Source organism: Kitasatospora acidiphila (assembly GCF_006636205.1).
In the GTDB taxonomy this organism is placed as follows: Bacteria; Actinomycetota; Actinomycetes; order Streptomycetales; family Streptomycetaceae; genus Kitasatospora; species Kitasatospora acidiphila.
Map to the genome: position 1 here is coordinate 8,216,199 of NZ_VIGB01000003.1, position 57,671 is coordinate 8,273,869.

The window sequence follows — 57,671 nt, forward strand, 5'->3', positions numbered from 1 at the left end:
ACGCCCTGCGTCAGAAGGGCTACGAGACCGGCGAGTTCCAGCAGTACATCATCAACGTGAGCGGGGGCGGGGTGTTCATCGGAGGGATGAGCGGAGGCGCGGTCGCCATGGGCAAGTGGGCCTCGGCACGTCACGTGAGTGCCACGGAGATGAAGGGGAACATGCCATGACGTCGGCTTCCCGTGATGAGGAGAACGCGGAGGGGACAGATCCGGCGACGGTCGGCCCGCCACCTCCGCAGGGGGCGGCAGGCGGCATCAGCATCGGTGTGCTGACCGGCGGAGCCGTGGCTGCTGGGGCATCGGCTCGTGCTGAGGACCGGTCGCACCGCACCGGCGGGCCGGTGGAACCGCCGGCCGGCCACTGGCCGCCCGTGCCGCCTCCGGCTGCTTCCGGCGGCATCAGTGTCTCCGTGATGACCGGTGGTGCGGTGGCTTCGGGGCCGGGGGCCCAGGCACTCGACAACTCGGTCCAACGGATCGAAGCGTCCTCCGAGCTGCTGGCCGCCGTGCGAGTCCTTCGCGGGCAACTGCGCCTGGCGGGCCCCGGCGAGGAGACGTCGGCGCTCGATGCTCAGCTCGACGAGGCTGAGGAGGAGATCGCCACGACGGGTCTGGTGAGGCGGGACCGGCTCCAGCGGCTGCGCGAGCGGCTTGAGCTCGGCGCGAGCACGGTGGCGGGGCTCTCCTCGGCTGCGGCCCTCGTGCAGCAGATCGCCCAGCTGAGCGGGCTGGGGTAGCCGTTGTGGGGCAGTGGGACGAGGACCGCCAGCACTGGACGGAGCCGCTTCGTCCGGACGAGCCGACCCCGGAGGGGCCTTCCTACGGCCGCTGATCGTGGTCATGGTCGGGCTCCTTCTCGCCGCCGGGGCCGGTGTCGGACTGTGGGCGTTGTCGCGCTCCGAGGATCGGCAACCGCCGGTCTCCGTGCCGACCGCGCCGAACGTTCTCCCGCCGGTCCCGACCTTGCCGCCGGAGACGATCACGCCGGTGTCTCCGACCGAGGTGACGGTCACCCCGTCCACTCCTTCGCCGTCGCTGCTGGGCCCGCGCGCGGTGGTGGTGCGGTACTACCAGGACCTGAACTCCAAGGACTACCTCGACGCCTGGAACCTTGGCGGCAGCAACATCGCTCAGGTCTCGTACGACCAGTGGGTCGGCGGCTTCGCCACCACCAAGGAGATTGATGTGGCTGCCTCGGACGACGTCACGGCGCCAGGCACGGTGAACGTCTTCATCGAAGCCGCCCAGACCGACGACACCGTGAAACGGTTCACAGGCACCTACACCGTCACCGATGGGGTGATCACCAGCGCGCACATCACCAGCAGTGATCACTGAAGAGTCGGCCGGACGAACAGCGTCGGGACCATCGGCCAACCACCGGTTACGCCCGACCAATATGCTCGATCCGCCCAATCTGTGCCCGGGAATGCATCAGCCATGCTCGGCAGACGTTCTCAGTCACAGCACTTGGCAGTGGCCTTGGAGCCGGCGGAGGGTGTCACGCGGGTCCGGCGCCGACGCCGCCGAAGCTGTGGCTGGCATTGGTGCCGCTCGCGACGAACCTGTCGTTCGTCGCCCTGGTCGGAGAACTGCAACCAAAACTGCAACCACGCAACGACGTTGGCCCCGACCGCAGGAGCGGTCGGGGCCAACGTTTGCCCAAGTGGGCAAAGGCGGAGGATACGAGATTCAAACTCGTGAGGGGTTGCCCCCAACGCGCTTTCCAAGCGTGTGGATCAGGCGGGCCGTCTCACGGTACGGATGACGGGTGGAGGCGGCCCCACTCCAGTTCGAGGGCTTGCGCGTACTCGGCCTCGCTCGGCTGCCAGTCGTCCCGGTGGTCGTGGAAGATGCGCACCCCTTGCCACGGCAGCGGTACCGGCCACTGGCCTTCGCCCACGCGTCCAGCTGCGCCGCATCGTCGCCACGGGTGCGGAGCCCGAGGTTGCCGATGCTGACGTCGGTACCGGCTTCGATGAGTTCGCGTGCTTGCTGGTACTCGCCTCGCAGGGCCTCGCGGACACCGATGGCCTGCCGGTACTTGGTCAGGACGCTCAGCACGTCACCGGGTGCAACCAGGCCGGCCAGTCGGCTGATCGCCTCGGCCGAGTCGTCCAGGTACATCACCGCGTCGAACACTCCGAGGTCCGTGGGCAGGGTCGCGATGGCCGTCTGCAGGAGACGGACCCGGTCGGCGGTTTCAGGACGCGTCCCGAGTCGCTCGGCGGCGGACGCGAGCATGCCGGCCGACGGGTCGACCCCGGTGACGCGGTGCCCTGCGGAGGTCAGACGGAGCGTCATCTCGGCGTCCCCGCAGCCGAGATCCAGGACGTCGGCCGGGGTCCGTGGCAGCGCGGCCAGGAGGCGGCGAGCGACGGAATCGTGCCGTAGCCGACCGCGTCCGGAGGTGTTGTGGTGCGCGTAGGAGCCGCCTACTTACCGCGCCGAAGTCCGTAGTTGGTGGCGTCATTCGAGAACCGTAGAGAGCAGAGCGGAGCGCTGTTCATAGGATGGTGCGCGCGTTGCGGATGTCGTCGACGATCCGTGCTGCCCAGTCCGCGGGGCGTTGGTGCCCGATGCGCTCGGCGAGGCGGTCCAGGCGGGTGCGGCGCTCGGCGGGGGAGAAGTCGAGGGCTCGGGACAGGACGGTGGTGAGGTCCTCGGAGCAGTTCGGGTCGGTGAGCAGGGCCGCGTCGCCGAGCTGGGCTGCGGCTCCTGCGTGGCGGGAGAGCACCAGGACGCCGGGCGGGTGCGCGCGGCGGCGGGGGAGGGCGGCCTGGGCCGCGATGAACTCCTTTGCGGTGAGGTTCATTCCGTCCTGGAGGGAGGCCACCCAGAGGACGTCGGCGGCGAGGTACTCGTCGATGACCGCCGTGACGGGCAGGTTGTGGGGAACGTACTCCACCGGTTTCCAAGGGCCCTGCTGCCAGGCGTTGTTGACCTGGTTGATGTGCTGTTCGAGGAGGTCGCGGGTGGTGTCGTAGGCGGTGATGCCCGGCTCGGGCGGCGGGCAGATCAGTCGGAAGGTGAGCCGCCCGCGCAGTTCGGGCCGACGGGAGAGCAACCGGGCGACGGCGTCGACCTTCTGGACCGGGGCCTTGGCGTAGTCGAGGCGTTCGACGGAGAGCACCCGCAGGCCGATCGGCGGCGGTGCCAGCGGCGCGCGGTCGCGGGCCAGCGCCTCGATGACGGGCCGGTCGATGCCGAGCGGATGGACCGCGGTGCGCGGGCCGCCCGGGCGGTCGGCCAGGGTGTGCCGGAAGCGGTCGGCGAAGGCGGCGGTGTGGAACCCGGCCCAGTCCAGGCAGGCCAGTGAGGCCTGTATCTCGGTGGCGGCGGGCAGGGTGGCGAAGACCTCCGGGGGCGGGAACGGTGTGTGGTGGAACAGCCCGGTCAGCAGGTCGGGTCGGGTGGCGCGCAGCAGGCCGGGCACCAGCCAGAGGTTGTAGTCGTGGAGCCAGACGGTGGCGCCGGGAGCCGCGTGGGCGCTGATCCGCTCGGCGAAGCGCGCGTTGACCGCACGGTAGTGGGACCAGGTGCGTTCGTCATGGACCGAGCGGTCGGGCGCGGACATCAGCACCGGCCACAGCGTCTCCTTGCAGGCCCGGTGGAAGTAGCCGGTCCACTCGGCGGAGGTGAGCGGCACCAGGGACAGCGGGAGTCCGGCGGGCGGCGGGGTGCGGGTGGAGCCGGCGTGGTTGCCTGCCAGGGCGGCGACCCAGACGCCCGGCAGTCCGTCGGTGAACGCGCTGGTCAGAGTGGGCAGGATGCCGTTGGGGCTGGCGGGCGGACGCCAGTGCGTCCCGGTCCAGCGCAGTGGTGGGCGGTGGTAGCCCACCACGAGCGAGTGCCGCTGCCGGGCGGTGGCGCCGCCGGTGGCGGGCGGCGGCAGCCAGCCCATGGTGCGAAGGGCGGTGAGGATGCCGGCCGCGCCGTACCCCTCCGGTCGATGGACGTGCGGGCTGTCCGCGAGGGCGGTGAGCAGGGCGGCTTCGGCGCCGTTGACGACGACCGCGTGGGTGCCGAGGCGGAACAGCGACAGGTCGTTCAGGGAGTCCCCGGCGACCAGGATCTCCTCCGCTGCCCAGCCCAGCTTGCGCGCGAGCAGCCGCAGGGCGTTGCCCTTGGAGGCGCCCGGGGGCAGGACGTCGAAGAAGCGGGCGGCGGAGTACTCCCAGGTGCAGCCCAGCTCCCGGACGGCGTCGGTGAGTTCGGTAGTGAGCGCGGACGGGGTGAGGTCGTAGGAGCACCGGCCGTCCTGGACCACGCCCTCCTGGTAGCGGAGCGCGGGGAAGCGGCGCAGGGCCGCGCGTACCTGCGCCGCGCCCGGCCAGCCGGTGCGCAGCTGGTCCTGCAGGGGGTCCACCGGCGTGAAGTCGGTGCCGTCGATCACGGTTGCGCCCACGTCCGCGATGATCCACCGCGGTCTCGGGACCAGCGGGTCCCGGAGCAGCTCCCGGACGGAGTCCAGGGCGCGGCCGGTGGCGAAGACCAGCGTCACTTCGGGATGCCGTTCCAGGGCGTCCCGTAACCGGCGCCGGCTGTCCGGGGGACCGCCGAGTAACGTGCCGTCCAGATCGGTGACCAGAATCCTCGACATCCGGTTGACGGTAGCATGACCATCTGCGTTGGTGGGCGCTAATGTGACGGTTCATCAGACATGGCAGACGTCCCGGGTGGCTCGGTGGAACGGCCGAGCCGGCGGTCGAGGTCGTCGGCCCGCAGGGCGGCGCTGGAGCCCGGGCCAGTGGTCGCCGCGGCCCCGCAGACCACCGCGGCCGTGAGGCAGTCCGGCAGGCTCCAGCCCGCGAGGAGGCCGTGCACGAGTCCGGCGTTGAAGCAGTCGCCCGCCCCGGTGGTGTCCACGACCCGGGTGGGAACCGCGGGAACGTCATGGCGCTTGCCGTCCTGGACGGCGGTGGCGCCGTTCGCACCGCGCTTGACCACGAGGACGGGAACCAGCGCGGCGAGTTCCGTGACGGCGTCCTCCACGTCCCCGCTACCCGTCAGACGCACGGCCTCGGCCGCGTTCGGCGTGAAGACGTCCACCTCGGCCATGGTCCGGCGGACCGCCGGGTCGGTCAGGGCCGCGGCGGTGTCGTGGCAGTCCATCACCACCACCGTGCCCAGCTCCCGGGCCACCCGCAGTGCCCCGATCGTCGCTTCGTCGCACCGGAGTTGGGGCAGCACCAGGAACCGGGGCCGATGCCGGCGCAGCAGCAGCGCGAGCGGCGCTGGAGCGACCGGATCCTGGAAGCTGACCATGGACCGCTCGCCGTCCGCCGCCAGCGCAACCGTCAGACTGCGCACCGGGAAGGGGTGATGACGGAACGCCGCCTCGTCCAACCCCTCGTGCCTGGCGGCGGCCAGCACCTGCGCGCTGAACGCGTCCGTACCGAAATCGGTGCTCCACATCACGTCATGCCCCAGCCGGCGCAGCGCCATCGCGGGCGAGTACGCCCCGCCGGGCACCAGCGCGAAGCCCTCGGCGAACACCTCGCCCCCGGGCGCAGCGCATCCGTCAGGCCGTGGAACACCAGGTCGGCGAAGTATGCCCCCACCACGAGCACATCCGGGCGTCGCAGCGCATCGTTGGTCTCCATCCGCTGAGCATCGGCCGCTGGACGGCGGTCAAAACCTCTCCCGCGTGTCGAGGCGGCCGCCCTCGCGCGGGGCTCCACCGCTAAGCGCGTCCACTGCGGCGCGCGCCTGGGCCAGGTCGACGACCTCGCCGTCGGGCCCGGCCTGATGCAGGTCGCCGCCGGGCGACTCGATGCGGCCGGCGGCGGCCAGGCCGCCGGCCTTCACGGGGTCGAACCCGGCCACGCGGATCAGCCGCTCGGCCGTCGCCGCGGCGCTGCCGTCGTCGGTGGCGTAGAAGAGCGCCGCCCGCCGCGGCGCGCGGTTCGCGCTCGCCGCCAGCACGCCCGCGCCGAGGGTGCCGAACGCCTTGACGTAGTGGGCGCCCTCGGGCAGCAGAGCGGCGGCCACCGCCCCGGCCGACTGCCCTTCGGGCAGCGACCGCACGATCCGGCCCTTCTCGTCGAACGCGACCGGGTTCGACGGGTCGATCACGACCTTGCCCGCAAGCAGCGGTCGGACCTGCGGAATCAGCTCCCGCATGGCGTCCAGCCAGATGGCGAACACGACCGTGTCCGCGCCCGTGATCGCGTCCGCCACGGTGGCGGCGCGTGCGAGCGGCCCGAGCTCGGCTGCCAGCTCCTCGGCGCGCGACGCGCCCTTCCCCGCCAGGACGACGCTCTCGCCCCCGGCCACCAGCTGCCGGGCGAGCACACCTCCGATGTTGCCGACGCCCACGATCGCGGTGGTCATCTCCAGCCTTCCTCATCCGTTGTCTCAGGGCCTGTGACCAGGCGATTCCGCGCGGGGGGCCTTGGTTCTGGAGCAGGTGTGCCGGCTACAGCGGAGTGGCGGCCAGGATGTCGACGTGATCGATGCGCGGCGGGGCGGCGAGCAGGGTGGCGGCGGCCTCGCCCAGGGCTGCGGCGATGCGGCCCTTCAGATGGTCGTCGCGGCCCTGCTCATCGGCGAAGGTGTCGAAGATGCCGAAAGCGGCAGGACCGAGTCTGAAGGCGAACCAGGTCACGGTGCCGCTCTCCTGACGTGCCAGCTCCACGGCATCGGTGAGCATCCGCTCGACCGCTTCGGCGTGTTCGGGGCGTGCTTCGATGCGGGCCAACAGGCCCAGCCGCGAGGTCATGTGCGCTCCAGGACGTCTGAACTGCCCGGTTCGGTACGGCCGGGCCGGTCCACGGACGCTACGCGGCCGGGCAGGCCTCGGACGGCGCGCCGCGCGCTGCAGGTGGACCGGTCCGCTGATTCGGACCAACGACGGACCGCCCGCCACGGCGGCCGCCCGGAGGCGCAGCGGAGCGCCTCCGGGCGGGTCCGAGCGTCTGCTCGGGGCGCTCCGGGACGGCACCCCGCCTGGAGTAGCGATCTAGTATGAAGAGCAAGCCTTCATCTCCAGGCCCGCGCCGCAGCGGCGGGGAGGCCGACATGGTGTTCGACATGAGTGGTTTTGAGCAGGCGGACAGCAACCGCTACACACCGATCTCCGAACACGGCCTGATCGGCGACCTTCGTACCGCCGCCCTGGTCGGCACGAACGGCACCATCGACTGGTACTGCTGCCCGCGCTTCGATGCGCCCAGTGTGTTCGGGTCCATCCTCGACGCCGAACGGGGCGGGTCGTTCGAGCTGGCCGCCGAGGTCCCGACCCGCACCCGGCAGTTCTACTTCCCCGACACGAACGTGCTGATCACACGGTTCTTCGCGGCAGACGGGGTGGCGGAGATCCAGGACTTCATGCCCGTGACCGACGAGTCGAGTGAGGCGGCCCGGCACCGGCTGATCCGGCGGGTGATCTGCGTGCGGGGAGTCCTCCCGTTCAAGGCGCGGATCGCCCCGCGCTTCGGCTACGGCGCGGAAACGCACACCGTGCACCTCGAAGGCCACCAGGCGGTGTTCCGCTCCCCGTCACTGACGCTCGGGCTGACCACCACCGCACCGCTGGAGTGCGACGGCCTGGACGTGTGGTCGCACTTCAAGCTCCTCGAGGGCGAGTCCCACGTGTTCGCCCTCGACCACATCACCGACGAGGTCCCGACCCGGTCGTGTCCGCGTGCCGAGGCGCAGGAGCAGGCTGAGGCGACCATCCGGTTCTGGCGCCACTGGCTGGCCGGTTCGCGCTACCACGGGCGGTGGCGGGAGATGGTGAACCGCTCCGCTCTGGTACTGAAGCTGCTCACCTACGCGCCGACCGGTGCGATCGTCGCCGCACCGACCACCAGCCTGCCCGAGCGGGTCGGAGGCGAGCGCAACTGGGACTACCGGTACGTGTGGGTCCGCGACGCCGCGTTCTGCGTCTACGCCTTGCTGCGCCTCGGGTTCACCTCGGAGGCCGAGGCGTTCATGCGGTTCCTCGGCGACCGCATGCGCGGCACCGAAGCGACCGGCCCGCTGCAGATCATGTACGGCATCGACGGGCGCAGCGAGCTGCCCGAGTACGAGTTGCCGCACCTGGAGGGCCACCTCGGCTCCGCACCGGTCCGGGTCGGCAATGCCGCCACCGGCCAGCTCCAGCTGGACATCTACGGAGCCGTGATCGACTGCGTCTACCTGTACGACAAGTGGGGGCAGCCGATCAGCAGCGCCGCCTGGGAGGAGGTCGGCGCGGTGGCGGACTGGCTCTGCGAGCACTGGGACCAGCCCGACGAGGGCATCTGGGAGACCCGCGCGGGCCGCAGGAACTTCGTGTACTCGCGGCTGATGTGCTGGGTGGCGCTGGAGCGGGCGATGCGGATGGCGACCCGCCGCGGCCTGCCGGCGGACCTGCCCCGCTGGCGGGAGTCCCGCGATGCGATCTACCGGCAGATCATGCAGCGCGGCTGGTCGACCGAGCGGGGGGCGTTCGTCCAGTCCCTGGACGACGGTGAGCTGGACGCCTCGCTGCTGATGATGCCGATGGCCAAGTTCATCTCGCCCACCGACCCCAAGTGGCTCTCCACCCTGGACGCGCTCACCGCGGACCTGGTCTCCGACTCGCTGGTCTACCGCTACAACCCGACGGCCAGCCCGGACGGCCTGAGCGGCCTGGAGGGCACCTTCTCGATCTGCTCCTTCTGGTACGTGGAGGCACTGGCCCGCGCCGGCCGGCTGGAGGAGGCCCGGCTCGCCTTCGAGAAGATGCTCACCTACGCCAACCACCTCGGCCTGTTCGCCGAGGAGATCGGTCCGACCGGCGAACAGCTCGGCAACTTCCCCCAGGCCTTCACCCACCTCTCGCTGATCAGCGCCGCCTTCAACCTCGACCGCGCACTGGGCTGACGGCCTGCCGGCAGGCATGGCACCGGTCAGGAGGGCGAAGGGACCTCGGCGACGATGGTGTAGAGCTCGACGATGACGCCGTCCTTGCAGTGGGCGATGTCCATTCCGCTCACGACCGGTCGGTCCGAGGGCCCGTACCGGAAGCCGAGGTGGCCGAGGTCGTCATTGACCGAGACTGGTCCGTCCGGCTGGTAGACCCAGCCCGGGTTCTGCTCCTGCAGCTCCTGGGCGCGGCGCGCGAGGGCCTCGCGCCCGTGGACGATGCGGTCGGGCTCGTGCCAGACGACGTCCTCGGCGTAGGTCTCCGCGATCGCCCTGGCCCGGCGGCCGGGGTCGGGTTCGTTGAAGACGTCGAGGAGGTTGCGGCGCATCAGGTCGGCGACGGTGTTGCTCATGACTGGTCCTCCAGGTCGTGCCGTGGCGGGGTGGGCGTTCAGGCCGGCCGGTTCGGGGGTGGGAACTCCCTGGCCAGCTCCTTGCGTGACGCCTCGTCGAGCCGCACCGACGCGGTGCCGAGGTTCTCGGCCAGGTGCGTGCGGGTGCGGGTGCCGGGGATGAGCAGGATGTTGGGCGCGAGGTCGAGCAGCCAGGCGAGGGCGAGCTGCGCCGGGGTGGCCCCCAGGCGCCGGCCGAGGTCGGCCAGGACGGGGTTGGAGAGGATCCGGTTCTGGACACCGCGCGGCCACCCGAGCGGGCAGAAGGGGACGAACGCGATCCCTCTGCTGGCGCACTCCTGGAGCACGTCGAGACAGCCCTGGTCCGCGAGGTTGAAGAGGTTCCGGACGCAGGCGATCTCGGTCTGGCTTGCTGACGATGGCCAGGCCGTCCGGGTAGGGGTGCAGCGCCTCGCGGATCAACTCGTTGACGACGCCTGGGCCGTAGTACTGGGCGGTGTCGATGTGGTTGACGCCGCCGGCGACCGCGGCGCGCAGCACGCGCAGTGCCTCGTCGCGGTCGCGGGGCGGGCCGAAGACGTTGTCGCCGGCCAGTTGCATCGCGCCGTAGCCGATCCGGCGCACCCGCCGGGGGCCGAGGGCGTACGAACCTGCGGATGCGGGAGGGGGGGGTTCTGCTCTGGCATGGCGTCTCCAGCCACTCAGTCGCGCAGCGTCTTCATCGCCGCCGACCAGGCCTCGAGCTCTTCGAACAGCTTGGTGGCCCCGGCGTCGTGGTGCTCGCTGGGCTTGAAGAGCGAGAGGTTCTCGAAGTCGGTGAACAGTGAGAAGGCCAACTGCTGGTGGATGTGCGCGAGTTGGACCGCGCTCGCGATGGTGCGCAGGTGCTCGGCGGCGCGGATGCCGCCGACGGTGCCGTACGAGACGAAGGCGGCGGCCTTGTCGTTCCACTCGGCGTAGGCGAAGTCGATCGCGTCCTTCAGCACGCCGGGGATGGAGTGGTTGTACTCGGGGGTGACGAAGACGTAGCCGTCGAACTCGGCGACCTTGGCCGCCCAGGCCTTGGTGTGCCCGCCCTGGTACCGGCCCATGGACGGCGGCAGCGGCTCGTCCAGGTGGGGCAGCGACCAGTCGGCGAGGTCGACCAGCTCGTACTCGGCGGCGGTGCGGGCGCCCGCGCGGTCGATGACCCAGTCGGCGACCGCCCTGCCGTTGCGGCCGGGCCGGGTGCTGCCGAGGATCACGGCGATCTTGAGAGTGCTCATGGTGTTCACTCCTTCCGCGACTCCGCTAGGCGGGGATTTCGCCGGTGCGGCGGGCGCGGATGCTCGCGGTCAGCCGCAGATGGCGTCCGGCCACGCCCTTGAGCCTGGTCACGCCATGGGCGTAGCGGTCGACGGTCGCGGTGGCCTCGATGTCGATCTCGTCGCCGTCGACCCCTGACCTCGCCACGGTGAAGGTGACGGGTGCGCGGACACCGTGGGCGGTCAGCAGCCCCTGCAGGGCCCAGGTGCCTGCCTCGGTCAGCTCGGCCCCGGTCGAGCTGAACGCGATGTCCGGGTAGCTGGCGGTGTCCAGCAGTGCCTTGGAGAGGACCTTGCGGTCCCGGTTGGTGTTGCCGGTGTCGAAGCTGGCCGCGTCGGCGACGGCGTCCACCCGGCTGCCGGTGAGCGGCTCGGCGAGGGAGACCGTGCCGCCGCGCAGCCGGAAGCTGCCGCGCACGGTACCGAGCCCGAACATGTGCTTGGTGACGAAGGTGATCTCGGAGCGGGGGACGTCGATGGCGTAGCGTCCCGGCGCCGGCGTTGCGGTGGTCATGATGACCTCCTATATAACTTGAGCCTTCAAGTCACACTCTAACCCTCTCGACTTGAAGGCTCAAGTCATAGCTCAGCCTTTCAGGCGAGGCCGAGCTGCGCGGCGATGACCGTGCCGGAGGGGTAGCAGTCAAAGCGCTTGATCTTGCCGTCGACCAGCTCGAACACGTCGCAGCACGGGGCGTCCATGCGCTTGCCGGTGGGCGGGACGGTGCCGGGGGGCAGCTCCAGCGGGCCGAGGTGGGTGCCCTGCAGGCGCAGCTGCACGATCACCATGTTGTCGGTGGCGTAGAACCGCTCCAGCTCGCGGTGCATGTCGGGGAAGGCCTTGGCGTAGACCTCGACCGTCTTCCCGAGCTCCTCGGGGCCGCGATAGGTGAGCGGGATCGACATGTCGGTGAAGGTTCCGTCCTCGGTGAAGGCCGCGACCCAGCCGGCGACGTCCTGCTCCTCGGCGACCTGGTAGGCGGCGCGGACGGCCTTCTCGTTGTCCTGTGACATCTCGGTTCTCCTCCACTCGGTGGGGTACCTTGTGAGTTCACTTTAACATTCAAGTCACTGCTTGACACAAGCCCATAGGGGAAAATGGTTTGCTGAGTTGGCCCTAGAAGATCACTTGATGCATCAAGTCAGCGTGCGGGCGAGTCGATGCGCTGCAGGATCCGCTCGGCGTCCTGGCCGAGCCGGCGCAGGCGTTCCCCGGAGAGGTTGTCGACGACCAGGCGGCGGACGTAGGCCACGTGCGCGGGGGCGGCCGATTCGAGCTTGCTCAGGCCGGCGGGCAGGAGGATGGCGTTGGTGAACCGCCCGTCGGCCGGATCGGGCTCGCGGCGGACGTATCCGCGGCTCTCCAGCCGCTTGATCATGTGCGAGAGCCGGGACAGCGACGTGCTGGTGTTCTCGGCGAGCACGCTCATGCGCAGGGACCGCTCGGGGGCCTCGGAGAGCATCGCCAGGGCCATGTACTCGACCATGCTCAGGTCGGCGTCGCGCTGCAGCTGTGCGTCGATGGCCCACGGCAGCCGGGTCATCAGGCGGACCACCGACAGCCAGGAGGCCAGCTCGCCGGGGGCGAGCCACAGGTCCGCCTGCTCGTCCATCCGCGCCTGGGGCGCCTCGTTCTGGCCGGTCATCCTGAAAGCTTATCAGCCACGCCGTGCGGATGACATGGGTTGGATCTGCGGCTCCTCAGCTGGCCCTGTTGCTTGAATATTCATGTGATGGGCGGGAGTGAGAGCGGCTCCGGCGCTGGAGGCGCCGGAGCCGCGGGGGTCGGGGTGCTCGTCGGGGCGTCTAGAAGAAGCCGAGCTTCTTGGCGGAGTAGCTGACCAGGAGGTTCTTGGTCTGCTGGTAGTGGTCGAGCATCATCTTGTGGGTCTCGCGACCGAAGCCGGACTTCTTGTAGCCGCCGAAGGCGGCTGAAGCGGGGTAGGCGTGGTAGCAGTTGGTCCAGACGCGGCCGGCCTTGATCTCGCGGCCCATGCGGTAGGCGGTGTTGCCGTCGCGGGTCCAGACGCCGGCGCCGAGGCCGAAGGGCGTGTCATTGGCGATCTTCAGGGCCTCGTCGACGGAGTCGAAGGTGGCGACGGAGACGACCGGGCCGAAGATCTCCTCCTGGAAGATGCGCATCTCGTTGCTGCCGCGGAAGATGGTCGGCTCGATGTAGTAGCCGCCCGGAAGGCCCTCCACGGTGCGGGCGTTGCCGCCGGTCAGGAGCTCGGCGCCCTCGCGCTTGCCGATGTCGATGTACGAGAGGATCTTGCGGAACTGCTCGTCGCTGGCCTGTGCGCCGATCATGGTGGCCGGGTCCAGCGGGTTGCCGGCGGTGATGGCCTTGGTGCGCTCGATGCAGCGGGCCATGAACTCGTCGTAGATCGCGGAGTGGATCAGGGCCCGGGAGGGGCAGGTGCAGACCTCGCCCTGGTTGAGGGCGAACATCACGAAGCCCTCGACGGCCTTGTCCAGGAAGTCGTCGTCGGCAGCCGTGACGTCGGGCAGGAAGATGTTGGGGCTCTTGCCACCCAGTTCCAGGGTGACGGGGATGATGTTTTCGCTGGCGTACTGCATGATGAGGCGTCCGGTGCCGGTCTCGCCGGTGAAGGCGATCTTGGCGATCCGCGGGCTGGAGGCGAGCGGCTTGCCGGCCTCGATGCCGAAGCCGTTGACGACGTTGACCACGCCGGGCGGCAGCAGGTCGGCGATCAGCTCGATGAACACCAGCACGCTGACGGGGGTCTGCTCGGCGGGCTTGATGATCACGCAGTTGCCGGCCGCCAGCGCCGGGGCGAGCTTCCAGGCGGCCATCAGCAGCGGGAAGTTCCACGGGATGATCTGGCCGACCACGCCCAGCGGCTCATGGAAGTGGTACGCCACGGTGTCCTGGTCGATCTCGGCGATGCTGCCCTCCTGGCCGCGGACCACGCCGGCGAAGTACCGGAAGTGGTCGACGGCCAGCGGCAGATCGGCGGCCAGCGATTCACGGATCGGCTTGCCGTTGTCGAAGGTCTCGATGACCGCCAGGCGTTCGAGGTTGGCCTCGATCCGGTCGGCGATCCGGTTCAGCAGGTTGGCCCGCTCTGTGATCGGGGTGCGGCCCCAGGCGTCGGCGGCGCGGTGGGCGGCGTCGAGGGCGAGTTCGATGTCGGCCGCCTGCGAGCGCGCCACCCTGCAGTAGACCTGGCCGTCGACGGGGGAGGCGTTGTCGAAGTACCGGCCGTCGACCGGAGCGACCCAGTCGCCGCCGATGAAGTTGTCGTACGTGGACTTGAGGGAGACCAGGCTGCCTTCGGTGCCGGGCTTTGCGTAGACCATCGCGGCTCTCCTGCACGGGGAGTGACGGGGGATCGACGGCTCGGGGCCGTCGCGGGGCGGCGGTCAGTGTGGCGCACGGAGGTTGGTGAAACGTTGGTGCGGAGGGATCGGACAAATCGGCCTTTCCGAACTCCAGCCCGGCCAGCTGCGACCAAAGGGCAGCGGTGATTCGTAAAAGAGGGAGGGGCGGCGGCGCCTGCCGGGATGGTATGAAGCGCAGTACGAACACGCACGGCATGGGGGCTGAGGGTTGACGGGGGGTGGCATCGGCGTGGATGAACTGCGCTTCTGCGTGCTGGGGCGGATGCTGGGGGAGCAGGGCGGCGTCCCCGTGGTGCTGGGCAGTCCGCAGCAGCGGGCCGTCCTCGCGGTGCTGCTGCTCACGCCCGGGCACACGGCCAGCACGTCCGACCTGATCGACGCGCTGTGGCCCGACGACCCGCCGAGCCATGCCCGGACCACCGTGCGCACCTATGTGTGGCGGTTGCGCCGGAGCCTGGCCGTCGGAGCGGAACCGGTGGACCAGGCGGAGGGGCGGCTGAGCTCCGTCCCCGGCGGCTACCACCTGGACGTGCCCACGGGCTGCGTGGACGCGCTCCGGGCGGAGCGGCTGGTGGCCGAGGCGGGCGGCGCCTCGGCGGGCGGCGCGCCGGATCGGGCCCGAGCGCTGCTCGGGGAGGCCCTCGCGCTCTGGCAGGGCGAGCCGCTGGTCGGCATTCCGGGGCCGTTCGCGGCGCGCCAGCGCAGCCGGCTCGGCGACCTGCGCCTGACGCTGCTGGAGGAGCGCGTCGCGCTCGACATCGCCTTGGGTCGCGCGGCCCTGTGCGTCTCGGAACTGACCGCGCTCACCCAGGAGTTCCCGCTGCGGGAGCGGTTCCACGAGCTGCTGATGCGCGCGCTCTGCCAGGCCGGGCGCCAGACCGAGGCCCTGGAGGTGTTCCGGAGTGCGCGCCGGCTGCTGGTCCGGGAACTGGGCGTGGAACCCGGGCGCGACCTGGCCGCCCTGCACGGCCGGATCCTGGACGGCGATCCCGAGCTGACCGGGCGGGCGCCCGCGGTCCGGCCGGGCAGCGGCTCGGGTTCAGCGGCCGGCCCCGGCGAACCCGAGCCCACCCCGGATCCGGAACGCCCCGACGCGCTCCCCAGACCCGCGCAACTGCCGCCGGACGACGCGGACTTCATCGGACGCGAGGCAGCCGTCGAGGCGCTGTGCGCAGCGCTGACCGGGGCGGCCCCCGGGCGGGACGCGCTGCGGATAGGCGCCGTGGCCGGCATGGGCGGCGTGGGCAAGACCGCCCTGGCGGTGCACGTCGCCCACCGGGTGAAGGAGCACTTCCCCGCCGGGCAGCTCTACGCGGACCTGCGCGGTGACGGCGGGCCGGTCACCCCGGAGGCCGTGCTCACCGCGTTCCTGCGGGCGCTGGGTACCGCGCCCGAGGCGCTGCCCGACGGCCTGGCCGCCAAGTCCGCCCTGTTCCGCTCGCTCACCGACGGCCGGCGGCTCCTGGTGGTGCTGGACAACGCGGTGGACAGCGCGCAGATCCGGCCGCTGCTGCCGGGTGCCGCGGGCTGCGCGGTCCTGGTCACCAGCCGGGCCTGGCTGGCCGGGCTGCCCGGGGCCCGGCAGATCGGGCTGACCGTCTTCGCGCCGCAGGAGGCACAGGACCTGCTGGAGCGGATGATCGGCGCCGAGCGGCTGGCCGGCGAGTCCGCCGCCGCCCTGGACCTGGTCACGGCCTGCGGGTTCCTGCCGCTCGCCGTCAGGATCGTCGCGGCCCGGCTGGCGGCCCGACCCAGTTGGACGGTCCGGGTGATGGTCGACCGGCTCAGCGACGAACGGCGCCGGCTCGACGAGTTGCGGGTCGGGGACCTCGCGGTGCAGGCGACCTTCGAGCTGGGCTACCGCCAGCTGACGCCGTACCAGGTGCGGGCGTTCCGGCTGGTCGCCGCGGTGGACTGCAAGGACCTGGGGACCGCCGCCGCGGCCGCGCTGCTCGGCCTGGACGAGCACATCGCCGACGAGCTGCTGGAGTCGCTGGCGGACGTCGCGATGCTGGAGTCGCCGGCCGCCGGGCGGTACCGGTCGCACGAGCTGCTCCGGGCCTTCGCCCGCCGCAAGTCCGAGGCCGGCCACCCGGCGGAGACGGTCGCCGGGCGGACCCGGCTGCTGGAGTTCCAACTGGCCACGGCCTGTGCGGCGTTCGAGCAGGTGGTCCCGGGCGACCCGATCCGCGACGCGCTCGACCTGCGCGCACCCGGGCCGGCCTTCGCCGACCCGGAGGCCGCCCGTGGCTGGGCGGCACGGGAGACGGACTCGCTCCTGAGCCTGGCCACCCAGGTGGCGACGGCCGTCGCGGGCCGGCCGCCGGGCGAGCGGCAGGCGACCGAGGAACTGCACGCGGCGGTCGGTCTGCTCATCGCGCTGACACCGTTCAACCGCGGTGCCTGGCAGGGCCAGTGGGCGGCGGCCCGGGCCCTGCTGCACGCGGCCGAACGGCGGGCGGACCGCTGGGCCGAGGGTCGGGCCCGGTTCCTGTGCGGCAACGCCGCCCTGGCAGCCGCCCGGTTGGACGAGGCCGAGCAGCTGACCCGGTCGGCGGCGCAGGCCTGCCGGGAGACCGGCGACACCGTGATCCTGCGTCAGTCCCTCAACGACCTGGGCATGATGGCCCAGTACCGGGGCCACTATGACCAGGCGGCCCGCTGCTACGACGAGGCGATCCTGCTGGCCCGCGCGCTCGGCCACGAGACGGGGGAGAGCGCGACCGTGTTCAACGCCGCCGTCGCCTGGGTGCGCAGCGGGCAGCCCGCCCGGGCGGTGCGCGCCTGCCTGGGCGAGCTGGACAAACCGCGGCTGCGCACGGCGGGCGCCGGGCGGGCCCAGGCGCTCTATGTGCTCGGGTTCAGCCTGCACGCCTCGCAGCGGTACGACGAGGCGGCCGAGCGGCTGACCGAGGCGTTGGCGCTCTGGACCGGGCTGGACCAGACCGGCTGGGTGGCGGCCACCCGCTACCGGCTGGCGGACACCCTGCGCGCGCTGGGCCGTGCCGAGGAGGCACTGCCGCTGGCGCGCGCGGCCGTCGAGGCCTGCCAGGAGGGGCGCAGCGAACGGGAGTCGGGCCAGGCGCTGATGGTGCTGGGGCGGGTGCTGTCGGCGCTGGGCCGGCGTGCCGAGGCGCTGGACTGCGTCGAGCGCGCCCATGGGCTGTTCGCCCGCCTGGGGCTGCCGGAGGAGCGGGCCGCTGCGGCCCAACTAGCTGCTGGCGAGCCGGACTTGTCGGCTTACTGAGCCCGCTTGGCGCGCTGGCGTCGAGCGGCCTCAGCACGCCCCGCGAGGCGGGTCGTCGGACGTTCCGCGCCGCCCGTCCCACCCGCTCGGTCCCGCAGGGGCGTCACGGCTTCGGAACTCACCCCGTGGTGCCGCTGTTCCATTCGTCCGTCGGCTGCGGCGACCTGGCGCCGGGGCCCTGCACCATGGCCGTCGCGTGACCGCCGGGGGCGTGCGCCGAGGCCGCCGCGAGGCCGCCGCCACCGATCAGCACGGCGCCCGCCAGGGCGAAGCCGGCCAGCAGCCGTATGACGCGGGCGGACCTGCGAGGGGTGGTCGACGGCATCGAGAACTCCTTCTCGTTCGGGGGTACCTGTCGCCGGACCCGTGGGCCCCGGTCGACGCTCCGGAGTCTGCCAGCCGGCCCGTCAACGCGCTGTCAACGACAGGCGGCCGGCGCATCCGGGCCGCGTAGACGCGGCACTGACGACCAGCGGCGACTCTTGGTCCAGGCGAGACCGGACTGAAGGAGTGTGAGCACGTGCTGAGCCACGAGCTGGGCCACGCGACCGATGGTGAACAGGCGATGTCCCCGCTGCGGGCGGGCACCAGCGCGAGCAGGGGATCGAGCGTGCTCGTCGAGATCCAGGCGACCGACCCGATCTCACGGGCCGGCCTGGTGCACCAACTGCTCCAGCACCCCGCCATCCGACTCGCCGCGGAGCACACCCCGCTGCCGGTGCGGGCCGCGGCGGTGGCGGTGGTGCTCGTCGACGTCGTCGACGGCCCCGCCGTGCAGGCGCTGCGGCGGCTGAGCCAGGAGCGGGCGGGCCGGGTGGTGCTGGTGGCCGGCCGGCTCGGCGAGGTGGAGGCACTGGACGTGGTCGAGTGCGGGGTCGCCGTGGTGCTGTGGCGGCGGCAGGCCGAAGCGGAGCAACTGGCCCGCGGCGTGCTCGCCGCCGCCCGGGGCAACCGGGAGCTGCCCAGCGACCTGCTGAACCAGGTGATCGCCGAGGTCGGCCGGGTGCGGCGCGGCGGTGTTGCCGACTGCCCGGCGACGGACGCCCCGGAGCAGCTGACCGAGCGTGAGGCGGACATCCTGCGGATGGTCGCGGACGGCCTCGACACCGCGCAGATCGCCGCGCGGATGGCCTACTCGGAGCGGACCATCAAGAACATCCTGGCCGGCCTGACCAGCCGGTTCCAGCTGCGCAACCGCGCCCACGCGGTGGCCTACGCGCTGCGCGCCGGCCACATCTGAGCACGGCCGGCACAGCGGGACCGCGCCTGCGGCGAGCTGACCGTGTCCTCGCGAATCTGCCGCCCCGGTCCGCTTCGCGGGACGAAGGTGAGGGCCCGGCCGTGATCGGCACCGAACGCGGTCACAAGGCCTTCAACACGCCGGTGCAGCAGGACCAGGCGGCCGGACGGGCCGTGCGAACCGTGACGTGCAAGAAAGGACAACCGATGGACAGCGCGACGAGCCGGCCCGGCCGCGGGTTGCGGGAGTCGCCCGGCGAGTGGCACCGGTGACCGGCGCGTCGGCGTCGGCGCGGCGGCAGGTGCGACTCTGGAGCGAGCGGCACCGGGACCGGATCGCCGAGGCGATCGGCACACTGGTCCGGGTGCCCACCGTGGCACCGGATGAGCCGCTGGCCGCCGGCCCGCTGACGGACTACCTGCGAGGTGCCCGTTTCACCGTGCGCAGCGAGCCACCGCATTCCGGCCTGCTCGGCCACCCCGACCACACCCCGTCCGCCCTGCCGGAGCCGGCCCCGGCCCGCCCCAACCTGCGCGCCGCGCTGCCGCGGGTGCCCGGGCTGCCCACGGTGCTCTTCTCGGCCCACACCGACGTGCTGCCCGCGCAACGCCACCCGGAGCCGTGGAGCGGGCGGTTCGACGGCGTGCGGGTGCACGGCCGGGGGAGCGCCGACACCAAGGGCAACATCGTGATGCTGGTGGAAGCCGTGCGCTGCCTGCACGAGCTCGGCCTGCCGATGCGGGCCAACGTCGAACTGGACCTGGTGAGCGACGAGCAGGCCGGCGGCAACGGCGCGCTCTCCACCCTGCTGCACGGTGTGCACGCGCAGGAGGTGGTGGTCCTCAAACCCACCGGGCTGACGGTGCACCACGGCCACCCCGGCTGCCTGGGCTTCGAGGTCGAGGCCCAGGCAGCCGCCGACGGGCAGGCCCACCGGGTGGACGCGGTGGACGCCTGCCTGGCCGCCCTGGACCGGCTGCGCGTGCTGGAGCGCTGCTGGCTGGAGCAGGCGGCCGACTGCCCCGGCTTCGAGCGGGCGGCCCGCCCCCTCGAACTCGACGTCAGCGCGCTGGCAGCCGACGCCTCCCACTGGTCCGACCCCGACCGCTGCGGCTTCCGGGCAACCCTGGGCTTCCTGCCCGACCGCACCCGGGCGGAGGCCGCAGCCGAGATCGAGCGGACCGTGCTGACCGGCGCCGGCGCCGAGCGGCTGCGGCTCTCCTGGCGCGGCATCCGCCACGACGCCTACCTCGGCGCGAGCGACGGGCCCGCCGCCGAGCAGCTGCGCGCCGCCGTTCGCTGGGCCGGCGGCGCCCCGGGCAACGCGGCTGCCTGGCAGGCGAGTTGTGATGCACGGCTCTACCACCGCTGGTCCACGGCCGAGACGCTGGTCTTCGGTTGCGGAGACCTGCGGGACGCGCACACCGACCATGAGTCGATCGATGTCGGCCAGGTCCTCGACGGCCTGGCCACCCTGGTCGGCCACCTGACCGGAGCGGCGCAGCTGAGCCGCGGCGCCGGCGCCGGCAGCTGAACCGGACTATTCGGCCGACTTCCAGGGGCGGGCGAACTCGTGCAGCGCCGCCACGGCGGCCGGGGCGAGCATCCGGTCGTTCACCGGTGTGCCGGCCGGGTGCAGGAAGTGGTCCAGGCCGTCCAGGGTGCGCAGGCCCGGTCCAGTGGCGTGCGTGCGGGCGAGTGCGGCGAGCAGCGGCGCCGTGGTCGCGCAGGGCACGTTGGCGTCGGCGGTGCCGCAGGTCACGGTGACCCGGGTGCCGGGGCGGATCGCCCGGGCGGCGTCCGGCGGGTAGACGGCGTCGTCGCTGCGGACGAAGCGGGCGTTGTTCGGGCCGAAGAGCGCGTTCAGCAGCGAGGCGAGCGGCGGCAGCAGAGCACTCGTGTCGGTGGGGCGCCCGGCCCGGAAGTCGGCGATGGCGGTGGCCACGCCCACCCTGTTCGCCCGGGCCGCCGGCTCGGTCAACTGCCCGGCCGCCACGGCCTCGTCGAGTTGGCCGTCGAGCTGGGCGGCCAGCAGGTCCAGCAGGCGCTCGTCCTGCGGGGCCAGCAGGGCGAGGCCGGCCGGCGCGGGCCGTACCGTCCGGGCGAGGAGCAGCGCCTGCAGTCCGCCCTCGCTGTGGCCGACGACCAGCAGGGCGTGCGGGTCGGCCTCCGGCTGGTCGCGCAGGGCGGTGTAGGCGGCCGCGGCCTGGCGGGTGAAGGCGGCCAGGTCCAGCCGGCCGGGGTCGCCCTGGTAGGCGCCGGCTCCGGTGCGGCCGGTGAAGTACTTGTCGAAGCGCAGCGTCATCACGCCGTCGGCGCCGAGGGTGTCGGCGACCAGCGCCAGGGTACCGGGGGTGAGGGCGGGCGGCTCGTTGCCGTCGCGGTCCGTCGGGCCGCTGCCGGGCAGCAGCAGGGCGGCGGCCAGGTGGTGCCCGGCCCGGTGGGCGGGCACGTGCAGGGTGCCGTAGGCGGTGGTGCCGTCCACCGTGAACTGCACGTCGCGGTCGGCGGCGGGGACGAGCGCGGCCGGTGCGGCCGCGTTCGCAGTGGGTGCGCCCAGCCCTGTCGCGGTGACCGCGGCCAGCAGGGCAGCGGTCGCTAAGATTCGCCAACGCATGTGTTTCTCCTGTGAGTTGGGATTGATTTCGAGTTCTGGTAGCTCAGCGGCTGATCAACTGCAGGATGACGATGAAGACGGCCAGTCCCGCGACCAGCAGCAGGCAGCGCGGATTGCCGAAGTTGATGGTCCAGCCGATGCCGAACCGCTTGGCGACGAAGAGGGACGGGTCCTGCCGGTTGACATAGAACAGACCGCCGGCGCGCCAGTAGCGGTCGTCGTCCGGGGCCACCACCCGCGGGTCGGCGGGTTCGCCCGCCGCGCCGTCCCGGGCACCCGTCGCCAGGCGGCTGCCGCCCTGCCCGGTGCGCACCGCGATCGCGACGACGACGAGCAGGCCGGCCATGATCGGCGCCAGCACGGGGAACGGGGAGAACGAGAGGTCGCCGTGCCAGGTCTGCCAGGCCGCGGCCAGTATGCCCAGGTTGACGCAGGCCCCCAGCACCATGACCGACCCCGCGGTCCGGACGACGAACCGCCGGTGCCGCGCGGCGCTGGCCGCCGGCTGCGCCGGGTCGAGCTCGGCCCGGGAGCGGAGGACCAGCCAGGTCACCAGCAGCAGCAGCCCGGTGAGCGCGAGTTGGATGAAGACCGGCGCGAAGGCGGTGCCGATCGACTTGTCCGCCAACCGGTCGGCGTTCCCGCGGGTGGCGTAGTGCATCGGCAGCCGGCCCGGCATCGACGGGTACTCCACTGCGGCGAGCACCGCGGTGACCACGGGGACCAGCAGCGCGGGCACGGCCCACCACCAGGGGTAGCGCACCGGCTCGGTGCGCAGCGAGGTGTCCACGGCGACCACCTGGCGCAGGCCCCCGTACCAGTCCTCGCCGCGCTTGACCGCCCGGATCGCGCGACGAGCACGCAGGTACCCGACCGTGGACACCGCCGCGATCGCCGTCGACGCGCCGGCGAACAGCGGCTTGCCCGGGAACACGAGGCAGTAGACGAGCTCGGCCGCGAACACCGCCCCGCCGACGCCGCCCACCCACCAGCGGTAGGCGCGCCGCTGCTCGGCGACCACCGGGGCGTCGGCGTGCGCGGGCGGGGTCCGCACCCCGAAGGGCAGCGTCGGCCCGGTGAGGGCGGGCATCAGCCACGCCGTCAGCAGGATGACGAAGGGTATGACCACCTGAACGACAGCTGTTCCGGACATCATGCCGGCTCTCCTAGGCCTCTCTGTTCCATGCCGAGCTCTCCACCGCGCCGATCGCCGACCTGCCCGCCGGGCTGGGCCCCGAAGGAGCCGACCACCCGGCCGCACATCGTCAGCACGGCCGCCGCGTCCACCCCTTGCGCCGCCGCCTCGGCGAGCAGCGTCCGCAGCCTGGCCGACCACTCGTCGGCGAAGCCGGGAGGCGGCGGCCCGGAGTGCGGGTCCCGCTGCACCACCGCGCCGCTCTTGCGGTTCAGCCGTAGCAGGCCCTCCTGGCGCAGCAGGTCGTAGGCCTTGTTGACGGTGTGGAAGTTGATGCCGAGGTCGCCGGCCAGCTGCCGGGTCGACGGCAGGGCGCTGCCCTCCACCAACTCGCCCACCGCGATGGCCTCGACGACCTGGTCCCGGATCTGCTGATAGATCGGGACGGCGCTGCTCAGGTCGATGCTCAGGATCACGGGTGACTCCCTGGGGTGTATCTGCTCTATTACTTATAGAACAGACCGTCAGGCGCCGGCAAGCAGGGGAGCGTCAGTGAAGCGTCAAGACGGCCGGGACCGGCGGACGGGCACCGGCGTTCCGGAACCGTAAGGTCCCGGCACCCGAGTTCCGTTCTGCCCGGCCTCTGCAGTGCCCTGGACATTCGCCGGGGATGGAGAGGGGCAGAGACGATGGCCGATCAGGATGCGGCGGAGCGAGCCGAGCTCGGGGTGATCGGCGGCTCGGGGCTGTACGCGCTGCTGGACGACATGGCCGAGGTGCGGGTGGACACTCCCTACGGGCCGCCGAGCGACGCGCTGTTCGTGGGAGAGGTGGCCGGGCGGCGTGTGGCGTGGCGCGCGGCGGTCGTCCGGTGGCCATCACGACGACTGGGAACCGAACCTGGGGTCGAGCGGACCTTACGGATTGCGAACGGGGCGCCCGACCGGCAGTCGGGACCGGCTCGGGCGCCTATCCTCGGCGGGATGAACGAGAGTCCCGCCACCGCCGGAGCGCCACCGCGTCCGGGCCGCATCCTGGTGATCGACGACGACCCGACCGTGGCCGAGGTCGTCGCCGGCTACCTGACCCGGGCCGGCCACCAGGTGGACCTGGCCGCCGACGGCACCCAGGGCCTCGCGCTGGCCCGCGCGGACCGCCCCTCGCTCGTGGTGCTCGACTTGATGCTGCCCGGCATCGACGGCCTGGAGGTGCTGCGCCGGCTGCGTGCCGCCGAGGACGGCGCCGACCTGCCCGTGGTGCTGCTCACGGCCAGGGGCGACGAGGCCGACCGCATCCTCGGCCTGGAGCTGGGAGCCGACGACTACGTCACCAAGCCGTTCAGCCCGCGCGAACTGGTGCTGCGGGTGCAGTCCGTACTGCGGCGCGCCCGGGCTGCCGCGCCCGGGACCGCGCCCGGCACCCCGCTGCGGTCGGGGGACATCACGCTCGACCCGCAGGCCCGCCGGGCCAGCCGCGGCGAGCTCGAACTGTCGCTGACACTGCGGGAGTTCGACCTGCTCGCGTTCCTGATCCAGCACCCGGGCGCGGTGTTCTCCCGGCAGGAGCTGATGCAGCGGGTGTGGGGCTGGGACTTCGGCGACCTGTCCACCGTCACCGTGCACATCCGCCGGCTTCGCGAGAAGGTCGAGGATGACCCCGGTGCGCCGGCCTTGATCACCACTGTCTGGGGCATCGGCTACCGCTACGACCCGGCGGCGGGGACGGGAGCGGCGGCGCCCGGGCAGGACGGTCCTTGGTGAAGGACCTGCTGCTGATCGCCCTGTTCGCCGCGCTCGGCGCGGGCGGCGCCGGCCTGATCGGCTGGGCGGCCGTGCGGTGGCTGCGCCGGCGGTCGATGGCGCTGTCGCTGTTCTGCGTCGCGGCCGTCACCGTGCTGGCGGTCACCTCCGGCACCTTCGCCGTGGCGCAGGCGATGTTCCTCTCCCACCACGACCTCGGGGTGGTGATCACCGTGCTCGCCATGGCCTCGGTGGTGGCGCTGGCGACGGCCGCGCTGCTCGGGCGCCAGGTGGTCGCCGGCAGCCGGGCGCTCGCCACCGCCGCGCGTACCGTCGGCAGTGACACCGGCTTCACCGCGCCGGACCACCCGCTCGGCCGCGAGCTGGCCCAGCTCAGCGAGGAACTCGCCGCCACCAGTGCCCGGTTGGCCGAGTCCAGGGCCCGCGCCAAGGCGCTGGACGCCTCGCGCCGCGAGCTGATCGCCTGGATCTCGCACGACCTGCGCACGCCGCTGGCGGGCCTGCGGGCGATGGCGGAGGCGCTGGAGGACGGCGTCGCCGACCAGCCGGAGCGCTACCTGCAGCGGATCCGCACCGAGGTCGAGCGGCTCACCGGGATGGTGGACGACCTCTTCGAGCTCTCCCGGATCCAGGCCGGCGCGCTCTCCCTCTCGCTCGCCCGGGTCTCGGTCTACGACCTGGTCGACGACGCGCTGGCCGGTGCCCACCCGCTGGCCCGGGAGCGGGGGGTGCGCCTGGAGGGCCGCCAGGTGGCGGCGGAGCCGGTGGAGGTGGACAGCAGGGAGATCACCCGGGTCCTGGGCAACCTGCTGGTCAACGCGATCCGCTCGACCCCGCAGGACGGGGTGGTCGCCGTGTCCGCCCGCCGGGAGGCCGACGAGGTGGTGCTCTCGGTCACCGACGGCTGCGGTGGCATTCCGGAGCAGGACCTCACCCGGGTCTTCGAGACCGGCTGGCGGGGCAGCGCCGCCCGCACCCCGCGGCGCGATCCCGGGGAGGGCGGGGACAGCGGCGCGGGGCTCGGGCTGGCCATCGTGCGCGGCATCGTCGAGGCCCACGCCGGGCGCGCCCGGGTGCACAACGTGGTCGGCGGCTGCTGCTTCGAGATCGCCCTCCCAGCGGCGCGGGCATAGCCGGCCCGGGGCCGGCGCGGCCGGGGGCGCGGCGGGGACCGTCCAGCGCCTCGCCGCAGCACCCGTTGGCCGGGCGGCCGCCGCCCGCCGCCCCGCCTGCGCGGTCGGCGCCGGGCCCGCAGCGCCCGCCGCCCGAGTGGCCCGCGTTCGGCCTGCTCGGGGGCGCAGCGCCGGGTGCCTGAGCCTCACCCGTTCGGGTCCGCAGCAGTGGCGGCCTGCCGCCGGGCCCGTTCGGGCCCGCAGTGTCTGCCGCCTGCATTCCGCCCCCGTTCGGTAAGGATGGCGGTTGCGTGGCGCGGGTTGAGAGCGAGGTCCCGTCGGGTGGTCCGGGTGCGGGCACCGGGACATGAAGTACCTGGTGCTGATGCATGTCGATGCGACGTTCATCGGCCGTAGATCCAGGCCTTCCAGACTGTTTATCAATGCAGGCGATGGAAGGCAGCTCACGTCATGGTCGACCAGATGAACTACACGCTCATGGAGGGTGATTTCTTCCTCCCGAGCGCGCTGACTCCCGACACGGGACGCCGCTATTCCGTCCAGCTCCCGGCCGGATGGGAAACGGGCTCGGAGAGCGTCTGGTCGTATTACGCGCCGCTGGGCTTCGAATGGCCGGAGCAGGGGTGGAAGATCCATGTCTCCAGCAGGATCGCCGATGTGGAGAAGGTCTTCGGCATAGCCGCCGGGATATGTTTCGCAAGCGGGATCCCGTTCAAGCACGTCGCTGCCAAGAAGTTCTACCTGCTGCTCAACCACAAGCACGGATCACGGGTGCAGGCGGGCAAGTGCTTCGTCGCCTATCCGGCGTCCGAAGCCGCTGCCAAGCCCCTCCTGGACGAACTGGCCGAGGCGCTGGCGGGGTTCGTCGGACCGTACGTCCTCACCGACCGCCGCTACGGCGGCAGCAGGACCGTCCACTACCGGTACGGCAGCATCAAGCCCCGGTTCCGGCTGCTGGGCGACGGCTCGAAGCAGTGGCTGGTCCGTGACGCACAGGGCGTCGACGTCGAAGACCGCCGGCTGCCCTTCTTCACGCTGCCCGCGGGAATCGAGGACCCCTTCGCGCCGCCCCAGGACTCCCCGCAGGACGACGGCCCCCCGACTGTCGGCGGCTTTCGGATCGTCAAGGCCGTCCAGCACAGCAATGCGGGCGGGACCTACCAGGCGATCCACCCGGTTACCGGGGAGACGGTCATCCTCAAGGAGGCGCGACCCGGCACCGGGCTCTCCTGGGACGGGGTCGAGGCCCAGGAGCGACTGCAGCGCGAATACCACACCCTGAAGGACATTTCGGCACGCGCTCCGGGGCTCTGCCCCGAGCCCTACGACCTGTTCAGCGAGTGGGAGCACGACTTCCTGGCCGAGGAACTCGTGGACGGAGTCGGCCTGACCCGATGGATCGCCACCAACTGCCCGATCATCCAAGCCGATCGCTCCACCGATGACTTCGCGGCGTACTACCGCAGATGCGAGCGGATCATCGCGAGCCTCGGAGCCGCACTCGACCGCCTGCACGCCCTCGGCTACGTGTTCAGCGACGTGTCACCGGGCAACATCCTGGTCCGCGATGACGACACGGTCAGGCTCATCGACTTCGAAACCGCACACCGGGTGAGCGAGACCGTCCCATTGCTGGGCACCGACGGATACGCTCCGCCCCCGGAGTTGGACGACGGCGACCCGTACCTGCGCGACCACTACGGCCTGTCGGCCGTGGCGCTCGCCCTGTTGTTCCCGTTCCACCAGGTCGCAGGCCGGTCGCCGCGGAATCTCCACCTGCTCCACAGCGCCCTGTCGGAGCGGGCTCCGGTCCCGCCTGCCCTCTGGCAACGCGCCATCCGCTACCGCGAGTTGGGAGCCCCGGCTGCTCGGCCGACCGTGGACGAGCTGCTGACCTCGGTCGCCGACGGGCTGCTCGCCGACGCCGACGCGGGCCGCCCCGAGTGGATGTTCCCCCCGCCGTCGCGGGCATACGAGACCAACTTCCTTTCCGCAGCCCATGGTTCGGCCGGAATCCTGCACGCACTCCACCACGCCCGGGTCAGGATCCCGGACGCCATCGAGCAGCGGTTCCTCGCCGAAGTCGACAAGCAGCACACCGCCCTGCCGCCAGGGCTGCACGCGGGCACGGCGGGAATCGCCTGGGTGCTCGACGAACTCGGCCACACCGAACGGTCGTTGTCGCTCCTGAAGTTCTCCGCCGCGCATCCGCTGACCCAGGACGGTGACGACCTGGGCAACGGTGCGGCCGGAGTGGGCCTCGCGCTGCTGGCCGTCCACCGCAGCACGGGCGAGGACCGGTTGCTGGACATCGCCGCCTTGCTGGGCGAGCGGATCGTGACGGAGCCGAAGCGCACGAAGGCTGCCCCCGGGCTGGCCAAGGGGCTCGCGGGCATCTCCTACTTCCTGTTCCATCTGGCCAGGGCCACGGGCAACGACCGGTACCACCATGCCGGTTCGCGAATGCTGCGCGCCGAACTGGAGCGGACCGTCAGGCTGCCGGACGGGTCCATCTCGGTCTGCGACGACCCCGCACGCCCACGGGCCCTGCCCTACCTCGCCGACGGGTCGGCCGGCATCGGCCTGGCCCTGACCCGGTACGCGTCCCTCGAGAGCGGTGCCGACCTCAGGCCCTGGCTGGACGGAATCCGCGCCGACGACACCAAGAAGGTCACGATCCAGGCGGGGCTGCACCAAGGGCTGGCCGGTCTGGTGGTCTTCCACGCCGACCACGCCCGGTGGGCGGGCTCGCCGGCCGACGACGTCACGGCGCGCCAACTGGCCGACGGCTTGGCCATGCACGCCATTCCCTATGAGCGCGGCGGAGTGCGCATCCTCGGTCACGGCCTGTCCCGTTTCAGCGCGGACCTGGCCACCGGTTCCGCCGGAGTGCTCGCCGCCCTGAGCCGACTCGCCTTCGGTGCCAACGGCCAAGGGTTCGTGCTCAATCCCTGAGCTGCGCAGGGGCGGAATTCGCCTTTCGTCCCTGCGCTTTCCTCCGCCCCGCCACACCCGAGAGGAGGTGAATCGAAATGACCAACGTTCTTGCTCTGCAGGTTCTTTCCGCTGACGTCGACACCGACGACGCGCCGTGGAGCTCCCTCAGCCTCGCCGGCTGCTGGGATGTCGAGGCCGTGTGATGAGGCTGCTGGACTGATGTTCCTTTCCACATGCGAGAGGAGGTGAATTGAAATGACCAACGTTCTTGCTCTGCAGGTTCTTTCCGCTGACGTCGACACCGACGACGCGCCGTGGAGCTCCCTCAGCCTCGCCGGCTGCTGGGCTGACGAGGCCGTGTGATGAGGCTGCTGGACTGATGTTCCTTTCCACATGCGAGAGGAGGTGAATTGAAATGACCAACGTTCTTGCTCTGCAGGTTCTTTCCGCTGACGTCGACACCGACGACGCGCCGTGGAGCTCCGTCAGCATCATCGGCTGCGGCGACCTCGAGGTCGCCTGAGCGCAAGCCGGCTGAATGACCGTGTGGGAGGCGGCCGCACAGCGGCTGCCTCCCACACGCACACCCACACCAGCGAGGAAGGGACAAGAGGTGAAGCGCGACTTCCGGTGGTATCTGCTCGGGCAGACCACATCCGCCGCAGGATCCGCGCTGACCACCGTCGCCCTGCCGTACCTGGCCGTGCACCAACTGGCCGCCTCCACCGGCCGGACCGGCGCGCTCGCGGCTGCCCCACCCGTCGTCATGCTGCTCTTCGGCTTTCCCCTGGCCGGCTGGCTGGACCGCCGCCCACGCAAGCGGCGCTGGCTGGTCCGGGCCGACCTGTTGGCCTGCGCGGCGCTGTTCGCGGCGGCCGCCGCGCTCGCCACCAACCGACTGACCCTCTCCACCCTGACCTTGCTCGCCGCCGTTCTCGGCGCCTGCGGCCTCGTGGTGGAGGCCGGCTACTTCGCCCACCTGCGCACCCTCGTGCCCGGCGAGGCGCTCATCCGCGCCCGCGGCTGGCTCCAGGGCGGGGAGCAGGTCGGCAAGCTGCTGGGACGGGCCGTGTTCGGCCTCGTCATCGCCGGCCTGGGCGCCACCGCCCCCTTCATCTGCGACGCGGCCAGTTTCGCCGTCAGTGCGGTCTGCCTGCTGGCCATCCGCACCCCCGACCGCCCCGCACGCCCCGCCCGGGAGCCCGCCCGGACGTCCGACGATCAGCTTCCCGAGGGGCCCGCACCCGGGACCGGCCGGGCCTGGTGGCCCACCGATCCCGCACTGCGCCGGCTGCTGCCCGCAGTCCTGGCCGGGGCCGCCGGCAGCGGGGCGATCAGCGCGCTGCTCGCCCCCTACCTGCTGCGTGACCTGGCCGTCCCGGGGTCCTGGTACGGCATGGTCTTCGTGCTCGCCGGAGGGACCGGACTCGTCGGCTCGGCCCTGGGCGTGCGGCTCACCCGGCGGCTGCCGCCGCTGTCCCTCGCGGTCGCGGGCCTGCTCGGCGTGGCCCTGACCGCTGCCCTGCTGCCACTCGCCGCCGGGCCCTGGTGGCTCGCGACCGTGCTGGTCTCCGCCTCCATGGCGGGCCAGGCCTGCTGCGGTGCGGTCTCCAACATCGGTCTCACCGGCTACGTCACCGTCGTCGTGCCGGAGGCCCAACTCGGCCGTGCAGGTGTGTCGTTGCAGATACTCGGCGCCGTGGGACAGATCGCGGGCGCGCTGGGCGCCGGGTTGCTGGCGTCAAGCACGGGGGCGACGCCCGTCCTCTGGCTGGCGGTGGCGCTGGGGGCGGCCGGCCCGTTGTGGCTACTGAGCCCCCGCACCCGAGTGGCCCCGATCCCCGATTCTGCTGGGAGGCCCTGATGCCGTTCCACTATCCGCCCGCGCCACGCGGCGAGACCGTGGACGTCCTCCACGGGCACCGCGTCCCCGACCCGTACCGGTGGCTCGAGGAGGCGGAGGCACCCGCCACACGTGACTGGCTCGCCCGCCAGCACGACCTGGCGCAGGCGTACTTGGAGCGACTGCCCGGGCGGGACGCGATGGGGGCCCTGCTGGAGGCGTCGCTGGCCCACGACCTGGTCTCGGTGCCGCGTCTGCGGGGGGAGGTGGAGTTCTTCACGCGCCGGCGGGAGAACGACGAACGCGACAGCGTGTGGCGGCGCGGACCGGACGGCACCGAGGACTGCGTCCTCGACGTCGGCGGTCGGGAAGGGGCCGTCCTGGAGGCGTGGGACGTCTCGCCGGACGGGCACCTGATCGCCTACCAGGTCTCCGCGCGCGGCACCGAGTGGTGCACCCTGCACGTCCGCCGGCTCGTCACGGGTGAGGACGCGCAGGAGGTGGCGGGCACCCGGGGCGGTCCGATCGCCTGGCTGCCCGACGGTTCGGGTTTCTACTACGTCCACTGCACACCGCGCGGGGCCGCACTGCACCGCCGCGTCATGCTGCACCGGTTGGGCACCGCCCAGGCCATGGACCGCGCGGTCTTCACCCCGGACCGCCCCGGCTCGCTCAAGGTCCAGCTGTACCAAGCTCGTTGGCTGCTCGTGGACGCCTCTCCCGGGCCCGGCGCCCCCAATGAGATCCAACTCGCCGACCTTGCCGACTCCTCGCCCGAGGCACCGCACTGGAGCGTGGTCCAGCCTGCGGGAACGGCCGTCACCACGGCCGCCGTCGGACCGGACGACCGGCTCTACCTCCGCACCACCCACGGAGCCGACCGAGGCCGGCTGTGCGTCGCCGGCTCCGCCACGCAGGGCCCGGCGCACTGGCAGGAGATCGTGCCGGAGGCGCCCGACGCCGTCCTGATCAGCTTCGCCCTCCTCGGGCAGCGCGGTGCGGCCCCCGAGATCCTGGTCAGCCGGCTCCGCGACGCGGCTCATGAACTCGTCCGCTACCCGGCCCCGTCCGAGCCCGCTCGCTACGGCGACGCGGAGACACTGCTCACGGCCACCGGCACCATCGCGCACCTCTCATCGCCCACCGTGCCCGCCGACCAAGTCGGCTTCTCCTACGGCGACTACCTCACCCCCAGGGCGCCCTTCAGCTATCACCGCGCAGCCGGAGTGCGCGGCACCCCTCGCCAACGGCGTGCCACACAACGTCAGTTCAGGACCTTCTACCCGTCCGTGGACGGCACGTCGGTGCCGATCTGCGTGATCGCTCCCCGCGAGCGCTCCGGTCCCCGCCCCACCCTGCTCACCTGCTACGGCGGCTTCGGCATCGCGGTCACGCCCGCGTACGACGCACTGCTCCACGCCTGGGTGGAGGCCGGAGGGATCTGCGCCGTGGCCTCCGTCAGGGGCGGCGGAGAGTACGGGGCGGCCTGGCACCGCGACGGCCGTGGGGCCCGGAAGCAGAACAGCATCGACGACCTGAACCGTGCCGCCGAATGGCTCATCGAGGCGGGATGGACGTCCGAGCACGGTCTCGGCCTGCTCGGGGCCAGCAACGCCGGCCTGCTGGCGGGCGCCGCGCTCACCCAGCGGCCGGAGCTCTACGCGGCTGCCGTCTGCGTCGCGCCCCTCATGGACATGGTCCGCTACGAGCGGTTCGGCCTGGGCGGCGCCTGGACACCGGAGTACGGCAGCGCGGCCCGATCCGAGGAACTCCGCTGGCTGCTCTCGTACTCCCCGTACCAGCGTGCCGCGCAGGGCCCGGGCCAGGCGTATCCGTCGACGCTGCTCCTGGCCCACGAGAACGACACCCGAGTCGATCCGGTGCATGCGCGCAAGATGTGCGCGGCCCTGCAGAACGCCACCACCAGCGACCGCCCGGTCCTGCTGAGGATGTCGAGGGATACGGGCCACGGCAGACGAGGGCGCAGTCAGGACCACGCGCTGGCCACCGACATCCTGGGCTTCCTCGCCCATGAGACGGGGTTGCTCGGCCGTGCTGTGCGGCCCGGGGGAGCTTGAGGCCGAGCCCGAACTCCCCGACTACCCCTGTGCGTGGATCACTTCGAGGGCGTGCTCGCGTGCCGGAGTGCCGAGCAGGGTGTTCAACTCGTCGAACAGCGCGCCGGCGGTGACTCCGTTCCAGCCCGGTGGCAGCAGCGACAGCGGCAGCCCGGGGTCGCGGTACGGCAGTCGGCGCCACTCGGTGAGCATCGGGACGTAGAGCTGGAACGCCTCCGGCGGGGCCTTCTCGACCGCCCGCGCCGCGTCGCGGACCGGGCGGTAGCGGCGCAGGAAGTCCGAGTACAGGGCGGCGAGTTCATCCAGGTCCCACCAGGCGCGGACCTTGGACCGCAGATCGCCGAAGGCGAAGTGGTCGCCGGTGAAGATGTCGACGTACTCGGACAGCCCGCGCCGCTCGAGGGTTCGACGGGTCTCGGCCGCCAGGTTCCCCGGCGCGACCCACACCCCCGGTGCGGCCGTGCCGTAGCCGAGTTGGGTCAGGCTGGTCCTGAGCTCGTGCCGTTTCCCCCGCTCGGATTCCGGGACGGAGAACACCACCACGACCCAGCCGTCCTCGGCGACCGCGCGGACCCGCTCGAAGATCCGCACATCGCCTTCGGCGAGCGTCTCCAGGGCCGGGGCCGCCAGCGAGTAGCCGGCGACGCCCGCGTGACGCGTGCTCTGGAGCACGCCACGGCGCTTGAGCCGGGAGATCGACGACCGGACGGCCTGCGCCTCCACGCCGAGGTCCGCCATGAGCCGCACCACCGATGCCACCGAGAGCCAGTTCTGCTCCGCTCGGGCGTACAGGCCGAAGACCGTGATGATCAGCGGCCCGAGGCGGGTGTCCCGGCCGGTCGCCGTCGGCGCTTCGAACTGAACCGGCACCGGCTCACTGGCGACGTCCACGCGCTCCGTCCTTGCTGCTCAGGGCCGCTGCCGACCGTATGATCATTCGCTCGGCAGCCTATCGCCTCGCGGGTGAGCGGTTCGTGCCCGCTCCGGAGGCTCCTTGGGGGCGGGCGATGGTTCGTCAGGTCAGGGAGGTCGAGACCACCCGGTTGCGGAGCTCGCCGAGGCCGCTGACCCGGGTGACGACCAGGTCGCCGTCGCGCAGGAAGACCTGCGGGTCCCGGGCGCTTCCGATGCCGCTCGGGGTGCCGGTGAGGATGAGGTCACCGGCCCGCAGGGTCATGCCGTGGCTGAGCTCGGCGATGATCCGGGCGAAGGAGAAGGCCATCTGGGAGCTGCTGGCGTTCTGCAGCAGCACGTCGTTGACCCGGCACTGCACCCGCAGGTCGCCGGGGTCGGCCACCTCGTCGGCGGTGGTGAGCCAGGGGCCGAGCGGCATCGTGGCGTCGATGCTCTTGCCCTTGAGCCACTGGCCGCCGTGTGCCCGTTGCAGGTCGCGCTGGGAGACGTCGTTGGCGACGAGGTAGCCGAAGATGTGCTCGCGGGCCTTCTCCTCGGGGATGGACCGGCCGTCACGGCCGATGACAAGGGCGATCTCCGCCTCGTAGTCCCACTGGCCGGACAACTCCGCGTCATAGGCGATGTCGTCGACAGGGCCGATGACGGTGTCCGGGCCCTTGGTGAAGAAGGCCGGGCGGGTCGGGCGGGTGGCCGGGTCCTGGCCCTCGCGCTTGCCCTTCGACTCCTCGAAGTGGTCGCAGTAGTTCCAACCGGTGCACAGGATGTCGCGGTTGAACCGGTGCAGCGGTGCTTCGAGGCGGACCTCCGAGAGCCCGACCGTCCGCGCGCCGGAGAGTGCGTTGCGCGCCGCGTCGAGGGCGGCCGGACCGCCGCGGACGAGGTCGTCGACCGTGCCGACGGACCCCGGCAGCAGCGCCACCGCCGCCTCGGCCTCCAGGACGACGCCGGCGCGCCGGGTGCCGTTCACCGTGACAGACGCGAGTTTCATCCCTGCCGCCCCATGCGTGTGCATCCTTCCTGTTCGTCATCAAGAAACATCGATATCGGAGCTCCGCCGCGACGCGGCCCGCATGTCGGGTCGACACCGCACCACGGCCCGGGCTCAGCCGGCCGGCCGCACCAGCCGGTCGTCCGGGATCACGGCGACACCCAGGATCTCGATCATGGCTTCGGGCTGCCACAGGGCAGTGCACCCGATGCCGGCCATGGCCGGATAGACCGGGCCGGCGAGCTCGCGCCAGACCCGGCCGATCTCCTTGCCGTGCGCCTGGTAGTCGGGGATGTCGGTGAGGTAGATGGTCACGCTGACCAAGTCCTCCGGCTTGCCACCCGCTTGGCGCAGCGTCGCGAGCACATTGCCGAACGCCTGGCGGAACTGCTCCACGATGCCGCCCGGGACGATCTTCATTTCGGAGTCGAGAGCGGTCTGGCCACCCAGGTAGAGGGTGTTTCCGGCCAGCGTGCCGTGCGAGTAACCACTCGGCGCGGGAAGGGACTTCGGGTTCACGGCGACGGGCGTCATGGCACCTCCGGTGAAGGCTGCGACTGGCGGCGGGGCCACCCCGGGTGGGGCGGTGCCGCACGTATTGACAATAAATGACGGCCGTGAAAAATACGAGATACCGGTTGAGGCCGGCTATCGAAACGGAGCCGTTCCCATGGAGCCTGACTTCAGCAAGTACCGCCTCGAGGGCGACAACTCGATGTACCGGCTGCCCAGCGGTCTGGTGGCGCCCGTGGTGACGCGGGCCGGCGCGGAGGACCAGGGCACCGCCGACTCCGGAGGGGCCGTGCGCGTCTCGGGCGTCAGCATCCAGCACACCCCGGCCACCAAGCTCTGGTTCGGCAAGGTCAGCAACGAGCCCGGCTACCGCTCGGTCTCCCACCACCACGGTGAGGCCGAGACCGGCGGCTACCTGCTGTCCGGCCGGGGGCGCATCTACTTCGGCGAGAAGTTCGAGGACTACGTCGACATGGCGGAGGGCGACTGGGTCTTCGTGCCGCCGTTCATGCCCCACATCGAGTGCAACCTCTCGCGCACCGAGCCGCTGCTGTGGATGACCACCCGCACCCCGGAGAACATCGTCGTCAACCTGCCCGACGTCGCCGACGCCGACCTGCGCGACTGGCTGGACCGATGACCGCCGGCCCGCTCGCCAGCTCGGCCGTCTTCACCTCGGCCGTCACCCTTACCCCGGCCGAGGCCGAGCACTTCGACCTCGCCTTCACCGCCGTCACCCAGCCGTGCCCCTGGCCCAAGGCCTACGGCGGCGACCTGGTCGCCCAGGCCGCGGCCGCCGCCATGCGGTCGGTGACCGACGGCAAGACCCTGCACTCGATGCACAGCTACTTCCTGCGACCGGTCGACATCGGAGCAGCGGTGCGCCACGAGGTGGAGCTGCTGCGGGACGGCCGCGGGTACAGCACCCGGCAGGTGCGCGCCTACCAGAACGGCAAGCCGGTCTACGTCTGCCTGGCCAACTTCGCCGCCGGCGAGCCCGGCGGCACCTTCCAGGAGTCCTTCGCCGCCGAGGTCCCCGATCCCGAGGAGCTGCCCAGCTCGGCCGAGTACCTCGCGCAGCGCCGCGGCGGCTCGATGACCGATGCGTCGAAGGCCTACTGGTCCCACGGCCGCAGCTTCGACATGCGCCATGTGCCCGGACCGGTCTACCTCACCGTCGAGGGGAAGCAGGCCCCGCACCAGGCGGTGTGGCTGAAGCCCTTCGACCCGCTGCGGCCCGTCGACGGGCTGAGCGAGGCCCAGCGGGACCAGGCCGCGCTCGCCTACGTGTGCGACTACACGATCCTCGAACCCGTGCTGCGCGTGCTCGGCCTGGCCTGGGCCGACCCCGGGCTGGTCACCGCGAGCCTGGACCACGCGATGTGGTTCCACCGGCCCGGACGCGTCGACGACTGGCTGCTCTACGTCCAGGAGGCGGTGGCCGCCGACACCGGCCGCGGCCTCGGCACCGGCCGGTTCTTCACCCGGGACGGCCGTCATCTGGCCACCGTGGCCCAGGAGGGCATGATCCGCTCCGCCTGACTGCCCGACCGCCTGCACCGGCGGGCCCTTGGAAGGACCACTTCCGTGTCACTCTCACCCTCGGCTCACCAGGACACCTTCGCCCGCGACCACCTCCCGCCCGCCCACCTGTGGCCCGTGATCGAGTTCACCACGCCGGAACTGCGGTACCCGGACCGGCTGAACGCCGCCACCGAGCTCATCGACATCCCCGTCCAGACCTATGGAACGGACCGCCCGGCGCTGCTCACACCCGGCGGTCAGACCTGGACCTACGGCGAGCTCCAGACCCGGGCCAACCAGGTCGCCCAGGTGCTGACCGAAGACCTCGGCCTGGTACCCGGCCAGCGGGTGCTGCTGCGCTCTCCCAACAACCCCTGGACGGTGGCCTGCTGGCTCGGTGTGCTCAAGGCCGGCTGCATAGCCGTGACCACCGTGGCGGCACTCCGCGCCGGTGAGCTGGCCCCGATCGTCGACCGGACCAGGCCCGCCGTCGCCCTGGTGGACCGGCGGTTCGCCGAGGACGCCCAGCTGGTCAAGGACACCACCCTGCCGTCGATGGCGGTCGTGGCGTGCGGCGGCACCGGCTCGCAGGATCTGACGGCCCGCGCGGCGGCCAAGTCCGGACGGTTCACCAATGTGCCGACCGCGGCCGACGACGTGGCACTCCTGGGCCCGACCTCGGGCAGCACCGGCGTTCCGAAGATCACCATGCACTTCCACCGGGACCTGCTCTCCATCGACCACACCTTCGGGCGCCCCGTGCTCGGGCTGACGGTCGGCGACACGGTGGCCTGCTCAGCGCCCCTCGCCTTCACCTTCGGCCTCGGCATGCTCGTCGTCTTCCCGCTGCGGGCCGGCGCCGACGTGCTGCTGACCGAGTCCGCCAGTCCGCTGCAACTCGCCGAACTCGTCGAGCAGAAGCACGTCACGGTGCTCGCCACCGCGCCCACCGCCTACAAGGCGATCCTGCGGGAAGGGCAGGAGCAGCGGCTCGCCGGGCTGCGCGCCGGTGTGTCCGCCGGTGAGCACCTGCCCCGGAGCACCTGGGAACAGCTCAGCGAGCGGCTCGGCCTCAGGATCATCGACGGCATCGGCACCACCGAGCTGCTGCACATCTTCATCTCGGCGGCCGGCGAGGACATCCGCCCCGGTGCCACCGGGCGACCACTGCCCGGCTACCGCGCCACCGTCCTGGACCCCGACGGGAACGAGCTGGGCCCCGGCGAGCCCGGCTGGCTGGGCGTCATCGGCCCCGTCGGCTGCCGCTACCTGGACGACCCGCGCCAGCAGGACTACGTGCTGAACGGCTGGAACGTCACCGGCGACGTCTTCCACCGGGACCAGGACGGCTACTTCCACTACCAGGCCCGCATCGACGGCATGATCGTCTCCTCCGGATACAACATCGGCGGGCCCGAGGTCGAGGCCGCCATCGACACCCACCCCGATGTGCTGGAGTCGGGCGTCGTCGGCAAACCCGATGCCGAGCGCGGCTCGGTCGTCTGCGCCTTCGTCGTGTTACGCGACGGCGTGCTCGGCGACGCCGCCAAGGCCAAGGAGATCCAGAACCACGTCAAGCAGGTCCTGGCCCCCTACAAGTACCCCCGCGACGTGCGCTTCTGCACCGCGCTGCCACGCAACGTCAACGGCAAGCTGCAGCGCTTCGCGCTCCGCAGGATCGTCGACGACGAGCAGGCCGCCGCGCCCGCCGCCGAGCAGTGAGAGGAACCCCCGTGAAGATCGCGATCGTCGGCGGCGGCCCCGGCGGCCTCTACTTCGCTGCCCTGATGAAGCAGCTCGACCCGGCCCATGACGTCACCGTCTGGGAACGCAACGCCCCGGACGACACGTTCGGCTTCGGCGTGGTGTTCTCGGACGAGACGCTCGGCGGCATCGAGAACGCCGACACCGAGTTCGCCACCGCCATGGCCACCCGCTTCGCCCGCTGGACCGACATCGACATCCACATCCACGGGCAGCGCCACACCGTCGGCGGCCAGGGCTTCGCGGCGATGAGCCGCAAGGAGCTGCTCCACCTGCTGCAGAGGCGCTGCCGCGGCCTCGGCGTAGCCCTGCACTTCTCGACACCCGCACCCGACGCGGCCGAGCTCGCCGCAGGCCACGATCTGGTCATCGCGGCCGACGGCGTCAACTCCCGGATCCGGCAAGAGAATTCGGACGTCTTCCGGCCCACCCTGGACCGCCGGCACAACAAGTACATGTGGCTCGGCACGGACCTGGTCTTCGAGGCGTTCCAGTTCTTCATCCAGCAGACCGAGTGGGGGACCATGCAGGTCCACGGCTACCCCTACTCCGACGGCGGTTCCACCTTCATCGTCGAGATGCACGAGGACGTGTGGCGGCGAGCGGGCTTCGACGCCACCGAGAACGTCCAGTTCCCGCCCGGTGCTTCGGACGACCAGGCCGTCGACCGCATCGCCGAGATCTTCGCCGCCGAGCTGGACGGCCACCGGCTGTTCGCGAACAACTCGCGCTGGCTCGACTTCACCACCGTGCGCAACGAGCGCTGGCACCACGGCAACACCGTGCTCCTCGGCGACGCGGCCCACACCGCGCACTTCTCGATCGGCTCGGGAACCAAGCTGGCGATGGAGGACGCACTCGCGCTCGCCGCCTGCCTCCATGAACACCCGGACCTCCAGGAGGCGTTGACGGCCTACGAGAGCGAGCGGCGGCCCGTCGTCGAATCCACCCAGCGGGCCGCACAGGCCTCGCTGGAGTGGTTCGAGAACATCGGCGGATACGTCCACCAGGAGCCGGTCCAGTTCTGCTTCAACCTGCTCACCCGGTCGCGCCGGATCACCTACGACAACCTGCGCACCCGCGACCCGGAGTTCGCCGACCGCGTGGACCGCGCCTTCGCCGCCTCCCAGGGACTCGACGGCATCGTGCCCGCGATGTTCCAGCCCTTCCGGTTGGGGCGGCTGGAGTTGAAGAACCGGGTCATCGTCTCCCCGATGGACATGTACTCCGCCGTCGACGGCGTGCCGGGCGACTTCCACCTCGTCCATCTGGGATCCAAGGCGATGGGCGGCGCCGGGCTGGTGATGACCGAGATGGTCTGCGTCTCACCCGAGGGCCGCATCACCCCCGGCTGCAGCGGCCTGTGGACCGACGCCCAACGGGACTCCTGGGCCAGGATCGTGTCCTACGTGCACCAGCAGAGCACCGCCCGGATCGGCCTCCAACTCGGCCACTCGGGCCGCAAGGGCTCCACCCGGCTCATGTGGGAGGGCATGGACGAGCCGCTCCACGACGGCAGTTGGGACGTCGTCGGCCCGTCACCCCTGCCCTACGGGGCCGGATCGCCCGTGCCGCGCGAGGCCACCCGCGCCGACCTGGACCGGATCACCGCCGAGTTCGTCGCCGCCGCCCGGCGCGGCGCCGACGCGGGCTTCGACCTGCTAGAACTGCACTGCGCGCACGGCTACTTGCTGTCGTCCTTCCTCTCGCCGATCGCCAACCGGCGCACCGACGAGTACGGCGGGCGGCTGGAGAACCGACTCCGCTACCCGCTGGAGGTGTTCGACGCGGTCCGCGCCGCCTGGCCGGCCGAGCGGCCCGTGATCGTCCGCATCTCCGCGACCGACTGGGCACCGGACGGGAACACCGAACACGACGCGGTGGAGATCGCCCGCGCCTTCATCGCCCATGGCGCGGACGCGATCGACGTCTCCTCGGGCCAGGTCACCAAGGACGAGCGCCCCGCATACGGCCGCTCCTACCAGACCCCGTTCGCCGACCGGATCCGGCACGAAGTCGCCGCCGCCACCGGCACGGCGGTCATCGCGGTGGGCGCCATCGCCTCCTACGACGACGTGAACTCCATCCTGCTGGCCGGCCGCGCCGACCTGTGCGCCATCGGCCGCACCCACCTCTACGACCCGCACTGGACCCTGCACGCCGCGGCCGAGCAGAACTACCGGGGTGCCGCCGCCGACTGGCCCCTGCCGTTCAGCGCCGGCAGCCGCAAGCCGCCCAGCTCGCGGACCGACGCCGTACGGCCGCGCCTGTCGCTGCTGAGGACCGGCGAGCACGAGCAGACCGTCCACCTGCGATGGACGCCGACCCGTGAACCGGCCCCCGTCGTCTGAGCCGGTGGACGGCGCGGACCTCGCCCGCGCCGTCCACCGGTGCCGCGTCGAATGGATGGACACCGACGCGGCCGGACACCACCACAACACCGCCGTCGTGCGGTTCGTCGAGGCGGCCGAAGCAACCCTCATGCGGAACTGCGGCGCAGCGGGCTACTTCGGCGCCGCACCCCGGGTGCGGTACGAGGTCGACTTCACCTCCCCGCTCTGGTTCGGCCAGGACGTCACGACCATCCTTGTGGTCGAGCGGATCGGGACGACCTCCCTCACCCTCCGGTTCGAGGTCTGGGGGGAGGAGACCGACCAGCACCCGCGCTCACTCGCCGCCGCAGGGCGCTATGTGACCGCCTACGTCCCCGCCGGGCACCGCAGTGCCGTCCCGTGGCCCGACGCGTGGACCGCGGCCTGGAAGCAGGGCGGGTCGGCCGGGAAGCCGCCCTGACACGGACCGTCCCGGATGACGGCGCCGACCGCGGCCAGAGCGCCCGGCCCGTGCGGGGCTGCCCCTTCAGACACAGGTTGCTGCCCCTGCGTACCTGGCCTCGCGGGTCACGAGCGCGGTAGGCAGGAACAGTTCGTTTTCCACTGCCGGGAGAGTCGCGCATGCATGCCCGAGACACCGCCAAGAAGCCCAGTGGCGAGAGCGCCGAACGCGTATCGGTCACCACCGGTGCCCGTCGGTCCGCCGCCGGCGGAGAGGTCATGTCGCCGCAGGCGCTCCTCGCCCTGCAGCGCAACGCCGGCAACGCCGCCGTTGTCCAGATGCTCCGGCGGGGCGGGCCCCAGGCGCAGCCCCAAAGCCCCGCTCTGCACCAGCACGGCGCGGGCTGCGGACACCAGGCGGCCGTGCAGCCCACGGTTCAGCGCTCCAGAGTCCATGACGTCCTGCGTGCCGGCGGCCGGCCTCTCGACAGGGCCGTGCGCACCGAGATGGAGGCCCGGCTCGGCGCCGACTTCTCCGATGTCCGGCTGCACACCGACAGCGCCGCCCGCTCGTCCGCAGCCGAGGTCGGAGCCCGCGCCTACACCTCCGGCAACCATGTCGTCATCGGCGACGGCGGAGCCGACAAGCACACCTTGGCTCACGAGCTCACCCATGTCATCCAGCAACGGCAGGGGCCCGTCGCCGGGACCGACACCGGCAGCGGCCTCAAGGTGTCGGATCCCTCCGACCGCTTCGAGCGCGAGGCCGAGGCCAACGCCACCCGGGTGATGTCGGGACCGGCCCCCCGGGAGAACCGCTCCGAACCGGCCGCCGAGGCCGCCCCGGCCCTGCTGCAGCGCTCGGCCCCGTCCATCCAGCGGACGCGACTGGCCAGCGGCAAGATCGCGTTCACCAACGTGTCCGTCAAGTATCCGGAGTCCCAGCAGAAGGCCATGCGAGTCCTCGGCCTGCTCTCGTCCCACCCCGGCATCACGCAGTTCCTCGATGGCCGCACCTGTGAGATCACTCTGGAGAAGCGCACCACCGAGACCCCCGCCGACGTGATCGACAAGGGGCCCGATGGCGTCTTCGTCACGCTGGCCGCCTACTACTTCGAGAACTACGACATCGGCTACATCGCCGGGATGCTCTGCCACGAGTTCGGCATCCACCCGCTCGCGGAGCAGAAGCTCGGCCCGGGTGAGGAGGACGGCTTCAAGGGGATGCCCTTCCCCGTGCCGGGCCTCGAAGGCGAAGACCGGGGCGGCCCCGACGGCTTCGTCTCCATGAACTCGGAGACCGCGAAGCAGGGCGACCACGTGCTCGGCGCCATCCCCGGCAGCCCGCGCTACACGATCTACCTCGATGTCGCCCTGCAGATGGCCGATCTCCTCTTCAGGGAGGCGGAGCAGCAGGAGCCGGGCGCCCAGAAGAAGGACGTGACCGACCTCATCGACTGCTTCCTGATGGACGTCGCCTCCATCGCCGCCACCAACGACGACCGCAAGCGCGGCGTGCCGCGCCCCGGCAACTCCGAGGGCGAGGCGGTCCGCCGCGACATCGCAACCGTCTACAACAGCTACAAGGGGCGCATCTCGCGCGACCTGTCCGTCGAGCGCCAGGAGAAGATCGCCCCGCTCTTCCCCGCGGACAAGACGCCGCAGGGGGTCAAGGACGACTTCACCACCCTGATCACACGCGTCGGCAAGGGCGTTCTGTGGGCCTGGAGCATCAACAACTCCTGAGCGCCGGTACGAAGGTGGGCTCACAGCGGGTCCACCGTGATCGTCAGCCGTTCCGGGGGAAAGAGCTCCGCGCCCACAACCGTGATGCGTGGGCCGTCCTGGTCCTGTCCCACTCGCACCCGCAGCTGCGGGGTGTCGCTCAGCTCGCGGAGGTCGATCACGGAGCAGCCGGTCGGGTCCGGATACAACCGGAGGCTCTCCATGCCGGGGAAGACCTCCAGCAGACGCCCCAGCGGCTGGCCGTCGGCCACGTAGGACAGGTGGACGTCCGTGACGGTGGGAATGGCCGACGGCGGCGTCCAGTCGGTGAACTCGTAGCCGCTGAGCAGGAGTTCGGTCAGCTGTGGCAGCTGGGTCAGGATGTCGAGTGAGCGGCCGCGCGGGCGCCGGTCAGGCCGGTCCACGATCGTCAGGTCGGCCAGCGGCAGGCCACGCAGCGGTTCGAGGTCCAGGAGGCTCGGGCAGCTCGACAGTCGCAGCTTCCGCAGCCGGGTCCACCCGCGGAGGAAGGAAAGGTCCCGCAGACCGTCGAGACCGGAGAGCCCGAGGCTCTCGACACTCTCTCCCAGGAACGCCCACTCAGCGCCGTCGAAGCCCTTGACCCCCGCCAGATCCAGACCCCAAGGCGGCTGCAGGGCCCTCAGCGCGTGCAGCTGCGACCGGGACGTGATGACGATCGTCCCGCAGGAGAGGTCGGCCCGTGCCAGTACCCGGGAGGCGAACTGCCGTTCGTCGAAGTGGCGCCACTGGCAGAGCGCCCCCGCCGTCAGTATGCCCACACCGCCGTCGGCCAGTTCCGCCAGGAGATCCAGCGCCGCACCCCCGCCGATCGAGCCCAGCAGGAAGGTCATCCGCCACGCCACGTCGAGGTCCAGCTCCTGCCCGCCCCGCAGCGCCACTTCGCGGAGCAGCGGGACCAGATCCTCGCCCGCACTGGCGAGTTGACGCCATCGGGTAGGGTCGGCGAGCAGGTCCGTCAGCTGCTCCCGGCAGCACTCCAGCACCGACTCCCTTACGCTCCGGTCGAGTTCGGGCGCGTACGGGAGGCAGCCGGCAGCGAGCAGGACGACGTCCGACTTCCGTTCGCCGGACGTCCGCCCGACCTCGGCGAGGATCCGCTCGAAGAGCTCGGCCCGGTCGCGGCGGCCGCAGTGCCCCATGGTCATCCGGATGACGTCGCCCCAGCGTTCGTCGGCCGCGTGGCCCACCAGCATGCCGAAGTCGCGCTCCTCCTGGATCTCCATCGCGGCCAGGTAGTCCTGGAACGTCCGGTGGATGAACTGGAAGGTCTGGACGCTGGTTTCGGTGATCAGGCCGCTCCGGTTGAGCAGATGGAGGTAGGCGGCCTCGGCGTCACCCTGTCGCGCGGCGTTGGGCAGGTCGCGCAGCGCGCGCTCCAGTTGGGAGACGGCGTCCTGGTGCCCGCCCTCGACCTGGTTGTTGCGCACCAACCAGTGGGCGATCCGCCGCAGCATCGCGAGCTGCTCGGCCTCGGACAGCTGCAGCCGCTCCGGGCTGGGGATCCGGCGGCTCTGGTCCCGCCTGGCCAGCATCATCGTCAGGGCGTCGCGGTAGATCTCCATGCGGTGGCTGGGCAGGACTCCGTGCGACTCCCGGTTCAGCGCACAGATCATCGCGCACAGCAGGGGGCTGTCGGTGAGTTGGGAGAGGTCGGACGAACCCGCCAGCGCCCGCGTCAGGTCGTCCCTGTCCCGTTCCACCAGTGCCGTCTGCCGCGCGACCTCGGCGGGCGGGTCGTCGGGCGAGAGCGTTTCCTGGAGGGACGCCCGGTGCCAGCGCTCGATGAACCGGTCCCGGTCCTCCTCGCCCAAGCCGCAGAGCGACAGTTCCTCGAAGCCGAGATGGTCCAGCCAGCCCGGCGGGACCGCCGACGGGCGCACCGTGGCCAGGGTCCACACCCGGGGGTAGTGGCGGAGCAGGTTGTCGAGCCATTCGAGGACCTCCTCGCGCTGCGCGGCGGGCACCTCGTCGAGCCCGTCGATGAGCAGGAGCGCCCGTCCGCTCCCGAGCACCCGGTGGGCCCAGCCGCTGGGTTGCTGCTCGGCGCACATGCGGCCGTCGAGGTCCAGGAACTCCTCCGGGCGGGGCTGCAGGTTCCCCCGCCGGAACAGCTTGCGCAGTTGGAGGACCAGGGGTATCCGGTGGTTCAGCTCGGCGAGCTCCTCGCCCAGTCCGCCGACCATCGCCCGGACGGCGAGCCACTGCACCAGCGTGGTCTTGCCCGATCCGGCCTGTCCGCGCAGCAGCACCCTGCTGCGGCCGCTGAGCACGCGTTCGACGCGCTGCGGTCCGGTGGTGAGCCCGCCGAAGGCCCGGGCTCCCGGCGGACCGAAGGCGGCGGCGGCCCGGGTCGCGGGGCGGGCTTCCAAGCTGAGGTACGCCGTGTCGAGTGCCCAGCCACCGCGGGTTGGGCCGGTGGACTGCCGCAGGCCGAAGATCCGGATCCGACCGTAGTCGACACCGATGGCCGCGGCGTACGCGCGCTCGAAGCGGCGGTCATGCACCGCGTCGGACGCCACGTCGACCGGCTGCGGCGGCAGGTCGGGAAGGTACTCCGCGACCGCCTGCCGGAATCCGGGGTCGCCGAGGAGCGCGGCGGCGGGGACGGCCTCGATCCGCGAGTGTCCGTGGACGCCCGGCCGGTGGTCGGCGACCACGACGCCCATGAGGAAGTCCTGGTGGAAGAGGGCCGCGCCGGACATGCCGGCCCATGGGGAGGCCGCCGCGGGGACGGTCACGGGAACGTGGTGGTCGTCCGCGAGGACGTAGCGTCCGGCGACGAGCGAGGTGCCGGGCAGGAAGGTTCCGGCCAGCTGTTCGCTGTCCGTGCGGCGGCTGTGCCGGCCCCTGAGCGGGAAGCCCGTCGCATGACAGTTCCTCAGCGGCTGCACGCTGTCGGTACGGCCCCAGTCGAGGGGCGCGAACCGGGCGGCCGTGTCAGGACCGACGAGATCCTCCCCGGCCAGGAGCAGCGCCGTGTCCTGGGCGTCCGTTCCCCGGCTCGCCAGCCACACCACCCGGCACTCGACCGCGCGGCTGCCCGGCACGGCCACGTGACAGGTTCGCTCCGCCTCGCCGACGACGTGCGCGGCGGTCAGGACGACGCGCGCCGTGAGCAGGTACCCGCTTCCCTGGACCCGGCCCTGCACCCAGGCCACCCGCTCGGCGGAGGACGTCACGCCTCGCCCTCACCGGCCGGACCGGCACCGAAGGGGTCGAGCGAGCCGAGGTCCGGATTCCCCACCAGGACGCTGTCGTCAGAGCCGGCCAGCCTCGGAGTGAGGGTCACCGACACCTTCTGGACCTGGTTCTGCGTCAGCCCGCCCTCCAGATCGCCGGACAGCACCCACGCCTTGAACCCGCCCTTCGCCCGCGCGTCCCGCTTCAGCTCGACCGTGAAGTCGAGTGTCACCGGCCCGACTTCGAATTGGATCGCTTGGCCGGCACCCCGCGCCGCCGCGTCCGACAACTGCTGGCGGATCACCTCTATCGCGTCGGACAGTTCGATGCCGTGGTCCATCACTGCAGCCCCCATGTGTTCGGATGTGTCGCCGAGTTGAGGGTATCGGCCATCGACAGGGCGCCGTGTCGTCGCCCGCTGACGGGCAGGAGGGGCCCCAAGCGGTCGGGCCGGCGGGGCATCAGGCCTGGTCCGGCCCGCCACACTCGACACCGGTGATGACGAAAGCCGTTGAGGCGCAGTCATGGGTGCTCGGCCCGGGCGGTGCCCGAGCCGCAGCCGTGCCCTTGGTGTCTGACGCCGGTGCGGCTTCTGCAAGGGGGAAGTGGAGCGTCGTCGTTGCTGGTGCCGACTGATGCCCCCTTGGCACCTGGCGGTTCGTGCGTCTGCGGCCGGTGTCGAGCCGACCGCAGCCCTTCAGAGGGAGGAGAGAATGAGTCGAGTACCTGTCAAGGGTTCTAACCGACTGTTGAATCTAGTAAGTTCGACTATGACAACTGGAGGGGAACCTCGCGATCGGTGAGGCCGGTGGGCCACACGGTTCCGGGCCCCGCGCCGTCGCAAGGGGCTTAAAGGTGACCAGTAGAGCCGAGTTGCTTGACCAGTGGACCCGGGTCCTGGCGGTCGAGGGTGCTTTAGGAGACCTGTCGTGACGTCAGGGGTTGGTCGCCTGCTGGCCGTCAGTGACCTGCATGTCGGGATGGCCGACAACCGGCCGATCATCGAGTCGCTGCGGCCGGGATCGGACGAGGACTGGCTGATCGTCGCGGGCGATGTCGCGGAGCTGTCCGACGACATCGAATGGGCCCTGCGGCTGCTGGCCGGCCGCTTCGCCAAGGTGATCTGGACCCCGGGGAACCACGAGTTGTGGACCCCTCGGGAGGATCCGGTCCAACTGCGCGGCGCCGAGCGCTACGCACACCTGGTGGCCCGATGCCGCGAGTTGGGAGTGGTCACGCCGGAGGACCCGTATCCCGTCTGGCGAGGGCCCGGTGGGCCGGCGGCGATCGCGCCCGTGTTCACGCTGTACGACTACAGTTTCCGCGCGCCCGGTCTGACGGTGGAACAGTCGCTGCAGCAGGCGGACGAAGCGGGCATCGTGTGCACGGACGAGTTCCTGCTGGACAATTGGCCCTACCCCTCCCGCGCGGAGTGGTGCCGCGCCAGGGTCGCCGAGACCGAACGGCGGCTGGCCGCCCACGATCCGGACATCCCTTTGGTGCTCGTCAGCCACTGGCCGCTGCTGCGCGAGCCGACCCGCGCGCTGTGGCGCCAGGAGTTCGCTCAGTGGTGCGGTACCGAGCTGACGGAGCGTTGGCACCGTGACCACCGCACCGAGGCCGTGGTGTACGGGCATCTTCACATTCCGCGCACCACCTGGCACGACGGTGTGCGGTTCGAGGAGGTGTCGGTCGGCTACCCGCGTGAGTGGCGTCGGCGTGGTCATCCGCGCGGGCTGCTCCGGCAGATCCTGCCCGCAGCGCAGGCGCCGGTCGACGCGGATCGGTCCGTGGTCCGTCTCGAGGCGGCGTCCTCGTGATCCGCGACCTGCTGCCGGAGTGCGTCTCCGGCGTGGACGGCCGCGAGGACGTGACGGCGGCGGGCACGCTCTATCCCCAAGAGGAAGCGGTGATACAGGCGGCGGTCGAGAAGCGCCGCCGCGAGTTCACCACCGTGCGGGCGTGCGCGCGCCAGGCCATGGCCGCACTCGGCCTGGCCCCGGCGCCGGTGCTGCCCGGCCCGCGTGGCGAACCGCAGTGGCCGGCCGGGGTGGTCGGCAGCATGACCCACTGTCTCGGATACCGCGCCGCGGCGCTGGCACGGACCACGCACGTCCGCTCACTGGGGATCGACGCCGAACCGGCCGAGCCGTTGCCCGACGGCGTGCTGGAGGCCGTCGCACTGCCCGCAGAGCAGGACGAGTTGGCGGCCGCGCGCGCAGCGGACGCCCAAGTCCCTTGGGATCGGCTGCTGTTCAGTGCCAAGGAGAGCGTCTACAAGACGTGGTTCCCGCTCGCCCACCGGATGCTCGACTTCAGTGAGGCCCGGCTCTCCTTCCATCGAACACCCGGTGAGGCGACGGGCGGCACCTTCACGGCTCGGCTGCTCGCGCACGCTCCGACGGTTCCGCCCGTGTTCGAGGGCAGGTGGCTGGTTTCCGACGGCATCGTGCTGACCGCGATCGTCCTCCCGGCCGGCGACTGAGCGACTGCGGAGGGCGCGGCGCCCGTGCAGCGGCGTGTGCACTCGACCCGCAACCCGGTGCTCCGGGGTGGAAGGGGCGGTTCTCCGCTCTCAGGCCGTTTCGTGTGCATGAATGCAACAGCCGCGTGCATGCATGCAACACGAAGTACACACATTGAAAACATTGGTCCGTCAGCGAATTACGCTACCCGTGTCTGATGCCGCGGCCTGCGGCCGAGGCCGCATGTCTCCGCCAGGTTGGCGAGAACCCGTCGTTTACGGCCAAGTCCCATCGAGAACCCAAGCTTTGAAAGCATCCGCCAAGGTCAGGAAGGTGGTTTGCAATGTGAGACGAGACTTGCTTGATCAACTACTCCCGGGGTAGTGTGTGATCGAAAGCCAGAAACGACCACGGGGGACGTTCTAGGACTTCAATGGGCACATAGTGATGCTCCAGTAGATTTTTCGACACCGATGCGCATGCCTCCTGCACCCGTCTGCTAGCCGGTGCTGACTTCCGCTGCCCTAGTGCCGCGGGGATCCGGTGAAATGCCGGGGGAACACAGTGGTCGGTGTGAAACCGGGGTGCCAAAGCCTCGAACAGGTTGCGCACTCGTAAACTCCCCGGTCGCTTCAACGATTCCCGGCGGGTCCACGGCGGCCCGTCGGCCTCTCGGAAAGAAGTCGAACATCGTGGGTACTGTCCGCGTCGACGCCGGATTATGGTGCCGTCGTTTCCATCCTTCACCGCAGGCCGTTTCGCGGTTGGTCTGCTTCCCGCACGCGGGCGGGTCGGCTGCCTTCTTCCACCCGGTGTCGGCGCGGCTCGCCGGCCGCACGGACGTGGTGGCGGTGCAGTATCCCGGCCGTCAGGACCGGCGCCTCGAGCCGTGCCTGGACGACATCCACGAGCTGGCCGACCGTCTTCACGAGGTCCTGCGCGAGCAGACCGATCTGCCACTGACCTTCTTCGGCCACAGCATGGGCGCCTCGGTCGCCTTCGAGGTCGCGAGGCGCTTGGAACGCGACGGGCAGAGGCTGGCCCGCGTCTTCGTCTCCGGTAGGCGGGCACCCTCGCGTCCCCGTGACGGCGAGCAGGTCCACCTGCGCGACGACGACGGCATCGTGGCCGAGATGAAGACGCTGAGCGGCACCGATCCGGCGGTGTTCGCGGACGAGGAAATCCTGCGCATGGTCCTTCCCGCCCTGCGGGCGGACTACCGCGCCGCCGAAACGTACCGCACCGAGCCCGGCGCGGCCCTGGTCTCCCCGATCACCGCTCTGACGGGCGATGACGACCCCCGGACCTCGATCGACGACGCGCGCGCCTGGCAGGACCACACATCGGGGGATTTCCAGCTCAAGGTGTTCCCCGGTGGGCACTTCTATCTGTCCGATCGGCCTGGTGACGTGATGAACGTCCTCGCCGACCACCTGGACGGCTTGCGCATGCCCTCGTGATTTCCCGGTCGACTTCGCCGGGGTGCTGCCGGCCCACGCGGGCGGCTTCATTCCCGTGCCCGCTTCCTGACATTCTCGAAATGGTTCACGGGTGATCGCCCAAGGAGTACCTCCGGGCGCCTGTGAAGCATGCCCGTGCCATTGCGGTAAACAGCTGGACCTATGGTGTTCCAGGCTGTCCGTACCCGTTCAGAAATGATCCGTGGGATTGATTCCGGCCGTGTTCTTCCGGGGTTCGATTCCGGGTGCGTACCCCTCGCTGCCGCTGGTCGGTGTCCGAGGCAGGCGCGTTCTTCCCTGAGTTATGGAGATCTGGTGGCCGGTACCGTGCTGTCGAACAACTCGACGAATTCCATGGACACTCGCGAGCTCGTGCAGGGCGAACCCGTCGCCGTGGTCGGGATCGCCTGCCGGTTCCCCGGGGCCGATACGCCGGAGGAGTTCTGGCGGCTGCTCAGAGCGGGCAAGGACGCCGTCACGGAAGCCCCCGAGGACCGCCGGTCGGCCGAGGGTGAGGACGATCGCCCCCGCCGGGCCGGCTACCTGCGCGAGGTCGACCGATTCGACGCCGCGTTCTTCGGCATCCCCGCCGCCGAAGCCGCCGCCATGGACCCGCAGCAGCGGCTGACGCTGGAGCTGGCGTGGGAAACCCTCGAGCACGCCGGCACCCCGGCAACCCGGCTCAAGGACACCCGGACCGGTGTCTTCCTCGGTGCCATCGCCGATGACTACGCGACCCTGACCCGCCGCCGGCAGGAGCCGGGCGCCTACACCCTGACGGGCCTGCAGCGCAGCATCATCGCCAACCGCATCTCCTACTGGTTCGGCCTGCACGGGCCGAGCATCGCGGTGGACACCGGCCAGTCCTCCGCCCTGGTCGCCGTCCACCTGGCCTGTGAGAGCCTCTGGCGGGGCGCCTGCGAAATCGCGCTCGCCGGCGGCGTGAACCTCAACCTCCTCCCCGACACGACCGGGACCATCGCCCGCACCGGCGCGCTGTCCCCTGACGGCCGCTGCTACACCTTCGACGCCCGGGCCAACGGGTACGCCCGGGGAGAGGGAGCGGGCCTGGTCCTCCTCAAGCCGCTCTCCCGCGCGCTGGCCGACGGCGACACGGTCTACGCGGTGATCCGCGGTGGCGCGGTCAACAACGACGGCGGCGGAGACAGCCTCACCACGCCGAACAGGAGCGCCCAGGAAGCGGTCCTGCGGCTCGCGTACGCCCACGCCGGGGTCGAACCGGCCGAGGTCGGATACGTCGAACTGCACGGCACCGGCACCCCCACCGGCGATCCGATCGAAGCCGCGGCGCTCGGCACCGTCCTCGGCGCGGCCCGCCCGGCCGCGGCACCGCTGCCGGTCGGCTCGGTCAAGACCAACATCGGGCACCTCGAAGGAGCGGCCGGCATCGCCGGCCTGATCAAGGTGGTGCTGGCGCTCCACCATCGGGAGCTGCCGCCGAGCCTGAACCACGAGTCGCCCAACCCGCGGATCCCGCTGGACCGTTTGGGCCTGCGCGTCAACACGGAGCTCAACCCGCTGCCGCGCACCGGGACACCGCCGGTCGCCGGGGTCAGCTCCTTCGGCATCGGCGGAACCAACTGCCACCTGGTGCTCTCCGCAGTGGCACCCGTGGCACCCACGACAGCGGACCTGGCGGTCGAGGATCCCGGACCGGCGGCGCTCCTGCCCTGGGTGCTCTCCGGCCGCGGCGAGCCGGCCCTGCGCGCCCAGGCCCGACGCCTGGCGGACCTCCTGGCCGAACAGCCGGACCTCCGGCCGGCCGACGTCGCCCTGACCCTGGCGACCGCCCGGACGCACCTCGAGCAACGCGCCGTCCTGCTCGGATCATCGACCGAGCAGTTCCGCAGCGCACTCACCGCACTGGCCGCCGGAGACACCTTCACCGGCCTGGTCACGGGCACGGCCGCGACAGGCACCGACGGACCTGTCTTCGTCTTCCCCGGACAGGGCAGCCAGTGGGTCGGCATGGCCGCCGAACTCCTCGACACCGCACCGGTGTTCCGGCAGCAGATCGACGACTGCGCCGAAGCGCTGGCGCCCTACGTCGACTGGTCCCTGACCGGCGTCCTGCGCAACGAACCGGACGCCCCGCCGCTCGACCGGGTCGACGTGGTGCAGCCGGTCCTGTTCGCCGTGATGGTGTCGCTGGCGGCACTGTGGCGCTCCCATGGAGTGCGGCCCTCCGCAGTGATCGGCCACTCCCAGGGCGAGATCGCCGCGGCCTGCGTCGCCGGTGCGCTCTCCCTCGACGACGCGGCCCGCGTGGTCGCCCTGCGCAGCCACGCCCTGATCGCGCTCTCCGGGCAGGGCGGCATGACGGCCGTGCCGCTCCCGGCGGACGACGTCGCCGAACGGCTCCGCCGCTTCGGGGGGCGGCTGTCCATCGCAGCCGTCAACGGCCCCCGCTCGACGGTCGTCGCCGGCGAACCGGACGCCCTCGACCAGCTGCTCGCCGACTGCCAGGCCGACGACGTCCGCGCCAAGCGCATCGCCGTCGACTACGCCTCCCACTCTCCCCAGGTCGAGGCGATCGAGCACCGGCTGGCGGAACTGCTCGCGCCGATCACCGCCCGCACTACGGACATCCCGTTCTACTCCACCCTCACCGGCCGGCTCATGGACACCGCCGGGCTGGACGCCGGCTACTGGTACCAGGGGCTCCGGCACGCCGTCCGCTTCCAGGACGCGCTCCAGGCCGCGTTCGACGACGGCCACCACACCGTGATCGAGGTCAGCCCGCACCCCGTCCTGACCATGGGAGTGCAGGAGAGCGCCGAGGCCGTCGGTGCCGACGTCCGGGTGCTGGGCACGCTGCGACGCGACGAAGGCGGCCATGACCGCTTCCTCACCGCACTCGCCGAGGCACACGCCCACGGCACCGCCGTCGACTGGCACACCGTCTTCGCCGGCACCGGTGCCCGGCGGACCTCACTGCCGACCTACCCGTTCCAGCGGCAGCGGTACTGGCTCGGCGAGTCCACCACCGGCACCGTCGACACCGACGAGCCGGCCACCGTTCCCGCGCTCGTACGGCAGCTCGCCGAGGCACCCGAGGCGGAACGCGAGGAGCTGCTGCGCGCCGCGATCCTCGGGCAGATCGCGACCATCCGCGGTACGGACGTTCCCGACCAGCAGAGCGCCCGGACCACCTTCAAGGAGCTGGGTCTGGACTCCCTGGGCGCGATGGACCTCAGGTCCCGGCTCATGGCACTCACCGGCCTCCGGCTGCCGGCCGGCCTGCTCTTCGACCACCCGACGCCCACGGCCCTCAGCCGCCACCTGCTGCGACTGCTGGCCGCCGCAGCAGCCGACGGCGGTGGTACGCCGGTCAAGGATCGCCGCACGGCCCCCGAAACCGCCCCTGCCGCGTCCGAGGCGCCCGACGCGCTCGACGACGAGCGGATCGCCATCGTGGGCATGGCCTGCCGTTTCCCCGGCGGGGTCCACTCGCCCGAGGACCTCTGGCAGTTGGTGGCGAACGGCGTGGACGCCATCACCGACTTCCCCACCGACCGGGCCTGGGAACAGAACGGCCCGGAGGCCGACTACGCCCCCGGGGCGGATTCCTGCTGGACGCGGCCGAGTTCGACGCCGAGTTCTTCGGGATCTCGCCGCGTGAGGCACTGGCGATGGACCCGCAGCAGCGGCTGCTGCTGGAGACCTCCTGGGAGGTGCTGGAGCGTGCCGGCATCGACCCGGACACCCTGTACGGCAGCCGGACCGGTGTGTTCGTGGGCGCCATGGCGCAGGAGTACGGGCCCCGGCTGCACCAGTCGACCGGAGTCGTCGCCGGTCATGTGCTGACCGGTACCACTGCGAGCATCCTCTCCGGCCGGATCGCGTACAGCCTGGGCCTGGAGGGGCCGGCGGTGACGGTGGACACGGCGTGTTCGTCGTCGCTGGTGGCGCTGCACCTGGCGGTTCAGGCGCTGCGTTCGGGCGAGTGCGAGCTGGCGCTTGCCGGGGGAGCGACCGTCATGGCCAACCCCGGCATGTTCGCCGAGTTCTCGCGCCAAGGCGGGCTCGCGGCGGACGGTCGGTGCAAGGCGTTCGCGGATGCGGCGGACGGCACGGGCTGGGCCGAGGGTGTCGGCGTGCTGCTGGTGGAGCGGCTGTCGGATGCCCGCCGCCTGGGTCACAAGGTGCTTGCGGTGGTGCGGGGTTCGGCGGTGAACCAGGACGGTGCGTCGAATGGTCTGACCGCGCCGAACGGTCCGTCGCAGCAGCGGGTGATCCGGCAGGCGCTGGCGAATGCGCGGCTGGCGGTGGGTGATGTGGACGCGGTGGAGGCGCACGGCACGGGGACGCGGTTGGGTGACCCGATCGAGGCGCAGGCCCTGATGGACACCTACGGTCAGGGGCGCGCGGCTGAACGGCCGTTGCTTCTGGGGTCGTTGAAGTCGAACATCGGCCACGCCCAGGCTGCTGCCGGTGTGGGTGGCGTGATCAAGATGGTGATGGCGATGCGGGAGGGTGTGCTCCCGCGGACGCTGCACGTGGACGCGCCGTCGCCGCATGTGGACTGGTCGGCGGGTGCGGTGGAGTTGCTGACGGAGCCGCGGACGTGGCCGGAGACGGGCCGGGTGCGTCGGTCTGCGGTGTCGTCGTTCGGGATCAGCGGGACGAATGCGCACGTGATCCTGGAGCAGGCGGAGGAGCCTGCGGAGGTGGCGGAGTCGGGGGCGTTGGTTGGGTTTCCGGTGGTGCCGTTGGTGGTGTCGGGTAAGTCTGAGGAGGCGGTGCGGGGTCAGGCTGCGGCGCTGTTGGAGTGGGTGCGTGAGGGTGATGTCCGGGTGCTGGATGCGGCGTTCTCGGTGTTGACGTCGCGTTCGGTGTTCGAGCGTCGGGCGGCTGTGGTGGCGGCTGATGGTGGTGAACTGCTCGCTGCTCTGGGTGGGTTGGCGTCGGGTGCGGTCGGGGTGTCGGGTGTGGTGTCTGGTCGGTTGGGGGTGGTGTTCTCGGGTCAGGGTTCGCAGTGGGCGGGCATGGGGCGGGAGTTGGGTGAGGCGTTCCCGGTGTTCGCCCAGGCGTATGAGGCGGTGTGTGCGCAGCTGGGGGTGGAGCTGCCGTCGGATGACTTGATCCATCAGACCGGGTTTGCGCAGCCGGGGATTTTCGCGTTGGAGGTGGCGCTGTATCGGTTGTTGGAGTCGTGGGGTGTGACGGCTGGGGTGTTGGCCGGGCATTCGGTGGGTGAGATCGCTGCCGCGCATGTGGCGGGGGTGCTGTCGCTGGAGGATGCGTGTGCGTTGGTGGTGGCGCGTGGGCGGTTGATGCAGGCGCTGCCGGCGGGTGGCGCGATGGTGGCGGTCGGCGGGTCCGAGGAGACGGTCCGCGAGGTGCTGGCGCAGGCCGAGGGTGTGTGGGTGGCGGCGGTGAACGGTCCGTCGTCGGTGGTGCTGTCCGGGCACGAGGAACCGGTGTTGGCGGCTGCCGAGCGTCTGGCCGAGCAGGGCTGCCGTACGCGGCGCTTGACGGTGAGTCATGCGTTCCACTCGGGTCTGATGGATCCGATGCTGGAGGAGTTCGCGGGCGTCGTGGCCGGGTTGGAGTTGCGGGAGCCGATGCTGCCGCTGGTCTCCACGGTGACCGGCCGGGTGGAGTCGGAGTTGTGGACGCAGCCGCAGTACTGGGTGCGTCAGGTCCGCGAGGCGGTGCGATTCGCTGACGGTGTCGCCGCCATGCTGGACTTGGGTGTTGGCAGCTTCGTCGAGGTCGGGCCGGATGCGGTGCTGTCCGGGATGGTTGCTGAGTGCCTGCCGCAGGACGGCCCGGCCCGCAGCGTGGTGCCGACCATGCGCTCGGGCCGCGACCAGGTCCGCGCTGCCGTGGAGGCGCTGGCGCGCCTGCACGCCACCGGCACCCCAGTCGCCTGGCCCGCGCTGTTCGAGGGCTCCGGCGCCCGCCGCGTCGACCTGCCGACGTACGCGTTCCAGCGCCGCCGTTACTGGCTGCACGCGCCCGGAGCAGCCGGCGAGGTGGGCGCAGCAGGCCTGGACGCGCCGGATCACCCGCTCCTGAGGGCTGCCGTGACGCTCGCCGGGTCCGGCGAGGTCCTGATGACCGGCCGCCTCTCGCTGGCCACCCATCCCTGGCTCGCGGATCACGCCGTGCTGGGCGACGCCATCGTTCCCGGTACCGCGCTGCTGGAACTGGCGCTCCGGGCCGGCGCGGAGGTCGGCTGCGGGCTGGTCGAGGAACTCACCATCCAGGCTCCTCTGGTGCTGCCCGCAGTCGGCGGCATCCTGCTCCAGCTCTCCGTCGGAAGGCCGGATCAGGGCGGCCGACGTACCGTCGAGCTCCACTCCCGGCCCGAGTACGGTCCGGACGAGATCCCGTGGACGCTCAACGCCGCAGGCACTCTGGCCCCACAGCAGTCCGAGCCGTCCGAGAGCAGCACGGTCTGGCCCCCGGAGGGTGCGACCGAAGTCGCGATCGACGGGTTGTACGACCGCCTCTCGGAGCTCGGCTTCGCCTATGGTCCGGCCTTCCAGGGGCTGCGTACCGTGTGGCGTCACGGTGACCGCACCTATGCAGAGGTCGCACTGCCGGCGGATCAGCACGGCACCTCGTTTGCTCTCCACCCCGCGCTGCTGGACGCCGCTCTGCACGCGGTGGCGTTCGGCGCACCCGACCTGCCGTCGAACGGCACCCTGCCGTTCTCCTGGAGCGGTGTCCGCCTCCACGCCGAGGCCGCGTCCAGCCTGCGGGTCCGGTTCACGCCTGTCGGCAGTGGGACGGTCGCCCTGGACGTCACCGACGAGTTCGGGCAGCCGGTCGCATCGATCGACGCCCTTGCTCTGCGCCCGGTCAGCGCCGAGCGCCTGCGGGCCGCCCGGACCTCGTTCCACGAGTCGCTCTTCCAGGTCACCTGGTCGGGCGCGCCGATGCCCGCACCGTCGGAGGCGACCCGTGCCGTGGTCGGTGGCCCGCTGACGGACGGCGACGAGTGCTTCCCCGACCTCGCCACCCTGGCCCGTGCGGTCGATGCCGTCCGTCCGGCGCCCGACGTCCTGCTGCTCGCCCCTGAGCCGCGTCTGGAGGGCGGTGAGGGACCGGAGGCGGTGCGCGCCTCGGTCCGGCACCTGCTGGCCGACCTGCAGTCCGCGCTGGCCGACGAGCGGTTCGGCGATGCCACGATCGCCGTCGTGACCAGGAACGCCGTGTCCACCGGTGGAGAGCCGCCGCAGCTGCCCCAGGCTGCCGCCTGGGGTCTCGTGCGGGCTGCTCAGACCGAGCACCCGAACCGGATCGTCCTGATCGACCTGGACGAGCAGGACTCCTCCGTGGCCGCGGTGCCGGCTGCACTGGCCTCCGGTGAGCCGCAACTGGCCGTCCGATCCGGCGAGTTGCTCGTCCCCCGGCTCGGCCGGGTGCCCTCCGGGGACGACACCCCGGTGGTCTTCGGTGCCATGGGCACCGTCCTGCTGACCGGCGCGACCGGCACCCTCGGGGCGCTGCTGGCCCGTCACCTGGTGACCGGGCACGGCGTGCGCCACCTGCTGCTGCTCAGCCGTCGCGGGGCGGCCGCACCAGGGGCGACCGAGCTGGTCGACGAGTTGGCCGCACTCGGCGCGACCGCCCAGGTGGCGGCCTGCGACGCGGCCGATCGGGACGAGTTGGCGGCGGTCATCGCGGCCATCCCCGCCGACCGGCCGCTGGTGGGCATCGTGCACGCCGCCGGTGTCCTCGACGACGGCGTCATCGAGTCCCTCACACCCGAGCGGACCGACGCCGTGCTCCGCCCGAAGGTCGACGCGGCCTGGCACCTGCACGAGCTGACCGCCGACCTGGACCTGCGGGCCGTGGTGTTCTTCTCGTCCATCGCCGGTGTCCTCGGGAATGCCGGTCAGGGCAACTACGCTGCGGCGAACGCCTTCCTGGACGCCTTCGCCCAGCGGCTGCGCGACCAGGGCGTCCCCGCGACCTCGCTGGCCTGGGGGCTGTGGGACCAGCGCGGCGGCATGTCGGGCAGCCTCGACCAGGCAGGCGTCGACCGACTTGCCCGCTCGGGTCTGCTGCCGCTGGGGGCCGCCGAGGGCCTGGCGCTGTTCGACGCGGCGCTCGCCGGCCCCCAGGCCGCCGTGGTGCCCGCCCGGCTCGACCTCGCGGCGCTGCGCGAACGCGCGGACGGCGCACCGGTCCCCGTCCTGCTCAGCGCCCTGGCGCCGGCACCGGCGCGGCGGACGCTCGACGCCAGGAGGCGTGCGGCGGGCACGCTGGCCGACCGCCTGCGCGGTGTCGCCCCGGCCGAGCGCGAGCGCCTCGTCCTCGACCTGGTCCGGACGGAGGCGGCCGCGGTTCTCGGCTACGCGTCGAAGAACGCTGTCACCGAAGGCCGGGCGTTCAAGGAGCTGGGCTTCGACTCGCTCTCGGCCGTCGAGCTG

General features: G+C 71.7%; 45 protein-coding genes and 2 pseudogenes (2 of these 47 cut by a window edge). 25 read left to right on the forward strand and 22 right to left on the reverse strand.

Annotation, left to right across the window (positions count from 1 at the left end; genetic code table 11):
• The 3 genes from E6W39_RS38635 to E6W39_RS38645 form a co-directional block, all read left to right on the forward strand.
• Window positions 1-170, forward strand: partial view of a hypothetical protein gene (locus E6W39_RS38635; protein ID WP_141637432.1) — the final stretch only. It extends 1,462 nt beyond the left edge of the window; 170 of the gene's 1,632 nt are visible here — the last part of the coding sequence; its start codon lies off the left edge, out of view; it ends in the stop codon at window positions 168-170.
• Between the two features lie 245 nt (window positions 171-415).
• Entirely contained in the window at window positions 416-739 is a 324-nt protein-coding gene (locus E6W39_RS38640) for a hypothetical protein (RefSeq protein WP_141637433.1), read from the forward strand.
• A 250-nt stretch (window positions 740-989) separates the two neighbouring features.
• A complete protein-coding gene (locus E6W39_RS38645) occupies window positions 990-1,340 on the forward strand; it encodes a hypothetical protein (protein WP_141637434.1) in 351 nt (116 codons plus the stop codon).
• Window positions 1,341-1,694: 354 nt separating this feature from the next.
• Here E6W39_RS38645 and E6W39_RS38650 read toward each other — a convergent pair whose 3' ends face one another.
• The 5 genes from E6W39_RS38650 to E6W39_RS38670 all read right to left on the reverse strand — a co-directional run bounded on the left by E6W39_RS38650 (window position 1,695) and on the right by E6W39_RS38670 (window position 6,726).
• The gene (locus tag E6W39_RS38650) at window positions 1,695-2,366 is read right to left on the reverse strand and encodes a class I SAM-dependent methyltransferase (RefSeq protein WP_228718783.1); all 672 of its coding nucleotides are present in this window, start codon (window positions 2,364-2,366) and stop codon (window positions 1,695-1,697) included.
• 142 nt (window positions 2,367-2,508) lie between these two features.
• Window positions 2,509-4,605: an HAD-IIB family hydrolase gene (locus E6W39_RS38655; RefSeq protein ID WP_141637435.1), complete on the reverse strand. Its 2,097-nt coding sequence runs from the start codon at window positions 4,603-4,605 to the stop codon at window positions 2,509-2,511.
• 38 nt (window positions 4,606-4,643) lie between these two features.
• Window positions 4,644-5,501 carry a carbohydrate kinase family protein gene (locus tag E6W39_RS38660; protein WP_228718589.1) on the reverse strand — a complete coding sequence of 286 codons (858 nt, stop codon included), beginning with the start codon at window positions 5,499-5,501 and terminating at the stop codon, window positions 4,644-4,646.
• Window positions 5,502-5,636: 135 nt separating this feature from the next.
• Window positions 5,637-6,338: an NADPH-dependent F420 reductase gene (locus tag E6W39_RS38665; RefSeq protein ID WP_141637436.1), complete on the reverse strand. Its 702-nt coding sequence runs from the start codon at window positions 6,336-6,338 to the stop codon at window positions 5,637-5,639.
• 85 nt (window positions 6,339-6,423) lie between these two features.
• The gene (locus E6W39_RS38670; RefSeq protein WP_141637437.1) at window positions 6,424-6,726 is read right to left on the reverse strand and encodes a putative quinol monooxygenase; all 303 of its coding nucleotides are present in this window, start codon (window positions 6,724-6,726) and stop codon (window positions 6,424-6,426) included.
• A gap of 299 nt (window positions 6,727-7,025) precedes the next feature.
• On the opposite strand from E6W39_RS38670, the gene E6W39_RS38675 reads away from it, so the two are divergent.
• Window positions 7,026-8,855 carry a glycoside hydrolase family 15 protein gene (locus E6W39_RS38675; protein ID WP_141637438.1) on the forward strand — a complete coding sequence of 610 codons (1,830 nt, stop codon included), beginning with the start codon at window positions 7,026-7,028 and terminating at the stop codon, window positions 8,853-8,855.
• Between the two features lie 26 nt (window positions 8,856-8,881).
• Here the strand turns inward: E6W39_RS38675 and E6W39_RS38680 are convergent, their stop codons facing one another.
• The 8 genes and pseudogenes from E6W39_RS38680 to adh form a co-directional block, all read right to left on the reverse strand.
• Window positions 8,882-9,250 (reverse strand): nuclear transport factor 2 family protein, encoded by a 369-nt coding sequence (locus tag E6W39_RS38680; RefSeq protein ID WP_141637439.1) that lies wholly within the window; start codon window positions 9,248-9,250, stop codon window positions 8,882-8,884.
• Between the two features lie 38 nt (window positions 9,251-9,288).
• The gene (locus E6W39_RS42470; protein WP_267286729.1) at window positions 9,289-9,597 is read right to left on the reverse strand and encodes an aldo/keto reductase; all 309 of its coding nucleotides are present in this window, start codon (window positions 9,595-9,597) and stop codon (window positions 9,289-9,291) included.
• 118 nt (window positions 9,598-9,715) lie between these two features.
• Window positions 9,716-9,850: pseudogene (locus tag E6W39_RS43325) on the reverse strand (aldo/keto reductase); the annotation flags it as partial.
• A 101-nt stretch (window positions 9,851-9,951) separates the two neighbouring features.
• Window positions 9,952-10,515 (reverse strand): NADPH-dependent FMN reductase, encoded by a 564-nt coding sequence (locus tag E6W39_RS38690; protein ID WP_141637440.1) that lies wholly within the window; start codon window positions 10,513-10,515, stop codon window positions 9,952-9,954.
• A 25-nt stretch (window positions 10,516-10,540) separates the two neighbouring features.
• Window positions 10,541-11,068 carry a YceI family protein gene (locus E6W39_RS38695; RefSeq protein ID WP_141637441.1) on the reverse strand — a complete coding sequence of 176 codons (528 nt, stop codon included), beginning with the start codon at window positions 11,066-11,068 and terminating at the stop codon, window positions 10,541-10,543.
• Window positions 11,069-11,148: 80 nt separating this feature from the next.
• Entirely contained in the window at window positions 11,149-11,568 is a 420-nt protein-coding gene (locus tag E6W39_RS38700; protein WP_141637442.1) for a nuclear transport factor 2 family protein, read from the reverse strand.
• Between the two features lie 128 nt (window positions 11,569-11,696).
• The gene (locus tag E6W39_RS38705) at window positions 11,697-12,200 is read right to left on the reverse strand and encodes a MarR family winged helix-turn-helix transcriptional regulator (RefSeq protein ID WP_228718590.1); all 504 of its coding nucleotides are present in this window, start codon (window positions 12,198-12,200) and stop codon (window positions 11,697-11,699) included.
• 160 nt (window positions 12,201-12,360) lie between these two features.
• The gene (gene adh / locus E6W39_RS38710) at window positions 12,361-13,878 is read right to left on the reverse strand and encodes an aldehyde dehydrogenase (protein WP_141637443.1); all 1,518 of its coding nucleotides are present in this window, start codon (window positions 13,876-13,878) and stop codon (window positions 12,361-12,363) included.
• A 271-nt stretch (window positions 13,879-14,149) separates the two neighbouring features.
• On the opposite strand from adh, the gene E6W39_RS38715 reads away from it, so the two are divergent.
• Window positions 14,150-17,167 (forward strand): AfsR/SARP family transcriptional regulator, encoded by a 3,018-nt coding sequence (locus E6W39_RS38715; protein WP_228718591.1) that lies wholly within the window; start codon window positions 14,150-14,152, stop codon window positions 17,165-17,167.
• Between the two features lie 118 nt (window positions 17,168-17,285).
• Here the strand turns inward: E6W39_RS38715 and E6W39_RS38720 are convergent, their stop codons facing one another.
• Window positions 17,286-17,492, reverse strand: a complete 207-nt coding sequence (locus E6W39_RS38720) for a hypothetical protein (RefSeq protein WP_141637444.1) — start codon at window positions 17,490-17,492, stop codon at window positions 17,286-17,288.
• A 195-nt stretch (window positions 17,493-17,687) separates the two neighbouring features.
• Between E6W39_RS38720 and E6W39_RS38725 the strand changes: the two genes are divergently transcribed.
• The 3 genes from E6W39_RS38725 (at window position 17,688) to E6W39_RS38730 (ending at window position 19,941) form a co-directional block, all read left to right on the forward strand.
• A complete protein-coding gene (locus E6W39_RS38725) occupies window positions 17,688-18,407 on the forward strand; it encodes a helix-turn-helix transcriptional regulator (protein WP_228718592.1) in 720 nt (239 codons plus the stop codon).
• Between the two features lie 101 nt (window positions 18,408-18,508).
• On the forward strand, window positions 18,509-18,679 hold the full coding sequence (locus tag E6W39_RS40185; RefSeq protein WP_181799658.1) for a hypothetical protein: 171 nt from the start codon (window positions 18,509-18,511) through the stop codon (window positions 18,677-18,679).
• Complete coding sequence (locus E6W39_RS38730; RefSeq protein WP_181799659.1) at window positions 18,667-19,941, forward strand: M20 family metallopeptidase; 1,275 nt, start codon at window positions 18,667-18,669, stop codon at window positions 19,939-19,941. The genes E6W39_RS40185 and E6W39_RS38730 overlap by 13 nt, the downstream gene beginning before the upstream one ends.
• 6 nt (window positions 19,942-19,947) lie before the next feature.
• Here the strand turns inward: E6W39_RS38730 and E6W39_RS38735 are convergent, their stop codons facing one another.
• The 3 genes from E6W39_RS38735 to E6W39_RS43330 are packed head-to-tail and all read right to left on the reverse strand — an operon-like array spanning window position 19,948 to window position 22,635.
• The gene (locus tag E6W39_RS38735) at window positions 19,948-21,024 is read right to left on the reverse strand and encodes an alpha/beta hydrolase family protein (protein WP_141637446.1); all 1,077 of its coding nucleotides are present in this window, start codon (window positions 21,022-21,024) and stop codon (window positions 19,948-19,950) included.
• 43 nt (window positions 21,025-21,067) lie between these two features.
• On the reverse strand, window positions 21,068-22,180 hold the full coding sequence (locus E6W39_RS38740) for a DUF1648 domain-containing protein (RefSeq protein WP_141637447.1): 1,113 nt from the start codon (window positions 22,178-22,180) through the stop codon (window positions 21,068-21,070).
• Window positions 22,177-22,635: a GntR family transcriptional regulator gene (locus E6W39_RS43330; RefSeq protein ID WP_141637448.1), complete on the reverse strand. Its 459-nt coding sequence runs from the start codon at window positions 22,633-22,635 to the stop codon at window positions 22,177-22,179. Before E6W39_RS43330 ends, E6W39_RS38740 begins: the two co-directional genes overlap by 4 nt.
• Before the next feature lie 507 nt (window positions 22,636-23,142).
• On the opposite strand from E6W39_RS43330, the gene E6W39_RS38750 reads away from it, so the two are divergent.
• The 6 genes from E6W39_RS38750 to E6W39_RS38770 all read left to right on the forward strand — a co-directional run bounded on the left by E6W39_RS38750 (window position 23,143) and on the right by E6W39_RS38770 (window position 31,910).
• Window positions 23,143-23,919 carry a response regulator transcription factor gene (locus tag E6W39_RS38750; protein ID WP_141638214.1) on the forward strand — a complete coding sequence of 259 codons (777 nt, stop codon included), beginning with the start codon at window positions 23,143-23,145 and terminating at the stop codon, window positions 23,917-23,919.
• Entirely contained in the window at window positions 23,916-25,052 is a 1,137-nt protein-coding gene (locus E6W39_RS38755; RefSeq protein ID WP_141638213.1) for a sensor histidine kinase, read from the forward strand. The genes E6W39_RS38750 and E6W39_RS38755 overlap by 4 nt, the downstream gene beginning before the upstream one ends.
• A gap of 462 nt (window positions 25,053-25,514) precedes the next feature.
• Window positions 25,515-28,007 carry a class III lanthionine synthetase LanKC gene (gene lanKC, locus E6W39_RS38760; protein ID WP_181799660.1) on the forward strand — a complete coding sequence of 831 codons (2,493 nt, stop codon included), beginning with the start codon at window positions 25,515-25,517 and terminating at the stop codon, window positions 28,005-28,007.
• 397 nt (window positions 28,008-28,404) lie between these two features.
• Complete coding sequence (locus tag E6W39_RS40680; RefSeq protein WP_220140331.1) at window positions 28,405-28,512, forward strand: class III lanthipeptide; 108 nt, start codon at window positions 28,405-28,407, stop codon at window positions 28,510-28,512.
• Window positions 28,513-28,602: 90 nt separating this feature from the next.
• Complete coding sequence (locus tag E6W39_RS38765; protein ID WP_181799661.1) at window positions 28,603-29,853, forward strand: MFS transporter; 1,251 nt, start codon at window positions 28,603-28,605, stop codon at window positions 29,851-29,853.
• A complete protein-coding gene (locus tag E6W39_RS38770; RefSeq protein ID WP_141637451.1) occupies window positions 29,853-31,910 on the forward strand; it encodes a prolyl oligopeptidase family serine peptidase in 2,058 nt (685 codons plus the stop codon). Before E6W39_RS38765 ends, E6W39_RS38770 begins: the two co-directional genes overlap by 1 nt.
• A 21-nt stretch (window positions 31,911-31,931) precedes the next feature.
• On the opposite strand, the gene E6W39_RS38775 is transcribed toward E6W39_RS38770, so the two are convergent.
• The 3 genes from E6W39_RS38775 to E6W39_RS38785 all read right to left on the reverse strand — a co-directional run bounded on the left by E6W39_RS38775 (window position 31,932) and on the right by E6W39_RS38785 (window position 34,347).
• Entirely contained in the window at window positions 31,932-32,801 is an 870-nt protein-coding gene (locus tag E6W39_RS38775) for a PaaX family transcriptional regulator (protein WP_228718593.1), read from the reverse strand.
• A gap of 124 nt (window positions 32,802-32,925) precedes the next feature.
• Window positions 32,926-33,813, reverse strand: a complete 888-nt coding sequence (locus E6W39_RS38780) for a fumarylacetoacetate hydrolase family protein (RefSeq protein WP_141637452.1) — start codon at window positions 33,811-33,813, stop codon at window positions 32,926-32,928.
• Window positions 33,814-33,927: 114 nt separating this feature from the next.
• The gene (locus E6W39_RS38785) at window positions 33,928-34,347 is read right to left on the reverse strand and encodes a RidA family protein (protein ID WP_141637453.1); all 420 of its coding nucleotides are present in this window, start codon (window positions 34,345-34,347) and stop codon (window positions 33,928-33,930) included.
• A 136-nt stretch (window positions 34,348-34,483) separates the two neighbouring features.
• Between E6W39_RS38785 and E6W39_RS38790 the strand changes: the two genes are divergently transcribed.
• The 6 genes from E6W39_RS38790 (at window position 34,484) to E6W39_RS42490 (ending at window position 42,134) form a co-directional block, all read left to right on the forward strand.
• Window positions 34,484-34,966, forward strand: coding sequence for a cupin domain-containing protein (locus E6W39_RS38790; RefSeq protein WP_141637454.1), 483 nt, complete (start codon window positions 34,484-34,486; stop codon window positions 34,964-34,966).
• On the forward strand, window positions 34,963-35,868 hold the full coding sequence (locus E6W39_RS38795; RefSeq protein ID WP_141637455.1) for an acyl-CoA thioesterase: 906 nt from the start codon (window positions 34,963-34,965) through the stop codon (window positions 35,866-35,868). Before E6W39_RS38790 ends, E6W39_RS38795 begins: the two co-directional genes overlap by 4 nt.
• A gap of 45 nt (window positions 35,869-35,913) precedes the next feature.
• Window positions 35,914-37,572, forward strand: a complete 1,659-nt coding sequence (locus E6W39_RS38800) for an AMP-binding protein (protein ID WP_141637456.1) — start codon at window positions 35,914-35,916, stop codon at window positions 37,570-37,572.
• A gap of 11 nt (window positions 37,573-37,583) precedes the next feature.
• Complete coding sequence (locus E6W39_RS38805; RefSeq protein ID WP_141637457.1) at window positions 37,584-39,965, forward strand: bifunctional salicylyl-CoA 5-hydroxylase/oxidoreductase; 2,382 nt, start codon at window positions 37,584-37,586, stop codon at window positions 39,963-39,965.
• 4 nt (window positions 39,966-39,969) lie between these two features.
• Window positions 39,970-40,407 carry an acyl-CoA thioesterase gene (locus E6W39_RS38810; RefSeq protein ID WP_228718594.1) on the forward strand — a complete coding sequence of 146 codons (438 nt, stop codon included), beginning with the start codon at window positions 39,970-39,972 and terminating at the stop codon, window positions 40,405-40,407.
• A gap of 161 nt (window positions 40,408-40,568) precedes the next feature.
• Window positions 40,569-42,134: an eCIS core domain-containing protein gene (locus tag E6W39_RS42490; protein WP_407658592.1), complete on the forward strand. Its 1,566-nt coding sequence runs from the start codon at window positions 40,569-40,571 to the stop codon at window positions 42,132-42,134.
• Window positions 42,135-42,154: 20 nt separating this feature from the next.
• Here the strand turns inward: E6W39_RS42490 and E6W39_RS38820 are convergent, their stop codons facing one another.
• Together E6W39_RS38820 and E6W39_RS38825 are read right to left on the reverse strand one after the other, a co-directional pair.
• Window positions 42,155-45,334: a serine protease gene (locus tag E6W39_RS38820; RefSeq protein ID WP_141637458.1), complete on the reverse strand. Its 3,180-nt coding sequence runs from the start codon at window positions 45,332-45,334 to the stop codon at window positions 42,155-42,157.
• Window positions 45,331-45,675 (reverse strand): trypco2 family protein, encoded by a 345-nt coding sequence (locus E6W39_RS38825; RefSeq protein WP_101378497.1) that lies wholly within the window; start codon window positions 45,673-45,675, stop codon window positions 45,331-45,333. Before E6W39_RS38825 ends, E6W39_RS38820 begins: the two co-directional genes overlap by 4 nt.
• A 589-nt stretch (window positions 45,676-46,264) precedes the next feature.
• On the opposite strand from E6W39_RS38825, the gene E6W39_RS38830 reads away from it, so the two are divergent.
• From E6W39_RS38830 to E6W39_RS38850, 5 genes and pseudogenes are all read left to right on the forward strand, one after another.
• Window positions 46,265-47,155, forward strand: coding sequence for a metallophosphoesterase family protein (locus E6W39_RS38830; protein ID WP_141637459.1), 891 nt, complete (start codon window positions 46,265-46,267; stop codon window positions 47,153-47,155).
• Window positions 47,152-47,820: a 4'-phosphopantetheinyl transferase family protein gene (locus E6W39_RS38835; RefSeq protein WP_141637460.1), complete on the forward strand. Its 669-nt coding sequence runs from the start codon at window positions 47,152-47,154 to the stop codon at window positions 47,818-47,820. Before E6W39_RS38830 ends, E6W39_RS38835 begins: the two co-directional genes overlap by 4 nt.
• 672 nt (window positions 47,821-48,492) lie before the next feature.
• On the forward strand, window positions 48,493-49,260 hold the full coding sequence (locus tag E6W39_RS38840; protein ID WP_141637461.1) for a thioesterase II family protein: 768 nt from the start codon (window positions 48,493-48,495) through the stop codon (window positions 49,258-49,260).
• A gap of 393 nt (window positions 49,261-49,653) precedes the next feature.
• Window positions 49,654-52,764: pseudogene (locus E6W39_RS40685) on the forward strand (type I polyketide synthase); the annotation flags it as partial.
• A 125-nt stretch (window positions 52,765-52,889) separates the two neighbouring features.
• Window positions 52,890-57,671 carry the start of a type I polyketide synthase gene (locus E6W39_RS38850; RefSeq protein WP_228718786.1) on the forward strand. Its footprint extends 5,667 nt past the window's final position, so only the first 4,782 of its 10,449 coding nucleotides appear in the window; its start codon is at window positions 52,890-52,892; its stop codon lies off the right edge, out of view.

Coding starts and splice junctions, on each gene's coding strand:
- E6W39_RS38640 (WP_141637433.1), top strand. CDS start 416: ATGACCGGTGGTGCGGTGGCTTCGGGGCCGGGGGCCCAGGCACTCGAC.
- E6W39_RS38655 (WP_141637435.1), bottom strand. CDS start 4,605: ATGTCGAGGATTCTGGTCACCGATCTGGACGGCACGTTACTCGGCGGT.
- E6W39_RS38665 (WP_141637436.1), bottom strand. CDS start 6,338: ATGACCACCGCGATCGTGGGCGTCGGCAACATCGGAGGTGTGCTCGCC.
- E6W39_RS38670 (WP_141637437.1), bottom strand. CDS start 6,726: ATGACCTCGCGGCTGGGCCTGTTGGCCCGCATCGAAGCACGCCCCGAA.
- E6W39_RS38675 (WP_141637438.1), top strand. CDS start 7,026: ATGGTGTTCGACATGAGTGGTTTTGAGCAGGCGGACAGCAACCGCTAC.
- E6W39_RS38680 (WP_141637439.1), bottom strand. CDS start 9,250: ATGAGCAACACCGTCGCCGACCTGATGCGCCGCAACCTCCTCGACGTC.
- E6W39_RS38690 (WP_141637440.1), bottom strand. CDS start 10,515: ATGAGCACTCTCAAGATCGCCGTGATCCTCGGCAGCACCCGGCCCGGC.
- E6W39_RS38695 (WP_141637441.1), bottom strand. CDS start 11,068: ATGACCACCGCAACGCCGGCGCCGGGACGCTACGCCATCGACGTCCCC.
- E6W39_RS38700 (WP_141637442.1), bottom strand. CDS start 11,568: ATGTCACAGGACAACGAGAAGGCCGTCCGCGCCGCCTACCAGGTCGCC.
- E6W39_RS38705 (WP_228718590.1), bottom strand. CDS start 12,200: ATGACCGGCCAGAACGAGGCGCCCCAGGCGCGGATGGACGAGCAGGCG.
- adh (WP_141637443.1), bottom strand. CDS start 13,878: ATGGTCTACGCAAAGCCCGGCACCGAAGGCAGCCTGGTCTCCCTCAAG.
- E6W39_RS38720 (WP_141637444.1), bottom strand. CDS start 17,492: ATGCCGTCGACCACCCCTCGCAGGTCCGCCCGCGTCATACGGCTGCTG.
- E6W39_RS38735 (WP_141637446.1), bottom strand. CDS start 21,024: ATGCGTTGGCGAATCTTAGCGACCGCTGCCCTGCTGGCCGCGGTCACC.
- E6W39_RS38740 (WP_141637447.1), bottom strand. CDS start 22,180: ATGATGTCCGGAACAGCTGTCGTTCAGGTGGTCATACCCTTCGTCATC.
- E6W39_RS38750 (WP_141638214.1), top strand. CDS start 23,143: ATGAACGAGAGTCCCGCCACCGCCGGAGCGCCACCGCGTCCGGGCCGC.
- lanKC (WP_181799660.1), top strand. CDS start 25,515: ATGAACTACACGCTCATGGAGGGTGATTTCTTCCTCCCGAGCGCGCTG.
- E6W39_RS40680 (WP_220140331.1), top strand. CDS start 28,405: ATGACCAACGTTCTTGCTCTGCAGGTTCTTTCCGCTGACGTCGACACC.
- E6W39_RS38770 (WP_141637451.1), top strand. CDS start 29,853: ATGCCGTTCCACTATCCGCCCGCGCCACGCGGCGAGACCGTGGACGTC.
- E6W39_RS38780 (WP_141637452.1), bottom strand. CDS start 33,813: ATGAAACTCGCGTCTGTCACGGTGAACGGCACCCGGCGCGCCGGCGTC.
- E6W39_RS38785 (WP_141637453.1), bottom strand. CDS start 34,347: ATGACGCCCGTCGCCGTGAACCCGAAGTCCCTTCCCGCGCCGAGTGGT.
- E6W39_RS38790 (WP_141637454.1), top strand. CDS start 34,484: ATGGAGCCTGACTTCAGCAAGTACCGCCTCGAGGGCGACAACTCGATG.
- E6W39_RS38795 (WP_141637455.1), top strand. CDS start 34,963: ATGACCGCCGGCCCGCTCGCCAGCTCGGCCGTCTTCACCTCGGCCGTC.
- E6W39_RS42490 (WP_407658592.1), top strand. CDS start 40,569: ATGCATGCCCGAGACACCGCCAAGAAGCCCAGTGGCGAGAGCGCCGAA.
- E6W39_RS38825 (WP_101378497.1), bottom strand. CDS start 45,675: ATGGACCACGGCATCGAACTGTCCGACGCGATAGAGGTGATCCGCCAG.